Annotated in this window: 29 protein-coding genes and 1 pseudogene; 14 read left to right on the forward strand and 16 right to left on the reverse strand. The window is 65.3% G+C overall.

The features are described from left to right. Positions 1-223, forward strand: a pseudogene (locus tag DB354_RS22155) (IS4 family transposase); the annotation flags it as partial. A gap of 470 nt (positions 224-693) precedes the next feature. On the opposite strand, the gene DB354_RS00400 reads toward DB354_RS22155, so the two are convergent. The 6 genes from DB354_RS00400 to DB354_RS00425 form a co-directional block, all read right to left on the reverse strand. Further along, positions 694-2,388: an RHS repeat-associated core domain-containing protein gene (locus tag DB354_RS00400; RefSeq protein WP_107833453.1), complete on the reverse strand. Its 1,695-nt coding sequence runs from the start codon at positions 2,386-2,388 to the stop codon at positions 694-696. Positions 2,389-2,503: 115 nt separating this feature from the next. Further along, positions 2,504-3,481, reverse strand: a complete 978-nt coding sequence (locus tag DB354_RS00405; RefSeq protein ID WP_107833454.1) for a transposase — start codon at positions 3,479-3,481, stop codon at positions 2,504-2,506. A gap of 902 nt (positions 3,482-4,383) precedes the next feature. Further along, entirely contained in the window at positions 4,384-10,488 is a 6,105-nt protein-coding gene (locus tag DB354_RS00410) for an RHS repeat-associated core domain-containing protein (RefSeq protein WP_146180045.1), read from the reverse strand. Between the two features lie 18 nt (positions 10,489-10,506). Next, positions 10,507-13,074 carry an immunoglobulin domain-containing protein gene (locus DB354_RS00415; RefSeq protein ID WP_158277298.1) on the reverse strand — a complete coding sequence of 856 codons (2,568 nt, stop codon included), beginning with the start codon at positions 13,072-13,074 and terminating at the stop codon, positions 10,507-10,509. Positions 13,075-13,208: 134 nt separating this feature from the next. After that, the gene (locus tag DB354_RS00420) at positions 13,209-14,462 is read right to left on the reverse strand and encodes a hypothetical protein (protein ID WP_146180046.1); all 1,254 of its coding nucleotides are present in this window, start codon (positions 14,460-14,462) and stop codon (positions 13,209-13,211) included. A gap of 525 nt (positions 14,463-14,987) precedes the next feature. Then, the gene (locus tag DB354_RS00425) at positions 14,988-16,400 is read right to left on the reverse strand and encodes a sugar porter family MFS transporter (RefSeq protein WP_107833458.1); all 1,413 of its coding nucleotides are present in this window, start codon (positions 16,398-16,400) and stop codon (positions 14,988-14,990) included. A gap of 198 nt (positions 16,401-16,598) precedes the next feature. On the opposite strand from DB354_RS00425, the gene DB354_RS00430 reads away from it, so the two are divergent. Then, on the forward strand, positions 16,599-17,345 hold the full coding sequence (locus DB354_RS00430) for an energy transducer TonB (RefSeq protein ID WP_107833459.1): 747 nt from the start codon (positions 16,599-16,601) through the stop codon (positions 17,343-17,345). Between the two features lie 97 nt (positions 17,346-17,442). Continuing rightward, on the forward strand, positions 17,443-18,009 hold the full coding sequence (locus DB354_RS00435; RefSeq protein ID WP_107833460.1) for a DUF2062 domain-containing protein: 567 nt from the start codon (positions 17,443-17,445) through the stop codon (positions 18,007-18,009). A gap of 151 nt (positions 18,010-18,160) precedes the next feature. Here the strand turns inward: DB354_RS00435 and DB354_RS00440 are convergent, their stop codons facing one another. From DB354_RS00440 to DB354_RS00450, 3 genes are all read right to left on the reverse strand, one after another. Next, positions 18,161-19,897 carry a response regulator gene (locus DB354_RS00440; protein WP_107833461.1) on the reverse strand — a complete coding sequence of 579 codons (1,737 nt, stop codon included), beginning with the start codon at positions 19,895-19,897 and terminating at the stop codon, positions 18,161-18,163. Between the two features lie 20 nt (positions 19,898-19,917). Beyond that, positions 19,918-25,338, reverse strand: coding sequence for a HAMP domain-containing protein (locus DB354_RS00445; protein ID WP_107833462.1), 5,421 nt, complete (start codon positions 25,336-25,338; stop codon positions 19,918-19,920). Positions 25,339-25,917: 579 nt separating this feature from the next. Then, positions 25,918-26,469, reverse strand: a complete 552-nt coding sequence (locus DB354_RS00450; protein WP_146180047.1) for a S24/S26 family peptidase — start codon at positions 26,467-26,469, stop codon at positions 25,918-25,920. 591 nt (positions 26,470-27,060) lie between these two features. On the opposite strand from DB354_RS00450, the gene DB354_RS00455 reads away from it, so the two are divergent. The 7 genes from DB354_RS00455 (at position 27,061) to DB354_RS00485 (ending at position 35,042) form a co-directional block, all read left to right on the forward strand. Beyond that, a complete protein-coding gene (locus DB354_RS00455; protein WP_233256509.1) occupies positions 27,061-27,789 on the forward strand; it encodes an alpha/beta hydrolase-fold protein in 729 nt (242 codons plus the stop codon). A gap of 90 nt (positions 27,790-27,879) precedes the next feature. Further along, a complete protein-coding gene (locus tag DB354_RS00460) occupies positions 27,880-28,578 on the forward strand; it encodes a hypothetical protein (RefSeq protein WP_107833465.1) in 699 nt (232 codons plus the stop codon). A 26-nt stretch (positions 28,579-28,604) separates the two neighbouring features. Next, entirely contained in the window at positions 28,605-29,987 is a 1,383-nt protein-coding gene (gene mgtE, locus DB354_RS00465) for a magnesium transporter (RefSeq protein WP_107833466.1), read from the forward strand. A gap of 84 nt (positions 29,988-30,071) precedes the next feature. Further along, positions 30,072-30,704: a hypothetical protein gene (locus tag DB354_RS00470; protein ID WP_107833467.1), complete on the forward strand. Its 633-nt coding sequence runs from the start codon at positions 30,072-30,074 to the stop codon at positions 30,702-30,704. 143 nt (positions 30,705-30,847) lie between these two features. Then, positions 30,848-32,698: an ABC transporter ATP-binding protein gene (locus DB354_RS00475; RefSeq protein ID WP_107833468.1), complete on the forward strand. Its 1,851-nt coding sequence runs from the start codon at positions 30,848-30,850 to the stop codon at positions 32,696-32,698. 6 nt (positions 32,699-32,704) lie between these two features. Then, positions 32,705-34,573, forward strand: a complete 1,869-nt coding sequence (locus DB354_RS00480) for an ABC transporter ATP-binding protein (protein ID WP_107833469.1) — start codon at positions 32,705-32,707, stop codon at positions 34,571-34,573. A gap of 199 nt (positions 34,574-34,772) precedes the next feature. Then, positions 34,773-35,042: an SWIB/MDM2 domain-containing protein gene (locus tag DB354_RS00485; protein WP_107833470.1), complete on the forward strand. Its 270-nt coding sequence runs from the start codon at positions 34,773-34,775 to the stop codon at positions 35,040-35,042. Positions 35,043-35,113: 71 nt separating this feature from the next. Here DB354_RS00485 and DB354_RS00490 read toward each other — a convergent pair whose 3' ends face one another. After that, on the reverse strand, positions 35,114-36,307 hold the full coding sequence (locus DB354_RS00490; protein ID WP_107833471.1) for a hypothetical protein: 1,194 nt from the start codon (positions 36,305-36,307) through the stop codon (positions 35,114-35,116). A gap of 6 nt (positions 36,308-36,313) precedes the next feature. After that, complete coding sequence (locus DB354_RS00495; protein WP_107833472.1) at positions 36,314-37,573, reverse strand: hypothetical protein; 1,260 nt, start codon at positions 37,571-37,573, stop codon at positions 36,314-36,316. A 164-nt stretch (positions 37,574-37,737) separates the two neighbouring features. Between DB354_RS00495 and DB354_RS00500 the strand changes: the two genes are divergently transcribed. Beyond that, positions 37,738-38,718, forward strand: coding sequence for a DMT family transporter (locus tag DB354_RS00500; RefSeq protein ID WP_107833473.1), 981 nt, complete (start codon positions 37,738-37,740; stop codon positions 38,716-38,718). Between the two features lie 296 nt (positions 38,719-39,014). Then, positions 39,015-44,807, forward strand: a complete 5,793-nt coding sequence (locus tag DB354_RS00505) for a hypothetical protein (RefSeq protein WP_158277299.1) — start codon at positions 39,015-39,017, stop codon at positions 44,805-44,807. Positions 44,808-45,016: 209 nt separating this feature from the next. On the opposite strand, the gene DB354_RS00510 is transcribed toward DB354_RS00505, so the two are convergent. From DB354_RS00510 to DB354_RS00530, 5 genes are all read right to left on the reverse strand, one after another. After that, positions 45,017-46,102 (reverse strand): hypothetical protein, encoded by a 1,086-nt coding sequence (locus DB354_RS00510; RefSeq protein ID WP_107833475.1) that lies wholly within the window; start codon positions 46,100-46,102, stop codon positions 45,017-45,019. Between the two features lie 232 nt (positions 46,103-46,334). Then, a complete protein-coding gene (locus DB354_RS00515) occupies positions 46,335-47,786 on the reverse strand; it encodes an MFS transporter (protein WP_107833476.1) in 1,452 nt (483 codons plus the stop codon). 24 nt (positions 47,787-47,810) lie between these two features. Next, entirely contained in the window at positions 47,811-49,241 is a 1,431-nt protein-coding gene (gene uxaC / locus DB354_RS00520; protein ID WP_107833477.1) for a glucuronate isomerase, read from the reverse strand. 138 nt (positions 49,242-49,379) lie between these two features. After that, the gene (locus tag DB354_RS00525) at positions 49,380-51,233 is read right to left on the reverse strand and encodes a tagaturonate epimerase family protein (RefSeq protein ID WP_107833478.1); all 1,854 of its coding nucleotides are present in this window, start codon (positions 51,231-51,233) and stop codon (positions 49,380-49,382) included. Between the two features lie 302 nt (positions 51,234-51,535). After that, positions 51,536-52,033 (reverse strand): hypothetical protein, encoded by a 498-nt coding sequence (locus DB354_RS00530; protein WP_107833479.1) that lies wholly within the window; start codon positions 52,031-52,033, stop codon positions 51,536-51,538. A gap of 177 nt (positions 52,034-52,210) precedes the next feature. Here DB354_RS00530 and DB354_RS00535 point away from each other — a divergent pair, with 177 nt between their 5' ends. Further along, the gene (locus DB354_RS00535) at positions 52,211-54,697 is read left to right on the forward strand and encodes a prolyl oligopeptidase family serine peptidase (RefSeq protein WP_107833480.1); all 2,487 of its coding nucleotides are present in this window, start codon (positions 52,211-52,213) and stop codon (positions 54,695-54,697) included. Positions 54,698-55,249: 552 nt separating this feature from the next. After that, entirely contained in the window at positions 55,250-57,598 is a 2,349-nt protein-coding gene (locus DB354_RS00540) for a Tex family protein (protein WP_107833481.1), read from the forward strand. Positions 57,599-57,671 lie beyond the last annotated feature (73 nt).

Genomic DNA, 57,671 nt, shown 5'->3' on the forward strand with positions numbered 1-57,671 from the left:
TCCGAACGGAGTGCGCGTCCAGATCTGGACGGCGTTGTGCGCCTACCTGCTGGTGGCGATCGCTAAGCGCGAAAACGCACTGCCTGGAACTCTCCATCAAGTTCTGCAAGTTATCTCGATCGCCGCCTTGGAGAAAGTGCCTCTCCCTGAGCTGTTTACAAAACTTGATACAACGAACCCATCACTTGATATACCCATCCAACTGGAAATGAACGGGTTCTGATCAGACAGCCGTGGGAACGACCCCTTTTGACTGTCCAGTGATCTGTGCCGCGTTAGTCATCATCTCGGTGGTCAGGTTGGGCCTCAGCGCCCGCCTGACCACCCCCATGTCAACTTTGACTGTCTTCGCAGTTGAAGGGGTGGCTCATGGTGTGGACGGGGCGACATTGGTAGGTTCAGGTGTTCGGAAAACGGTCCGTTGCCGGACAGGGCCTCTAACGCCTTTCCTGCAGTAGCGCCCAAGCCCGTCGCCCAAGGCGCATACTTACGTTCAAGCAGACGGCCAGCACTGCGAGCATCAGCAATCCGCCAACGCAATACATGATCTTGGCGGAACCGCTGATCGGGAACGAGCAGGCAGCAAACGCAGAGTAGCTCCCCCAGCCTCCCGCAACTGCTGCAAACAATGCCAATAGAGCAAGGAAGCAATGGAACCCTATGCTCAAAATCGCAGGACGTTCTCGAGCCATATCATTTACAACCGTTCGCTGCCATTTCCGACTCAAGTTCAGCGACCTTCGCCGTGGCCGCGCGCTGTGTGACCTTTGCCCTCGCTGCGCTCAGGAATGTATTCCCGAGATCCTGCTTAGCCGCGCTAAACTTGTACGCTGCGAGGCTGGCGTTAATTCCAGCCTGCCCGATCGCGACTCCAAGCCCCACGCCAGGCGTGAATGCCGCAAAGCTATAAAAGTCGGCGGCAATATTCCCGGCATCGAGCGGTACATTCGACCACTGCCCTTGAGAAATGTCGTTTCCAAGAGCCCAACCATCGGCGCCAGCTCCAACTACCGTCGCGACTTTGCCAATGGTGGACCACTTAGCGGCCCGGTTTGGATAGTACGTCATTTCGCCTTGGAGCGATCTGCCTGTACGCTCAACCGTCTTTAAGAGGTAATCTGCTCTTGCGCCGGCGCCGAGCGAAGACAAAGCGGATGTAACACTAGTCAAATCTACGGGATCGATCGCGTCGAGCAAACCACCGAAGCCGCTGTACTCACCGCCTTGTCCGAACCGTCTGTCGTACTTTGCCTGTGTATTTTGAGCGGCTGCAAGTTGCGCCTTCAGGGTCGCGCAGTCTGGTTTGTTTGGGGCGTTGCCAGAAATGTCCCCGATCGGACCAACGACGATAATACCCGGGCTCCCAAAGTCATAGTCGTACATATCACCAAGGGAGAAGCCGATAATTCCGCCGGTCTCAGGTGGCCGCTTAGCCTTAACCTCAAACGGCTTCAGTTTAGTTATTTCATCTTCAGAGCCCATCCCGAGAATGTCTGTCTGATTGATCGGGTCGTTTGCCACAAACCCATACAGATTAGGGCCGCCGGCGGCGCCGATGGGGTCGCGGCTGATGAACCGGCCCAGGCTCGGCGAATAATACCGCCGGCCGTAATACACCAAGCCCGACTCCTCATCCGTGAACTTCGTCGCGTGCCGGAACGGGTTCGTCGTCGCGTACGTCCCCTCCGCGCGCATCCGCTCGCCAAACGGGCCGTACTCATAGACCGCCGCCGGGCTGCCGTCGCTGCTCATTAGCGCTGCCACGTTGCCGCCGCCGTCATACGCCGGCAGATACGCCGTCGCCGTCCCGGTGTGATCGACCATCTGCACCAGCGCTCCGATCCCACCCGTCGCATTCAGCGAACTCGCCAGGTCCAGCCCCCAAACATACGTCCGTTGCAGCGCGTCGGAGGCATTCACCTCGGCGATGAGGTTCCAGCCCTGATACACGAACCGAAGGTCCTGAATCGCCGTCCAGGTGGTCCCCGACTTGGTCGACACCACCTTCCCGATACGGCGACCGAGACTGTCGTACCGGAACTCCAGCCGCCGCGCCGGCAACCCTGCCGCCGCTGCCGCGTCCGTCGTCTTCATCTCGACCAACCGATTCTCCGCGTCCCAGGTGTACGCCCAGCGTCCGTCGGACTTCAAATTGCCATCCTCGTCGTAAGTCAGCGTCTCCGTCGCAGGCGGCAAAAAGGCGGCGACGGTTGTCGTCTGCTTCGTATCTGTCGCGCCCGGTTTGACCGCCTTGATCTGCACATTGGCATCGTAAGCTGGGCCATTGGCGTTGTCCAGAAACGCTTCACCGGCCCAATAGGTCTGCTGCCTTCCGGCCAAGATTCCATCGACCAACACCTTGGCCGCTTGGTCGACCGTGCCGTTCACGGGCGCATAGTGATTCTGCCGCGATTCCGTCTGGTTCAGATCGTTGGGTGTATAGGTCGCGGCAAACGTGGACGAGCCACTGCTGTTGGCGGACGTCCGAACGGATCATAAGGGGTCATCCCTTACCTTTTACCTTTCTGAGCCGGAGCAGGAACTCGCCGGCGGGATGATCGGCGTTTCGCGCAAGCCCGACGTGCTTGCTGACGTAGAATGCCGAACCCATCTCAAGCTGCTCGGCCAGCCAACCGTTCGGCACGCCCATAGTCTGCCGCAGATGCGTCGCGATCGCGACCTTCCACGCCGCTGACTTCGAATCGCCGGGCGCACATTGGCATCCGAGCGAGCTGAGACACTGATCCAGCACGACCCGCCAGCGCAGGCTCCGCTCCTCCCGGCAGTCGGCCGCCGTCCACGCATGATGGTCTTTCGGCACCAACTGCTCGCGCAGGACGGTTGTCTTGAACTCCTCGGTCCCCAACGCCCAACCCCGCGTCAGATTCACGTAGGCCTGGTTGCGTCCAGCCGGTCCTTCCGCCGCCTGCCACGCCATGTAGTCGGCGTAGCATCGCCAACCGGCCGGCGTGTCCGCCAAACCTCCAGCCTGCATCAAGAAATCCGCTACATCCAGATAGGCCGGACGAGCCTTCGGTCGGGCCAGAAAGCGATAGCTCCCGTGGCCGTAGTTCCCGAGCGCCTCCACCGTGATCATGCGGGCGCGCACGGGATTCAGGTGAATATAGTCACACACCTGTCCCAGGGCGGTCCCCTTCTCCACCAACAGCGCCTTGTATCGTCCCTGGAACAACTGCCCGTTCTCTCCCCGGTATCGGTTGAACCGATTCGCGTACACGCTTTGCAGCCACTGCATTCCCGCCACCAGGTTCCCCGCCGGCGTTTCGAGCGCCAAATGGAAGTGATTGCTCATGACCACCCACGCATGCAGCACCCACCCGTACCTCTCCGCCGCCTCCGCCAGGCACGCCTCAAATGCGTCCCGCGCCCCCTCCTCCCGGAACACCCACGCCCGATAGTTCCCGCGATTGATCACGTGGTACACCGCCCCGGGGTACTCCACCCGCCATTTGCGCGCCATGCCTGCTCTCCGTGCCACTCTGTCTTCTCCTTATCAAGGTAAAAGGTAAGGGATGACCCCTTTTGACTGTCTCCGCTCGCACGGTACGCGTCGATTAACGCCAGCCGCTGCGCTCGCGGGATCACTCGCCGACCGCGCCCGTCGCGTTTCTCGCCTGTGTCCACCACCTCCGCTGTGATTGCTCCCATCCGCGGGAGCTTACCGAGACTCGCTGCCGCTCGCTAGGAGGCACTCCGGCGGACGCTTACGAAGCGACCGGAGCCGCAGGGCGACCAACGGGAGCGGGATTCGCCGACCCGCCGCGCGGCCCAAAGCGCAGCGACGGCCGCGTCCCTTGCGGCGGTTGAGGCGAGCCCGGCACCCTGCCGGGCGCAGCGGAGGGCCGGGGCTCACCTCGGCGGTCGCGACTGGCGGGAACGAAGCGCAGCGCAGTGGACGCCTGACGCGACGGCGGGCTCGATGCCCGCCGCGTTCCGCGCGGCATTCTTGCCGCGCACGCCGTCCGCCCGGCCCGACCGCTACTTTACCGCACGCAGCGACGAAGCCCGGAGCTTGCGGAGGGTGGGCCGAGCGCAGCGACAGCCCATCGCGCAGGAGGACAGCAGATCGCGTGACAGCTTTGCTGGCGCGCGATGTGCCGCACGGCTCTTAAGGCAGGTTACCTTCCGAAGAACGAACGCGTGACTTTCAATAGAAAGGCAACCGGACCTAAAGCTGCGCCAACAGTCAGCATCAGCATGAGTGCGACCCTGAAGCCCATTCTCACAAGAATGAGCGCGTTAGGACGCACGCGCCAAGTTTGCGCAAAGAGTTCAACTTCACGGTAGGTCAGCCAAGCGAACAGTCCTGTAAGCAATGTGAGCCCGACAAGAATCAGCCGCCGCTTTCGCACAGCCGGTGAGCTATTTGCATCCTCCATCGACAAACTCCTTCTTCCATTGCGCTACGTTCTTTAGGCCGATTATCGCGTTGAGGTTCGCCGCCTGGCCGTTGGCAGCGATGCTGGTGAGATCAGCCATCTCTATGTCGTTTTGCGCGCGTTGGGATTCGCCGTCCCACACGAACTTAAAGCCCGAGATCGCCATCTTGAATGCAGGGACTGCTGTCACGAAGTCTGAGGCCAAGCCGGCCGAACTTTGAATAAAACCCAAGCCATCCCTATTGTATATGGCGCGTCCCACTTGCGCAGCGTCCCAAACGTTATTCACCACGCCAACAGCGTTAATAACTTTGGCTCCGCCGCCGGAATAAACGCTTGTCAGCGCCTTTCTAGCACCTCTGGCACCTACCGCATCGAGGCCAGCCTTCCCGAGCCGGTAGCCGCCTTCAGCAAAATTCTCGGCCATGTCAGAGTAAGGCATGCTCTGATCCAGCCCCTCCATCACCGCTCCCATAATTCGATCCGCGATGCTTTCCCGCGAAACAGTATCAACCATTCCCGCCAAAGTTTTCTGATTGTTGGCAATCTTCGCAGCCAACGTATCGCAATCCTTCTGACTGAGTTTTTTGTTTGGATCACCCTTGTTTGGAGCTACCGGAGCACTCGGCCCCAAAGGCGGAGGCTCACCCGGGCCGTATACCCCGTAGTCTGTGTTCCCTAGCTCATCATACGGCGGCCTTCTATATACATTCGGGCCAGGATCCGACGGCGGATCGTCTTGGGCCATACCCAAATAGTCCGAGCGGTTGACCGGATCGTTGGCCACAAACCCGTACAGATTCGGTCCGCCGGCGGCGCCGATGGGGTCGCGGCTGATGAACCGGCCCAGGCTCGGCGAATAATACCGCCGGCCGTAATAAACCAGGCCCGACTCCTCATCCGTGAACTTCGTCGCGTGCCGGAACGGGTTCGTCGTCGCGTACGTCCCCTCCGCGCGCATCCGCTCGCCAAACGGGCCGTACTCATAGACCGCCGCCGGGCTGCCGTCGCTGCTCATCAGCGCCGCCACGTTGCCGCCGCCGTCATACGCCGGCAGATACGCCGTCGCCGTCCCGGTGTGATCGACCATCTGCACCAGCGCCCCGATCCCACCCGTCGCATTCAGCGAACTCGCCAGGTCCAGCCCCCAAACATACGTCCGTTGCAGCGCGTCGGAGGCATTCACCTCGGCGATGAGGTTCCAGCCCTGATACACGAAGCGAAGGTCCTGAATTGCCGTCCAAGTGGTACCCGACTTGGTCGACACCACCTTCCCAATACGGCGCCCGAGACTGTCGTACCGGAACTCCAGCCGCCGCGCCGGCAGCCCTGCGGCCGCCGCCGCGTCCGTCGTCTTCATCTCGACCAACCGATTCTCCGCATCCCAGGCATACGCCCAGCGTCCGTCGGACTTCAAATTGCCATCCTCGTCGTAAGTCAGCGTCTCCGTCGCAGGCGGCAAGAAGGCGGCGACGGTTGTCGTCTGCTTCGTATCCGTCGCGCCCGGTTTGACCGCCTTGATCTGCACATTGGCATCGTAAGCCGGGCCATTGGCGTTGTCCAGAAACGCTTCACCGGCCCAATAGGTTTGCTGCCTTCCGGCCAAGATTCCATCGACCAATACCTTGGCCGCCTGGTCGACCGTGCCGTTCACGGGCGCGTAGTGATTCTGCCGCGATTCCGTCTGGTTCAGATCGTTGGGTGTATAGGTCGCGGCAAACGTGGACGAGCCACTGCTGTTGGCGGACGTCCGGTTCCCCGCGTGATCATAATCAAAATCGTAATAGCGGCCGGGCATCGGCGCCGTCAACGTCGTGACATCCGATCCGAGGTAGCCCGTGGCAGTCGTGAGCTCACTGCGGTTATTGTAACCGTACACGTAGAAGGTGTCGTTCGCGTAGGAGCTAAAGACTGAGCCAGATTGCTTAGCGGTTTCGCGTCGGAACAGGGCGTCGTAGGTATATTCATACTTGGCTTTCACTACGGTGCCGAACTTCGCGTCGACGGCGGAGATCACGTCCCGATTCGCCTCATAGCTTCTAGACTGGGCATACCCGAGAGTGGTTTGCTTCACGCCACTCACCAACGAACTGTTTGGGACAAACTCGTACTCAAACTCGCGCTGCGTGACCCCCATCTGTGCCGCCGTCAACTTCGACGGATTGCCAGTGACTTCACTATACGTCCACTTACTCAGCATGTCACGCCCCAGATTGCCCTCGATGCCCAGCTTGTAGCCATTTGCGCGTCCCGTCACCGTGCCGGCAGTGCCATCCTCATACGTATACGTCATCCAACGAGTCCCAAAGTACGCCGGCAGCTTCTCGGTCTCAAGCTCGAGGTGCGTGCCATACACCAAGGTTCGTGTCTGAGTGGCAGATCCAGTGTAGATATCCGTCGCCGTTTCGAGCTGACCCAAGCGGTTGTAGGTGTAACTGACGCTCGGCGTTCCATCGTTGTAGGTGATGTTACTCCGCTCCGCCGTGCCCGGATGGTACTCGTACGTCGTCGTAACCCTAGCCGCGGTCGTATTCAGCCGCGCCCATTTTCGCCCTTCCACCAGCCCGCGTTCATTATATGTGTAGTCGATCTTTCGACCATCATCATCCTCTTGTTGCGTCAGAAGCCCCGACGGACCGTCATATCGATATATGGTGGAATTACCCGTCGGGTTCTCCGGCCACTTCACCGCGGTCCAGCCCGTCCCCGCCCTGAACGTTGTGAGAAGGGACAATTCGCCGTAGCTATTATAGATTCGCTCCACCGGCAGCACGGCCGCGCCCCACTGCCGCGTCTGCCGACCGGCACAGTCATAACCATAATACGCAAACATTCCGTTGGCATCCTTGACCGACTCCACCCGTCCGCCCTTGTCGTAGGTATACGTCGCGACAAGTCGCGCCGTGCTTTCTGTTTCCGACTTCTTGTCAGTTTCAGTGACAGTCTGCACCAAATCCGTGGCATTCTCTCCGTTCGCCAGATACGTGAAGCTTTTTGTCGTGGCGGCCGTGCGCGAATCAACCTGCGCCGTCAGCCGGCCGAGTCCGTCGTACGTGAGGGTCTCCACCCGCCCGTCCGCACTGGACCGCTTAACCACAAGCCCGTTGCATTGCACCTCAACGCTAGCACTGCTGGCGCCTGGGACGGAGACGGTCGTCGTTCTCCTGCGCTTTCCCGATTCCACCACGACTGACGTATTCGTCGCGTTCCCATAGGCATCCTTCTCCACCACCTCGGACATCAGCCCCCCGGACCATCCGGTGAGGCGCCGAGACGTTCCTTTCACAAACACCCGGCTAGTTGCCGAGGTTACTGACGGATATGTCCATTGCTCGCTCACCTCCCACCACGAGTTGCCGATCTTCGCGAACCCCCTGCCGTGATCGGTAATCCGATCCTTCACATCGGATGAGAGGAGCGTTCCATTGGCCCCGAGATCAATTCCCTCGGATTTCAATTGGCCAATGGAGTCATATTCGAACATCCGGGGTGAGAACCCGGTGCGCGTAACCTTATCAAGCAAGCCTGTACTCTCGTTGAACACGGACACCTCCACGATGTCTGCTTGCCCGGTGAAGCCCGGCTTTCGCTGTTCAATCGTTCGTCCGAGCCAATCCGTCGTCGTCTTCTCCCACCGTGCGGAGTCTGCCGTTGCTAAGTGTACGACTTCTGAGATGCCAGTCGTCTCCACAGCATATGAATAGTACCGGTCAACCCCGGTGCCGTCATAGACGCACAACGTTTTTCCATCGACCAAGGTATCCGTGATTACGACGCCGCCGCACGGCAATGTCTCCGCCGTCCGGCTGACTCCGGCCTCTGGAAACGAGTACAGGCTTTTGCGCGACCGCCCATCCGGGAGGACAGTTGTGTCTGGCCGCCCAGCGCCGTCGTAAGTGTACGTCGTGGTACGAGAAAGATCGTTTCCGCTCGATTGAGTCTCCGACGCCTTTTGGTTCGACGCTGTATAGTCATACGTCACGACCGACGCCGCAAACGATTGATACCCATCCAATGCGTCGAGAGCACTTGTCGTCACTGTGTCCGGTCGGCCAACTGAATCGTAGGTATACGTACGCTCAATGCCAGTCTCGTCCGTATCCGAGGTAAGGTAGCGCCCATTCCACGTCCAACTAGCGGCGGCACCCGTGACGTAGCTGATTGACGCCAGTCGAGCGCTGTCTTGCCACTCTCGCGTGGTGTCTACAATCGGATGCGTCAGGTCCCAATTGACTCCGTCCCAGACATATGTCTTCTCCCGGACGATATTGTCGTCGCTGTCCCGAATGGTTTCATTGAGTGTGGACTGATTCGCGACCAAGACAATCGATTCGAATGTGATACCATTGGCGGTCGTTACTGCTGTCCCTCCCGTTGACGCACCGATAAGCACCCATGTTCGGTAGGCGTACCCCGAACCAACGGTGAACGTCCCGTTCGCATAGCTCCCGGATTCGTAGGCGAAACACTGCCGCAATCCCGAAGGGGCAGTAATCGATAGAGGACGACTAGCTAGCCAGAAGTTATCGTATGGGTAAAACGCCTTGGTTGTGGTCGTCGTGAATGTGCTCGCACCGCTGTAATCCTTTGTCGATTGGGTATAGGCATAGTCGTCAAACGTGTAGGTACGCTCACGCTTGGACACCGTGGTATCACCAATCTTAACCTCCTCACTCCCTGGGTAATTTTTGAAGGCTCCCGTTTCGCCCACATAGTCATAGGTCGTGATTTTGCTGAGCGTCGCTGTTCCCGTACTCCATGGCTCGGTAACTTTGGAAATCTTCCCAAGTCGGAGGGCATCACTATAGTAGTCAAACTCTCGATAGAAACCATTAGGGGACATGATCTTCTTGATCTGAAATGCCTTACCTTTGCCGGCGTTATCCGCGTAGTACTCCCAGGTCGTTGTCAGATCAGGCGCCGTGGCCTCTACATTAGACCAGACTTCCTGCTTCGTGAGATTCTCCACACTGTTTACGGTACTCCAAGTCAGCCGCTCTTTCGCGATGACAGTGCCGGCATGATTCTTGGTAGCGATCGCGACCTCCCGCGTCGCACCGTTTCGCGTTGCGACGTGCCTCTCAATGCGCTCATCGTCTCCACTCCCCTCAATTAGAGTCCAAACGTCCGCGGAGGTATCGCGGAATACGAACTTCTGAAACGTCAGATTGCCGTGCTGTACGGTTATTTTGAGGCAGTCAGCCCCTACCGGGCTGGATGCCGGTAATCCTGTTGTCGCCTTCTCGAGCGTATATGCCGCGTAAGCAGTCGTGCTATACGTGCCAGCACTATCGGTTGCATAGAACTTGATCGCATACTTCGTTGCGCCGTCTGCGACAACATCCACTCTCGCTTGGCTGGTCTCTATGCGCTTGCCGCCGGTGATGGCACTCCAACTCCCGGAACTTAGGCCACTAGCCTCGGGGCCGACATAATCCAACCCACTTGGGGTGAACACCGCACTCGGCAATCCAAAGCCCGCTCCCACTCGTCCGTCGCTTCGAAGCTGGAGACGCCCAGCCGACTTGCCATTCTTCAATGTACCCAAACCAAGCTCGAAGAGCAGGTCACCCACGGCAAATCGGGTCAACTCACCAGCTGGGGCCGGATTGAGAGTGGAACGCTCAATGATCTGATAAGTGAAGGATCCCCCCATGCCCACCGCTCCACTGGTCGACCCGCTAATATGAGGCGATTCGCCTTCCGGAATACCATCGCCGTCCCTATCTACATATGCCACGTAACCGGCTGGCAATTTGAGGGCCAGGTCGAATGTCCCGTAGTCCATCGGGTCCGCGACATCTCCTAAGCCACGCTCGAAGGTGAACGTATATTTCTTGCCGACCAGAAGCCCTACATACATCGAAATCGGCTCGTCGCTCGCAGACACATCCGAACCGCCAGATTCTGCGGGATGCCGCGCTAAATGCACCTGGCTGGCGCCTATGTGGGTATACAGGTCATAGTTCTTACCTGAGGTGACACCCTCGATCGCAACATTCAACAGAGCGCGCCGCTCCATTGGTTCCGCCGCGACCGCCGTGCAGCCAAGCAGGAAGAGACCAAGCGTGATAATGTGATTTTTCAATGTAAGTTCCTCCCGAGTTTATGGGGTGTGCACCTTCAGCCCGATGTTTCCCGGCGCCGCGGCGTTGGTTGGACTCGTACCCAGCAAGTTCTCTTCACCATTGGTTAGCCCATCGCCATCTTCATCTCCCGCGGGATCGAGTGCGGTGGTCCGGGCCGAGCCACTACCACTCGGGGATACGACCCCTCCAGCGGCCGCACGAACGCGGAAATAGTACGTGGTACTCGCTAGGAGTCCGGTCACATCACATTGAACGGCGGAACCAACACTGCGGTTTGCATATCCGCCCACGAAGGAGCTGAAGCTAGCGCTGAGGGAGACGTCGACGTAGTACCCCGTCGCACCCGGCATCGCGCCCCATACCAACCTGAATCCATTGCTTGTGAGGTTCGTCGACAAAGGCGCAGGCGCCGCGAGGACGATAAGCTCGGCGGCGCTCGATCTGGTACTCCCGCCGCTGTCCGTGACAACAACGTGGTACACTCCCGAATCGCCCGCCACCGCGCTTCCAAATTCGAGCGTATTGGATGTCTTACCAGCCAGAGGAGAATCATCTTTATACCACTGGTACGTGATCGACGCTGAGCTGGTCGCGGAGACGGATAGCACCACTCCGCCCCCCGCAGGCACAATCGCGGATTGTGGCTGCGCCGTGATCGTCGGCCCGCCGACAACATCAAGCGTATATGGGCCAGCGATGCTGCTCGTGGCGTAATTTCCATCGTCGTATTTTCGGACGGAGTAGGTATACTGACCTGGCATCGGAGGAGTCCATGTGCTTTGGGTCGTGCCAGTTGCAGAAACACGCGTCCCCGCCTTGGCAATATCCCCCGACGACACTATTGCGCCAGCGCTATCACGACCTGGCCATGTGGTATAGCCATGGACCATGAATTGCCATGTCCCATTGCCACTTCCACCAGCGTATGGGGAGCCGACTTGGGGCACAAATGCCGCACCGCGCGCGATTGTCATGTTCGCACCACTGACCGTCGCCTGGCGCAGGCGAACATTGAAGCTCGTCATCGTACTGGCATTACTGTCGTAGGCTCCGAAGGTGTCCTGCGCACGAATATGTACGCTGTAGCTCCCGGTCGTCATGTTTGTCGTCCATTCAAACGTGCCGTTCGCAGAACTGCCGCTGATTTGTGCGGAGCCGATGTGCGGCCACGGCGGTATGACGGGGGTCGCGATATAGAAGTGAACCCACGCGAGATTCCCGTCTGCATCGGTCGCCGAGCCCGTAAATGTCACCTTCTCGCCGGCGATAATGGTATTGTCCGGGTTATTGGCAGCAGAGGTCGTGATTCCCGTGGTGATTGGCGGAGTGTTCACCACAATGTCGCGCGATTGTGAGCCGCCAAAGTACTGCACCCCGTTCTCCATCCCCGTAAAATGGTAGGTGTATGTCCCAGCCGTGGACGGAAGCGTCATATAGAATCGCACGGTCTTGCGCTCTCCCGGAGCAACTGCTCCCAGGCCCGGGTAGTACAGATGGTTCCAGTCTTGGTCCGCGAGTTCGAGATAGTAATTGTCGGTCCAAGTCGTGGTGCCGCTATTGAGCACCGTCGCCTCAAATGAGATCGTCTCGCCTGGAGTACCGCTCGTCGGGAGGTCGATCGACTCCCACGTAATTCCATTCGTTCCCGCCTGCACCGTGATCTGTACCTCGCCGGAATAGTACCAACTACTAGGGTCGCGGCTTGCCCCCTTAAGGGTGTACGTGCCCGCGTTCGGAAACCGCACCTCGCAACTCTGCGATTTCTCCCCACAGCTGGCGAACGACATGTAGCCGTTGTTTGGAGTTGAGCCAGTGAAGGTGTACGGCCCCTCATCAATCTTGAAGTAGCCCGATGTTGGGCTGGTCATATCGAGATTCATCGCGTCCAGATTTCCGTCCGGGTCCGTGGCCGTGACGGTAAAGGAAACCGAGTCCCCTCGTGTGATGGTAGTCTTGTTGGGAGAGATTGAGATGGTGGGCGGCGTATTTCCCGCCGCGACGGTGATTGTGAGTCGCTCCGATGGTATGTTCTGCGCCCACGGATCGCGTGTCCGCCCTCCGGCGTCACGCGCGTTAACCCAAAGCTGGTACTCACCCGCGCCTTGATTGAAAGTGATCGAACGCTCTACGCTTGGGTCACTAGAAGCAGGGACATCGAACCACGGTTGAATTGCATACACCGCTCCAGAAGGAGTGCGCCACGCGATCTCTAGCTGCGTGATATCGCCATCGGCGTCGTGAGCCGTAAAAGTATACTTGGGGACCTCGTCCCGACCGACCGCGGTTGGGCCAGAAGTTGAAGTCGAGCTAGGACTGTTGGTCGGACCGCTAACCGTGAAGCTCGCGTAAGCGATGGCTACTTCGTAGTGTGAAGTGGTCGGGGACCAACCGATGAACCCAAAAGTATAATTGTGCGTCCCTACGTAGCTCGAGCCTCGCGGATCTGTCCAGGTGAAGCTGGTGTAGTTTGGATAGAATCCACCGTTCGGAGTCCCGATGCGCTCGACGAGCGTGTTCCCGTCGTGGACTTGAATGAACTCGAAGCCGTACGGTGCCGTCGTCCCGTAATCGTCGACCTCGAGCAAAAACGTGGGAACAGTGCCAGGTCCACCGGACCCACCCGTGGCTCGGGCCCATCCCGTATAAGCCGAGGCCCGTCCCGCAATCAGCAGGCTCGTCATGAAGAGAACTCGAATGAGCGTATTCATCGCGTATAGGACTAGCGGCTAGCGCGTTGGATGAGTGTAGGTATATCCTGAATATCGCCGTAGCCGGCTACCTTCCCTCCAGCGTCAATAATGCAGGCATAAGGGAGTTGCCGCACTTTGAAGGCCTGCGCGACCTCGCTGCCGAAACCAGTTGGGCCCGTGCAGTGGATGCCCTTATACGGCACTTTCTGCTTCACCGAAACCAGTTGTTCCTTGGTCGCACCGAAACCGAAGTATATCCACCGCGCAGTGGTAGGCGTGGCCGCAAATTTCCGCGCGAGCGCTTCGATCTGCGCGACACCTGCACCAGCATCCCAGAAGAAGACCACCGTCACCGTCCCGGTTGGCGCCGCTAGGTTGAGGGCGTAGTTTTCATCCGTGACAAGCGACAGCGGCGCGGCCGTGCCGACGAGGGCATCTCGAGCCATAATGCTTTTCGCGAGTCCCTGCGCTGCGGCGGGCGCCTTGCCGGCCAGCACCTTCCGGGCGACGCGCACGGCGACCTCTGATTCGCCGGCCTGCATAACGCTGGAATAGAGCCCAAAGACAGCGTCATTTCCCCCAAATTCCTTCTCAAGCGCGCGCCCAAGGCGTTCATGGAACTCCCCACGTTTTCCCTGCCCCGCGCGAGCGTGATCCGCGATCGAATCACTTAATAGGGCAATATCGAAGCGGTCCTTGGTTAATACGCCGTTGTCTTTCCGAAAGGCCGCCGCGAGTTCCTTGGCGGTTTGTTCAGCTCCTTCGATGCCATACCGCGACGCGCGATAGAGCGCATCGATTTCGATTTTTCGCACCTCAACGCTCCGCGCATCACCCGCGCGATTCGTCCGAAACGCCTTGGTCTTTGCGATAAGGGCTTTCAGCCGGTCCACTTCCTCATCCGCGACCGTTCGCTTCAGCGCGGGGGTGTAGTTTGCCGCAGTCGACTTCGCAACCGCGGTCGTCTTCGTAAGCGCCAGGATAGATGCAAGGTCGTTACCCGCCGCCGCATTCACATCGGACGCCTCCGGAGCCGCCGCCGCTGATAACGCGCCCACTCCAATCAAGCCTGTGCAAACGGCGGTTCGAACCACAGCAGGCAACCTGAGTAACCCACTCCCGCCCCGGCTGCGATGGCTGCCGCACGCCCTTTTTATTTGTGATTGTTTATTGTTGCATGCCGCCGGCAGGTTCGAATCTAGCTCCAAAACGCAGCACTGAGCAGCTGCAACTTGTGGGGGATTCTGCGATTGGAGTGACTTCGCCAGAAGACGTAAGTTCATGATCGAAAGCGTTGTTATGAGGCGGCTCGGGCCGGCAACGCGTACGTATTGTCACGTACATCACCAGACAATTGAATTCGCCTAGCCTCGGTCCATGTTACTCATTTTTGACATCAGAATACTGTAATAATATGTCTTATTACATTAATTGATTTGCACTAAACATTTCACAGGAGTGCTTCCGCCAGCCCTGTACCCAGGCGTCGTTCGAGCGCAGGATCGTGGATTCCTATTCGAGGATGGCTCCTGATCTCTGCCGAAATCCGCGCGGACTGTCGGCTGCTCAACGCGTTGAATGCCTACGGTATGTTCCAGCTGTGCCGCGGGGATTGGTTTGTGAGAGCAATGTGGCGGCGAGGCGGTGCCCGACGGTAGGAGGTAACGCCGGCCCTCGGCCGAGCGTTCCTGCAATAGGGTCAACGTTCGCGCCAGGCCGGGAGAAGAACACGTCTCTCTGGGGCCGGGAGCGGGGGCGACATTCCAGACTCCGCGCGTGGGTTTCTGGCGCGTCGAGGGAGCGCCGGACTACGGCTGCTCGATTTCCTCCAGGCTCCGGCCCTTGGTCTCGGGGAGGCGGAAGAAGACGAAGGCGAAGCCCAGCGCGCAGACGGCGGCGTAAATCCAGAACGTCCCCGCCGCGCCGACCGCCCGGTTCAGCAAGGGGAAGGTGTAGGTCAGGACGAAACACGCCACCCACAGGCATCCGACGGCTATCGACATCGCCAGCCCGCGCACCCGATTCGGAAACGTCTCCGAAATGACGACCCAGGTCACCGGCGCCAGCGACATCGCGTAGCACCCGATCGCAAGCAGCACCAACCCGAGCATGTGCACTCCCTGGCTGTGCAGGGCGTAACCCGCCCCGAGGACAACATAGACGACCGCGAGCGCGCCGGCTCCGAACAGCATCAGCTTCCGCCGCCCCCAGCGGTCCACCGTCGCCAGCGCCACGAACGTGAACACCAGGTTCACCGAGCCGGTGATCACGATGTTGAGCAGGATGTCCGACACCGAGTAGCCGGCCGCGGAGAACACCTCCTCGGCGTAGTTGAACACCACGTTGATGCCACACCACTGCTGGAACACCGCGAGCACGATGCCCAGCCCGAGCAGCCGGCGCACCTTCGGCGTGAAAAGCTCGCGCCAGTCAACCCGCGCCGAGTTCTGCCGCAGCGTCGCTTCGATCGCGGCGAGCTCGACCGCCGCGCCCTCCGCGCCGGCAATCCGCGTCAGCACCCGCCGCGCGGCGTCCGTCCGGCCGGTCTTCGCCAGCCAGCGGGGGCTCTCCGGGACAAAGCACGCGCCGAGCAGAAACAACAGCGAGGGCACCGCCGTCACCCCGAACATCCAACGCCAGCCGGTCTGCCCGTTCCACGACGCCAGGATCTCCGCCGCCGTGGCGCCGGCCGGCACTGGCTCCGCGATGAAGAGGTTCACCACCTGCGCCGCGAGGATCCCGATCACGATCGTGAGCTGGTTGAGCGACACCAGCCGACCACGCACCGCGGCCGGCGCAATTTCGGCGATGTAGAGGGGCGAAAGGCCCGAGGCCAGGCCGATGGCGGCGCCGCCCGCGATGCGCCAGGCAATGAATTGCGCGAAGGTGCCTGCCAGGCCCGTCGCGACCGAGGACGCCGCAAACAGAACTGCGGCCACGATCAGCATGCGTTTTCGTCCCCATCGCTCCGCCGCCACGCCCGCGCCCAACGCGCCCACCAGCGAGCCGATCAAGGCGCAGCTCATCGCCCAGCCCTGTTGGTCGGGCGACGTGAGATTGAAGAACTTTTCGTAGAAGGGCTTGGCCCCGCCGATCACCACCCAATCGTAGCCAAACAGCAGTCCGCCGAACGCCGCGATCGTCGCGACCAGCCAGACAAACCGGCGGTTGTAGTCAGGGCGCGACGGCGCGGCCGGGTGGTCACGGGTTGAGGTAAGCATGAGGGGTAGCGTCGAAACTATCGCATCAAGGCGGCCGCCATCCCATGCAGGCGGTTCTGAATTTGATGGACGATTTTACGGACGACGGCGCACGCCGGGGCCCGACTTTCTTGCCGAAGCCTGATGCGGGAATCTCATGCCCAATGAGAAGGGCCACGACCCGCGGCGGGGTTATGCTGGGGTCAACCCCGTCACGCCGTGAAAACCACCCACCTGTTTTGGGCTGTGTTCGCGGGGGCCGCCTCAGCGGCACTGGCCGCGCCGTCGGCCCCGTCCGCCTCCCCCGCCGCTGACTTCGCCCCCTGCCGGGTCATCAAGCACGCCGAAGCCGTCTACCCCGCCCGCGCCCTCGCCGCGGGCGTGACGCGCGGCGAGGCGTCCATCGTCCTCGAAATCGATCCGGCAGGCCAGGTGCTCGACCGCCTGGTCACCGCGTACACCCACCCCGAGTTCGCCCGCGAGGCAGAGCGCACTGTCGCCCAATGGACGTACGTGCCCGGCAACTACCAGGGCCAGCCCGTCGTCTGCGTGCTGACCGTCACCTTCGAGTTCTCGGTCAACGGCGTGCTCGCCATCCAGAAATGGTGCGACCCCGCGCAGCCATCCGATGCGTACATCGGGGGCACGTTCGCCTACTTCGCGCACGGCGCGGGGACACTCGACCGCGTGCCCGTGCCGGTCCGCGCGCCTGCGCCGCCGTACCTGCCTGAATGGGCCAGCGAAGGACGCCGCGGCAAGGTGACCGTCCGCTTCTTCATCGACGAAACCGGCCGCGCCCGCTTCCCCACCATCGCCGCCGAGCCCGACAGCCTGCTCGCCCGCGCTGCGGTTACCGCCGTCAAGCAGTGGCAGTTCGAGCCGCCTCGCGCCAAGGGCCAGCCGGTCCTTGCGTACGCCGAGCAGACGTTCGACTTCCGCCCGGCGCCGCCCGCCAACGGCTCCTGAGCCCCCCACCGCCCGCCTGCGGTGCCCCCGCCCGGCCGCCCGCCCGCGGCTGAACCCGGCTTTCCATCGCCGGATTCTGTGATATCGCTGCTGCCTTGTGTCCGACCCTGTCTCTCCTGATTCAGCCTCAGCCTCCCTTCCCGACCGGCCGCGCAACTTCTGGCGCCGCCGGGTTACGGACCCGGTGGTGGCGCAGCTGACGCAGGGTCTGACCCCGCACAAGATTGCGCTCACCATCGCCGTCGGCAGCGCGCTGGCGCTTTTCCCGATTCTCGGCACGACCACGCTGCTCTGCCTCATCGTGGGCGTGGTCCTGAAGCTGAACCAGCCGATCATGCAGGCCATCAACTACGCCTGCACGCCCCTGCACCTGCCGTTCATCTTCTACTCGTTCCGCTGGGGCCACCGGTTGTTCGACGACCCCGACACCCCGCTGCGCTTCAAGCCCATGCTCGCCCTCCTGCGCGCCTCGCCCGTGGACTTCCTGGAGCGCTACGGCCTGGCCGCGCTGCACGCGATCATCGTCTGGGCGGTGCTGGTGCCGGTGTGGATCGTGGTGGTGTATTACGTGATGCGGCCGATCCTGCGCAGCGTCGACCGGCTGCGGCTGGAGAGCGCCGCCAAGGCCGCCGCCGAGAAGGCCGACGACCACCCCGTGCCGTAAGGCCGCCCGCCGGCCAACCAAGGGCCGCGGCCGCCCGGCACCGCCGACTTCCGCCAAAGGAAATGTCACCCCAGGCACGGGGAAGTCACCTGCTCGTTCCAGCTTCGAGACTATGACTGTCTCCACGTGCCCGGGATGACAAAGGGGTTGCTCAGCCCGGCTCCGGCACCATCGGCGCCGGTTCGAGCGTGAAATAGAACGTGGCCCCCTGGTCCACCACCGCCTCGGCCCAGACCGCGCCGCCGTGCCGCTGCACGATTTTCTGCACGATCGCCAGGCCGATGCCGGTGCCGTCGAACTCCTCGCGGCGGTGCAGGCGCTCAAACACGCCGAACAGCCGGTTGTAGTACTTCATGTTAAACCCGACGCCGTTGTCCTTGACGTAGTACACCGTGGGCGTGCGGCCGCTCACGCAGCCGATCTCGATGCGCGCGCGCTCGCGGTTCGCGGTGAACTTCACCGCGTTGGAAATGAGGTTCACGAACACCTGCAGGACCATCGCCGGGTCGCCCTTCGCCGCAGGGAGATCCGCCACCTGCACGTCGATGACGCGCTTGTCGTCGGTGCCCACCGCCGCCACCGCCTCCCGCGCCACCGCGCCCATGGCGATGTTCTCCTGCTTCACGTCTTTCCGCGCCACGCGGAAGAACGCCAGGAAGTCGTCCATCAGCTGCGTCATCCGGCCGCTGTTGCGGTTGATCGTGTTCACCATGCGCACGACCTCGGGCGAGAGTTCGCCCGCCTCGCCCGCCGCCAGCATCTCGGAATACGCACTGATCGAGCGCAGCGGCGTCCGCAGGTCGTGGGCCAGTGAATACGAGAAGGACTCCAGTTCCTGGTTGAGCATCTGCAGGCTGATCGTGCGCTGCTCGAGGTCGGCATTGAGCCGGCGGATTTCATCCTCCCGCTCGCGGCGCTCCGTGATGTCGCGGGCGAAGACAAAGAGCAGCCCCTCGGCCGCAAACGGCGCCACCGTCCAGCCGAGCCAGTGGTGCCGGCCGTCGCTGGCGCGGAAACGGCTCTCAAAATACAGCGGCGTGTCGGCCTGCTGCGCGTTGGTGATCGTGGCCTCGGTCAGCGCCGCGTCGTCGGGATGGATGAAGTCCGCGATCCGGCACCCCTGCAGCGCGTCGGCGCCGTAGCCGAGCGTCTTCTGCCACGTCGGATTCACCTGCGTGAACCGGCCGTCATAGGTCGCGATCGCCAGCAGCTCGATCGAGAGCCGGAAGAAGACGTTGCGGCGCGTTTCCCACTCAATGCGCGCGTTGGCCGCGTCGAGCTCGCGCTGCAGGCGCTCCTCCTCCGCCCGGCGGAGCGCCTCCGCCTGCCGCTGGATCTCGCGGTTCTTCTTCGCGAGCTCGACGAAGACGCTGACCTTGGAGCGCAGCACCTCCGGCGTGACCGGCGTGAACAGGTAGTCCACCGCGCCGAGCGCGTAACCGCGGAACACGTCGACGTCCGCCGTGCTGAACGAGGTCACGAAAATGATGGGGGTGTGCGCGCTCGACTTGCGCTGCCGGATGAGCGCCGCCGTCTCGAACCCATCCATCACCGGCATGTTGATATCGAGCAGGATCACCGCGAACTCCCGCCGCAGCACCAGCCGCAACGCCTCGGGCCCCGAGGCCGCCTTCACCACGGTCTCGCCCAAGTCGGTCAGCGCCGCCTCGAGCGCGAGGAGTTTGTCCGGCTGGTCGTCGACGAGCAGGATCTCGATCGCATCCGGCCGTGCCGCGGGGGCCGGAGTCGGTGGGAGTGCGTCTTCGTTCGCCACAGGTGCGTGCCCATTGACCGCGCCATTGCGCCGGCGTGCCGTGCGCGGCGGCCGGCCGCCGTCGGGCGCGATCGCCACGCGCAATGGATCGGGCGGCACGGGCGTGGAACTCATGACGACGGGAGGCACGGGGATCAGCGGTGCAGCCAGATGCGCAGCAGCGAGAGCAGGTGCTCGGTGTCCACCGGCTTCGCGATGTAGTCCGACGCGCCCGCCTCGATGCACTTCTCCTTGTCGCCCTTCATCGCTTTGGCGGTGAGCGCGAGGATCGGCAGCTCCCGGTAGCGGTCGTTCGCCCGGATCCGGCGCATCGTCTCATAGCCGTCCATGTCCGGCATCATGATGTCCATTAGCACGACGTCGAAGGGCGGCTCCGACTCGAGCAGCGCGAGGGCGTCGCGGCCGTTCTCGGCGGGGGTGATGGCCATCTCGTAGCGCTCGAGGAAGCTCGTCATCGCGAAGATGTTTCGGATGTCGTCGTCGACGATCAGCGCGCGCTTGCCGGCGAGGATGTCGCCGTTGCGGTGGAGGCTCTCGACCAACCGCCGCTTGTCCGGCGGTAGCTTGCCGACGTTGCGGTGGAGGAAGAGGGCGGTCTCGTCGAACAGCCGCTCGGGCGACTGCACGTCCTTGAGGATCACGGTGCGCGCGAGCCGGCGCATCTCCTCGGCCTCCTCCTTCGGGATCTCGCGACCGGTGTGCACCACGATCGGCAGCGACTCGTAGCCCGCCGCGCGGACCTCCTCGATGAAGCGGGTGCCTGGCATGTCGGGCAGCCCGAGGTCGAGCACGATGCAATCGAAGGTCTGCGCGCGCAGCGCCGCGAGGCCTTCCTCGCCTGTCGCCACCGCGTACGTCTTCACGTCGGAGTTGCCGATGAGCTCGATCGTGCTGTTGCGCTGCACCTCGTTGTCCTCGACCAGCAGCAGGTTCTTCACCGGGCGCTCGATGAAGCCGCGCAGGTTGCCAAACAGCGCGCCGAGCTGGTCGGCCGCCATCGGCTTGGACACGTGCGCGAGCGCCCCATGGCGCAGCCCGGTGTCGTCGCGTTCGAGGGCGGAGACGATCATCACCGGGATGTGCCGCGTGCTGGAGTCGTCCTTGAGCCGGTACAGGACCCGCCGGCCGTCGATGTCCGGCAGCATCAGGTCGAGCGTGATCGCGGAGAACGGAGTCTTCTGCGCGAGCTGCAGGGCATCGCTGCCGCGCGTGGCGACCACGCCCTTGAAGCCGTGGGTACGCGCGCAATCGAGCACCTGCGCCGCGAAGGCGGGGTCGTCCTCGACGATCAGCACCGACAGGTCGTCGGGGCCGATCTGCTCGCGGTCGTCCAGGATGGCAGGCGCCTCCGTGGTGACCGGCGGGACCGGCCGCGAGACGCGCTGCACGTGGCCCGGCGCCGGCTGCACGATCGGCGAGGGGGTTTCGACGCGCTCGGAGCTGCCGATGATGGCGGGCAGGAACAACGTGAACGTGCTGCCCTCGCCGGGCGTGCTGACGAGTTGGATTTCGCCACCGAGCAGCCGCGCGATCTCGCGGCTGATCGAGAGGCCCAGGCCGGTGCCGCCGTACTTGCGGTTGGTCGAGCCGTCGGCCTGCTGGAAGGCCTCGAAGATGATCTGCTGCTTGTCGGCCGGGATGCCGATGCCGGTGTCGCTGACCCGGAAGGCGACGACCTCCGGGGCGGAGCCGAGCGTCACGTGGTCGGTGCTCCAGCCCGTGGTCGCCGGCTCGATCGTGAGGGTGACGCGACCACGCTCGGTGAACTTGAACGCGTTCGAGAGGAGATTCTTCAGGATCTGCTGGAGGCGCTTCGCGTCAGTGCGGACCGTGCGGGGCAGCTTCGGGTTGAGGACCACAAAGTACTCCAGCTTCTTGTGGTCGGAAATCGGCTCGAAGGTGCGCTCGACGTAATCCTTGAGATCCTGCAGGCGCAGGTCGCTGACCTCGACGGACACCGTGCCCGACTCGATCTTGGCAAGGTCGAGGATGTCGTTGATGAGGCGCAGGAGGTCCTGGCCGGAGGAGTGGATGGTCTTGGCGAACTCGACCTGCTTCGGCTGCAGGTTGCCGTCCTTGTTGGCGCAGAGCTGATCGGAGAGGATGAGCAGCGAGTTGAGCGGCGTGCGCAGCTCGTGCGACATGTTGGCGAGAAATTCAGACTTGTACTTCGAGGTGAGCGCGAGCTGCGCGGCCTTTTCCTCGAGCGCCTGGCGGGCCTGCTCGACCTCCATGTTCTTCTTTTCCACCTCGACGTTCTGCTCGGCGAGCAGCTTGGCCTTGTCCTCGAGCTCGAGGTTGGTCTTCTGCAGCTCCTCCTGCTGCGCCTGCAGTTCGCGGGCGAGCGACTGCGACTGCTTGAGGAGGTCCTCAGTGCGCATGTTCGCCTCGATCGTGTTGAGCACGATGCCGATCGATTCAGTGAGCTGGTCGAGGAAGATGAGGTGCGTCGGTGAGAAGCTCTCGAACGAGGCCAGCTCGATCACGGCCTTCACCTGGCCCTCGAAGAGCACCGGCAGGACGATCAGGTTGAGCGGGTTGGCTTCGCCCAGGCCGGAGCTGATCTGGACGTAGTCGCTCGGCACCTTGGTCAGCAGGATGCGCTCCTTCTCCAGCGCCGCCTGGCCGACCAAGGTTTCGCCGAGCTTGAGGTCATGGGACGTGTGCTTGCGGGCGCGGAACGCGTAGCTGGCCAGCAGGTGCAGGCGCGGCTCCTCGCCCGTGTTGATCATCGTGTAGAACACGCCGTGCTGCGCGCCGACGACCGGCGCCAGCTCGGAGAGGATCAGCTTGCCGACGGTGAGGAGGTCCTTCTGGCCCTGCAGCATCCGCGAGAACTTCGCCAGGTTGGTCTTCAGCCAGTCCTGCTCGTTGTTCTTGATGGTCGTATCCTTCAGGTTGCGGATCATCTCGTTGATCGTGTCCTTCAGCGCCGCGACTTCGCCGGACGCCTCGACCTTGATCGAACGGGTGAGATCACCCTTGGTCACCGCCGTCGCCACCTCCGCGATCGCGCGCACCTGCGTGGTGAGGTTGGCGGCGAGCTGATTGACGTTGTCGGTGAGATCCTTCCACGTGCCGGACGCGCCGGGCACCTTGGCCTGGCCGCCGAGCTTGCCGTCGACGCCGACCTCGCGGGCGACGGTGGTGACCTGCTCCGCAAAGGTCGCGAGGGTGTCGATCATGTTGTTGATCGTGTCCGCCAGCTCGGCGATCTCGCCCTTGGCCTCGAAGGACAGCTTGCGCTTGAGGTCGCCGTTCGCCACCGCCGTCACCACTTTCGCGATACCGCGCACCTGCGAGGTCAGGTTCGAGGCCATCGAATTCACGTTGTCGGTCAGGTCCTTCCAGGTGCCGGAGACGCCGCGCACGACGGCCTGGCCGCCGAGCTTGCCCTCGGTGCCGACTTCGCGCGCCACGCGCGTCACCTCCGACGCGAACGAGTTCAGCTGGTCCACCATCGTGTTGATGGTGTTCTTCAGCTCCAGTATCTCACCCTTCACATCGACCGTGATCTTCTTGGAGAGATCGCCGTTCGCCACCGCCGTCGTCACCGCCGCGATGTTGCGCACCTGCGAGGTCAGGTTGCCGGCCATGAAATTCACGTTGTCGGTCAGGTCCTTCCACACGCCCGACACGCCGCGCACGTCCGCCTGGCCGCCCAACTTGCCCTCGGTGCCAACCTCGCGCGCCACGCGCGTCACCTCCGACGCGAACGAGTTCAGCTGCACGACCATGGTGTTGATCGTGTCCTTCAGCTCGAGGATCTCGCCGCGGACGTCGACCGTGATCTTCTTCGTCAGGTCGCCCGTCGCGACCGCGGTCGTCACCGCCGCGATGTTGCGCACCTGGGCGGTGAGATTGCCCGCCATCGAGTTCACCGAGTCGGTGAGGTCCTTCCACGTGCCGGAGACGCCGCGCACGTCCGCCTGGCCGCCCAACTTGCCCTCGGTGCCGACCTCGCGCGCCACGCGCGTCACCTCTGATGCGAACGAGTTCAGCTGGTCCACCATCGTGTTGACGGTGTTCTTCAGCTCCAGGATCTCGCCCTTCACGTCGACCGTGATCTTCTTCGAGAGGTCGCCCGCGGCGACGGCCTTGGTGACGTCGGCGATGTTACGCACCTGGTTCGTCAGGTTCGCCGCCATGAAATTCACGTTGTCGGTCAAGTCCTTCCACACGCCCGACACGCCGCGCACGTCCGCCTGGCCGCCGAGCTTGCCTTCGGTGCCGACCTCGCGCGCCACGCGCGTCACCTCGGCCGCGAATGACGAGAGCTGGTCGACCATCGTGTTGATGGTGTTCTTCAGCTCCAGGATCTCGCCGCGCACCTCGACGGTGATCTTCTTCGTGAGGTCGCCGTTCGCCACCGCCGTCGTCACCGCCGCGATGTTGCGCACCTGGCCGGTGAGATTGCCGGCCATGAAATTTACGTTGTCGGTCAGGTCCTTCCACACGCCCGACACGCCGCGCACGTCCGCCTGGCCGCCCAGCTTGCCTTCGGTGCCGACCTCGCGCGCCACGCGCGTCACCTCGGCCGCGAATGACGAGAGCTGGTCGACCATCGTGTTGATGGTGTTCTTCAGCTCCAGGATCTCGCCGCGCACCTCGACGGTGATCTTCTTCGTGAGGTCGCCGTTCGCCACCGCCGTCGTCACCGCCGCGATGTTGCGCACCTGGCCGGTGAGATTGCCGGCCATGAAGTTCACGTTGTCGGTCAGGTCCTTCCACGTGCCCGCGACGCCACGCACGTCGGCCTGGCCGCCCAGCTTGCCTTCGGTGCCGACCTCGCGCGCCACGCGTGTCACCTCCGACGCGAACGAGTTCAGCTGGTCCACCATCGTGTTGACGGTGTTCTTCAGCTCCAGGATCTCGCCCTTCACGTCGACCGTGATCTTCTTGGTGAGGTCGCCGTTGGCGACGGCGGTGGTAACCGCGGCGATGTTACGCACCTGGGCCGTGAGGTTGCCAGCCATGGAGTTCACCGAGTCGGTGAGGTCCTTCCACGTGCCCGCGACACCCGGCACCTGAGCCTGGCCGCCCAGCTTGCCCTCGGTGCCGACCTCGCGCGCCACGCGCGTCACCTCCGACGCGAACGACGAGAGCTGGTCGACCATCGTGTTCACCGTGCGCGCAATGCGCAGGAACTCGCCCTCGAGCGGACGCCCCTGGATCTCCAGCGCCACGCTCTGCGAGAGGTCGCCCTTGGCGACGGCGCCGATCACGCGCGCCATCTCGGAGGTCGGGTGCACGAGGTCGTTGATCAGCGAATTGACCGAAACCACCGCCTCCTGCCACGCCCCCGATACCTTGCCAATGCTGGCGCGCTGCGAGATCTGGCCCTGCTTGCCGACCGCCTGGCTGATCCGTTCGAGCTCGTCCGCGAGCCGGCGGTTGATCTCCACCAACTCATTGAACTCATCCGCGATCTGGCCGTCCGGCCCCGTGAGGCCCGTCGGCATGCGCACCGAAAAGTCACCTTTGCGCAGACTGGACAGCGCGTTCGCCAGCTGACGTTTGTCGAGTCGGCTCGGCAGGGCGATAAGGGAAACCATACAAGGGAAGGGACTGTGGCGGTGCTGGGAAGAGAGAGCGGACCGGCCGACGCACGGGGTGTGGGATCCGTGGGTGGGACTCTCGGCCGGTCCGGCATGGGAACTGACGCCTCCGTTAGCGGCCCAGAACCAAGTCCCGGCTCCGCGCAACGGGAAGGCATTTGTGCTCCGAAAACTCCCGGAGTTAGCGCCGGGAAGTTCGGGTCCACCCACCGGAGAATTTCCGATCGGAACGATTTGATTCCGCCTAACCGCGGATGCGGCCTCGGCCAGTCGTGAGGCCGATGCCGGGCGCGACGGATTCGACCCGGTGTCCGCCGGGAGCGCGAGGGACCGATTGCGGCCGCCTCAGCCTCAGCCCGCCTCGATCTCAAGCGTCGCCCGCGGCGCACCCACCGCTCCCGTCCCCGATCGTAGCCGGCGGCGGCGATGGCCGCCGGCAGGGATATGCGGCGGCCACGAGCGCTGTTCCTTTCGCATGGCGTCTGCGGCGCAATTCGCCCGGGCCGAATCAATCCAAAAACAAACCGCGGGCGACTCGCGCCCGCGGTCCATACCACACAGTTTAGCCCCGAAGAATCAGGATTGGCCGGCCGGCAGCCGGCCCTTGGCGATCAGTTGCTTCGCCAGCATGGTGCGAAATTCGGAAGGCATCTCCGAGTAGGCTCCGACGATCACGCCCACGAGGTTGTTGGCGGTCACGAGATCGTCGTCCTCTTCGTCGTTGTTCACGCCCTGCGCGATCCAACCCTTCGGCAAATCACCCGTAAGCGAGTGGCAAACCATGTTGCCGCGGCGGCTGACGTACACGACCGTCATGCCTTTGCGCAGGTCGCTGAACTTGATCGGCGCCACGACGATGGCGGTGCGCGAGGAGTAAAGTGGCGCCATCGACTCGCCCACGCCCCACATCGCTTCGGCCCCGGGAATAGACGCGGCGGCGTGTTCGGCAGCCCGAATCTGCTCGCCTGTCGCCACGATGGTCGACGCCGGTGTGTGCTTGAGAATCGCGGCCAGCGTACGCTCGGACTTGATACCGGCTTGGGCGCTGAGCCCCGCGAAGATTGCGACCACGAACGCCAACCCGCGGATGAGGCGGTTCAGACTGGCGACTCGTGGCGTTGAAAGCATGGCCAGAGGGTAGCCTCAGGCCGGGGTTTCCAGTATTCGTCCACTCACGCAAGTACGCGTACGGGAACCCGTTGAGGGTTTGCCCCCAAACGCCTAGGGTCTCTCCCGGTCCGCTGTTTCCACCGCCTCGGCCAGCCGGGGTACGTACCTGATGCAGGAAAATGGCTACAGCTGTCGCAAGTGGCCGGCAGCCAAGGAGCGGAGGGTATTTCCGGCGGCGTGCCTCCCCGCTCGGTCCGTGGAACTACCTAGGGCATTCTCCTCCCCGCGGCCGGGGGCCAGACTGGGGCGCCGGCCGGGAATTGCCGGGCAAACTACGGGAACTCCCGCAGGCCCGCCGCTCCCGCGCTCACCCAACGATGCCAGGGTCCCCGCCGCGGCTGCGCTTCCCAGCGGCGGCACCTCCCCGAAGCTCGGTGCGACCGACCACGGGGTAAACTCATCCATCTGATTGCTCCATTTGCCTCTCCACCGACTGTCCCCTCCACCTCTGAATTGTCGTCCCCTAATCATGCCGTCGCCAGACGGGTACTCCCGATGAACCGGCATTCCTGAATTTCGAAACCGAAAAACCATGCCATGGTGAGCCGCATGCCCGCCCCGGCCTTCTCCCTGCCCTCGCCACAAACCGGCACGACCTACCCGATCCACGTGCACGCGCCCGACCCATCGGTCGGTGCCGTTCCCGCGGTCCTGTTCATGGACGGCGACGATCAGTTTCCTGCCGCCGTCGAGGCCTATCGGGCGGGCCGCACCGCGGGTGATTTTCCGCCCCTGCTCCTCGCGGGCGTGGGTTACGGCGCGAGCTACACGCGTCCGGGCAACCGCCGCGTGCGGGACTACACGCCCACCCGTCTGGCGACCGAGCCGGAGAGCGGCGGGGCCGACGCCTTCCTCGCGTTTCTCGCCGATACGCTGTGGCCCGAGCTCACCCGGCGCTACGCCATCGCGCCCGGCCATGCCGGCATCGCGGGGCATTCGCTGGGATCGCTCGTTGCAGTCCACGCGTTGTTCCGGCCGCGACCGTTCTTCGACCGCGTGCTCGCGAGCGCCCCTTCGCTGTGGTGGGACGAACGCGCCGTGTTGGGGAGCGTGGCGGCACGACAGCGCGCCGGCTCGCCCCTGCGGGCCCGGCTGCATCTCTCAGCCGGCGCCGAGGACACCGAGTCGATGGCGACCGATCTCGCGTTGCTGGAGCGCCAGCTTGCCGCCACGCCGCTGCCGGAGCTCGTGGTGATCTCGGCCCGCTTTGCCGGCCGCGACCATTACAACGTGCTGCCCGACGCCTTCCGCGCCGGGTTGCGTGCGCTCTACGCCTGAGCGCCCAACAGCGGTCACCACCGGGGACCGCCCGCCACGGCCGATTTCCGCTGGCGCGGGTGCCCACCTCCGGCGAAGCTCGGCGATTTCATGCCGACGTCCTTCAACCCTGCCGAAGCGCCCTGGCGCGCGGGCCTGCGTGGCGCCCGCGCCAATCTTGCGCCCGGCCTCGTGTTGCAGCTGCTCGCGCTGCTGATCGTGGTGGCGTACTACCAGCACGCCCCCTCGCAACGCGCGATCAACGCCCTCGCGCATCTGCATGAGCGCGCTGGCGTGATGTTCGGCATCGTGTCGACCGGACTCTGCGGCGGCGTGATCCCTTTCCTCTACCTGCGGTGCCGGCGCGCCACGCGCGATCGTTTCACCCTGGCCGGCGGCGCCACCCTCATCGCATTCTGGGCCTACAAGGGCCTCGAGGTCGACCTCTGGTACCGGTTCCTGGCGTTCGTCGTCGGCAGCGGCAACGAGGTCGGCACCGTGGTCACGAAGATGGCGCTCGACCAGTTCGTGTACTGCCCAGTCTTCGCCGTGCCGGTCACCGTCGTGGTGTACGAGTGGATCGAGACCCGCTTCCGGGGCACGGTGCTGCTCGCCGACATGCGGCAGGGCCAGTGGTACCGCCGCCGCGTCCTCCCGGTCCTCCTCTCGAACCTGGGCGTCTGGGTCCCCGCGGTCTGCATCATCTACGCGCTGCCGACGCCGCTGCAGCTCCCGCTGCAGAACCTGGTGCTCTGCTTCTTCACCCTGCTGCTGGCCACGATCTCCGCCCGCCCCACCGCGCGCCGGTGAGTCACCGCTTCCCGCCCCTGTTCCCCATGCCCAACCACGCCCACGTGCGCGCCGAAATCGGCGCGCTGATTGATCGCAACGATCTGGTCGGCCTCAAGAAGTACACGGCGCACTGGCTCGCCAAGGACCTCGCGCCGATCCTCGCCGAGCTCACGCTCAGCCAACTCGCCACGCTGTTCCGGGCCGGCTCCCAGGAACTCGCCGCCACCACCTTCGCCCACCTGGCCGTGGCCGACCAGCGCAAGCTCCTCCGCCTCCTCAGCCAGGAGCAGGCCGCCGCGCTGCTCAACGCGCTGTCACCCGACGACCGCACCGCCTTCCTCGACGAGCTGCCGCTCGAGCTCGCCATGCAGATGCTCGGGATGCTCGATCCCGACGAGCGCAAGGTTGCGAAGGCCCTCCTCGCCTACCCGGAGCACAGCGTGGGCCGGATGATGACGCTGGATTTCGTGACCGCGCGACCGGAATGGACGGTCCGCCAGTCGCTCGATTACGTGCGCGAACACGGCTACGACCGCGAGACGCTCAACATCATCTTCGTCGTGGACGCCGAGGGCCACTTGGTCGACGACCTGCGAGTGCGGCGGCTCCTCCTTGCGCCGCTGGATGCCCAGGTGAGCACGCTCCTCGACGGCAACTACACGACGCTGGAGCCGACGGCCGACCGGGAGACGGCCCTGATGCTGTTCAAGAAGTACGACCGCGTCGCGCTGCCCGTGGTCGACGGCACCCGCAAACCGATTGGCATCATCACGGTCGACGACATGCTCGACGTGGCGGAGGCGGAGGCGACCGAGGACATCCAGAAGCTCGGCGGCACCGAAGCCCTCGAGGAACCCTACACGACGATCGCGCTCTCCCGGATGGTGCGGAAACGCGCAAGCTGGCTGGTGGTGCTGTTTCTCGGCGAGATGCTCACTGCGACCGCGATGAGTTACTTCGAGGACGAGATCGCGCGGGCTGTCGTGCTGGCCCTTTTCGTACCCTTGATCATCAGCTCCGGCGGCAACGCCGGCTCGCAGGCGGCGACCCTGGTCATCCGCGCCCTCGCACTCGGGGAATTCAAGCTGCGCGACTGGTGGCGGGTCATGCGGCGCGAACTCGCCGCCGGCACGATGCTGGGTCTCATCCTCGGGGCGATCGGCTTTCTGCGCATCGCCGTGTGGTCCCAGTTCACGAACATTTACGGCCCGCACTGGCTGCTCGTCGCCTCCACCGTGGGGCTGACGCTCGTGGGCATCGTGCTCTGGGGCTCGCTCATCGGCTCGATGCTGCCGCTGGGCCTGAAGCGACTCGGGCTGGATCCGGCCACTTCGAGCGCGCCGTTTGTCGCCACGCTCGTCGACGTGACCGGCCTCGTGATCTACTTCACCACCGCGTACGCCGTGCTGCACGGAACGTTGCTGTAACGGCCGGGGTCCATCCTGCGTCGTTCCGCCTGCCGCCCGTCACTTGACGCGCCGGGCGCCCAACCTATTAGTCACCGTCTCGCCATGCCGATTTCGACCCCGTTCCTCCGCCGGTTGACCCTGCTCCTCACCTGCACTGGAGCAATCGCGGCTGCGCAGGCGGAGTTGATCAAGGTATCCCCGTTTCTGCCCTCGGCCTCGGCGGCAAACGCCCCCGCCGCCAACACGCCGGTCGAGTTCCGCGGCGTCACGACCATCGGCAACGTGCGCCAGTACCGCATCATCAAGACCATCCAGCCCTCGCGCACCGTGGGCGCCTGGCTGAAGGTCGGCGAACGCGATGCCAGCCTCGATGTCACCGTCAAGGGGGACGACAAGGATCGCGAGACCATCACGGTCGAGCATGCCGGACAGACGTTAACGCTGCCCTTGAAGGTGACCAAGGTTTCCTCTTCCGGCGCGGCGGTGACGGCCATTCCGCCGCCGCCGACCGGCGCGCCTAACGTGCTTCCGCAGGTGATCAGCACCGTGCGGCTGAATCCGACGGCGGAGTCGGAGTCCAAGCGCCTCGAAGCCGTCGCCGCCGAGGTGGCCCGCCGTCGCGCCTTGCGCGAGCAGGCTGCGCAGACGCAGGGGCAGATGCAGCCGGGCGCGATGCCGGCGGCCCCCACCCGGCAGGACCTGCAGGACCTGCGGCAGCGCGGTCGCAACCGCTGACCGCGCTGGCCCGCCCGACACGGGCGGACCCGGGGCGTTCACCTGCCCGCGGGACTGAGGTCGTTGCTCGTCAGCGCCCGAGGCACGCCCCGCCCGAGGTTTTTCGTGCGCCCGCGAAAAACGCGGTTACGTTACGCGTTCCCATGCCCGCCCGTTCCACCACGACCATCGCGCCGCCTTCGAACTGGGCGCTGGTGCGCCGCCTGTTCGGGCTCGCCTGGCGTTATCGCGGACACTGCGTGCAGGTGCTGGTGATTCAGCTTGTGCTGCTCACCCTCGGCATCGTCGGCCTGAGTTTCACCGGCCTCGGCATCGACTACATCCGCCACAAGGTGCAGGACGTGCCGCTCGGGCCGAACCGGCTGCACTTGTCACTGCCCGAGGACTGGCCGGCGTTTCGAGTGCTCCTGCTGCTGGCGGGCCTGATCCTGGCGCTGGCGCTCTGCCGCGCGGTGCTGAACTACGTTTATGCGGTGTCGGTCAACCGGCTGGTGCAGCAGAAGCTCGTCGTCGACCTGCGCGCCGAGGTATACGACAAGCTCCAGCGCCTGAGCTTCCGGTTCTTCGACGCCAACACCACCGGCTCGATCATCACGCGGATCACGAGCGACGTGCAGGCCGTCCGGATGTTCGTCGACCAGGTGCTGATCCAAAGCGTGATCATGGGCGTGTCGCTGACGGTCTACGTCATCTACATGATCGGCCTCAGCCCCGGCCTCACGATCGCCTGCCTCGCCACCACCCCGCTGCTCTGGCTGATGTCGGCCTGGTTCTCGCGCCAGGTGCAGCCCCAGATGGCGCACAACCGCACACTCGTGGAACGCATGGTGCAGGTGCTTTCCGAGAGCATCCAGGGCGTGGGCGTCACGAAGGCGTTCGGCCGCGAGGCCGAGCGGCGCGAGGTGTTCGACCAGGCGAACCGCGCCTGCCTGGAACAGCAGCACGCGATCTTCTGGCGCATGAGCCTGTTCTCCCCGGCCGTCGGCTTTCTCACCCGCATCAACATGATGGTGCTGCTGGGCTACGGCGGCTGGCTCGTCGCCCACGACCAGCTGCCGCTCGGCACCGGTCTCGTCGTGTTCGCCGGCCTCCTGGAGCAGTTCTCCGGGCAGGTGAACAACGTCGCCGCGATTGTGAACAGCGTGCAGCAGTCGCTCATCGGCGCCCGCCGCGTGTTCGAGATCCTCGACGCGCCGATCGAGGTGCGCAACGCCCCGGCCCCCGTCCGCCGGCCCCGGCTGGAGGGCGCGGTCCGCTTCGAGAACGTCTCCTTCGCCTACGACGGCGCCGAGGCCGTCGTGCGCGACATCGACCTCGACGTCCGGCCCGGCCAGTGCGTCGCGATCCTCGGCGCCACCGGCGCCGGCAAGAGCGTCCTGATGAGTCTGATCCCGCGGTTCTACGACCCGACGGCGGGCCGGATCCTCCTCGACGGCGTCGACGCGCGCCAGCTGCACCTCGACGACCTGCGCCGCAACATCGGGCTCGTCTTCCAGGAGAGCTTCCTGTTCTCGAACACGATCGCCGCCAACATCGCCTTCGGCCACCCGGAGGCCACGCGCGAACAGATCGAACGCGCGGCCCGGATTGCCGCCGCCCACGAGTTCATCCAGCGCCTGCCGCAGGGCTACGACACCATCCTCGGCGAGAGCGGCAACAGCCTATCCGGGGGCCAGCGGCAGCGACTCGCCATCGCCCGCGCCGTCCTGCTCGAACCCGCCATCCTGCTGCTCGACGATCCCACCGCGGCGATCGACAGCGCGACCGAGCACGAGATCTTCGAGGCGCTCGACCGCGCCATCGCCGGCCGCACCACGTTCATCGTCGCGCACCGCCTGAGCACGCTGCGGCGGGCCGACTTCATCATCGTCCTCGCGGACGGCCGGATCGTGCAGCGCGGCACGCACGAGCAGCTCATGCGCGAACCGGGCCCGTACCTCCACGTGGCCAACCTGCAGCTCGTCGACAGCCGCGAACTGCAGCGCCCGAACTGATCCGCCATGACCACGCCGCCCGAACGCTCCACCCCGCGCGTGCCCGAAATCCGGGACGTCGGCCTCGTGCGCCGCGTGCGCGACGAGGACGACGACGAGGAGCAGTTTCGCCCGCTCGAGTGGGGGCTCATCCGGCGGCTCTTCGGCTACACCGCGCCGGTGCGGCGCAAGCGCACCGCCCTCTTCGTCCTCACCCTGCTGCGATCCGCGCAACTGCCCGCGCTCGTGTGGGCGTCGGCCACGATCATCTCCGGCCCGATTGCCCATCGCGACCTCGGGAGGCTGCCCTGGGTGGTCCTGGGTTACGGCGTCCTGGCGCTCGTGACCGACGTGATGTTCCACTGGCGGCAACGCTACGCGCTCGAGATCGGCGAGACCGTGGTCAACGGGCTGCGGGCGGATATCTTTCGCCAGACCATCCGGCAGCCGATGAGCTTCTTCCAGCGCGTGAAGCTCGGCCGGATCATCAGCCGCGTCACCAGCGACGTGGAGGCGCTGCGGGTCGGCATCCAGGACGTGCTCTTCGTCAGCGCGATCCAACTCGGCCAGATGCTGTTCACCGCGATCGTCATGCTGCAGTGCGACTGGGTACTGTTCCTCGTCGTGCTCGGACTCGCGCCGGTCCTGTGGAGCGTGAACCGCCGCTTCCGCGTCCGCCTGAGCCACCTCACCCGCGCCTCGCAGGAGAGTTTCAGCCGCGTGACCGCGACGCTGGCCGAATCGGTCAACGGCATCCGCGTCACGCAGGGCTTCGTGCGGCAGGAGACCAACGCGGGCCTGTTCCGCGGACTGCTGGCGGACCACGCGCGCTTCAATGTCGCGCTCGCCCGCACGTCCGCGATCCTCACGCCGCTGCTGGAGCTGAACAGCCAGTTCTTCGTTGCCGTCCTCCTGCTCTTCGGCGGCTGGCGCGTGCTCGACGGTGCCATGCCGCTCGACGCGCTGATCCAGTTTTTTTTCCTCTCCAATTTCTTCTTCTCGCCGATCGCGGTGATCGGGAACCAGTACAACCAGGCGCTCGTGGCGATGGCCGGCGCTGAGCGCGTGTTCCGCCTGATCGATGCGCCGCCGGACTGGCAGGACGATCCCGCCGCCACGGCATTGCCCGACCCGCGGTCGGCCGGCGGCAGCACGGGACTGCGCGTGGAGTTCCGCCAGGTGACATTCGGCTACGATCCCGCGCGGCCCGTCCTGCACGACGTCAGCTTCACCGCGGAGCCCGGCCAGACCATCGCGCTCGTGGGCCACACCGGCAGCGGCAAGAGCTCCATCATCAATCTCGTGGCCAAGTTCTATCTCCCCACCGCGGGCGAGATCCGGCTCGACGGCCGGGAGATCCGCACCCTCACGAGCCACTCGCTGCACCGGCAGATGGGGCTCGTGCCGCAGCAGAACTTTCTCTTCAGCGGCACCGTGGCGGACAACATCCGGCTCGCCCGGCCGGAGGCGACGGACGCCGAGGTGCGGGCGGCCGCGGCCGAACTCGACTGCCTCGACCTCCTCGAGAGCCTGCCCCGCGGGCTCGACACCGAGGTGGGAGAGCGCGGCGCCGGTCTTTCGGTCGGCCAGCGGCAGCTGGTGTGCTTCGCCCGCGCCCTGCTCGCCGACCCGCGGCTGGTGATTCTCGACGAGGCGACCAGCGCGATCGATGCGCTCACCGAGTCCCGGCTGCAGCACGCGCTGACCCGGCTGCTGCGCGGCCGCACCAGCTTGGTCGTGGCGCACCGGCTCAGCACGATCCGGCACGCCGACCTCGTGCTGGTGCTCGACCGCGGGCGTATCATCGAACGCGGTACACACGCGGCGCTCGTCGCCGCGGGCGGCACGTACGCGGCCCTGCACCGGCAGTTCGTGCAGGTCGACGAACGCGCGTGACGGGCCCGCGCGTCACCGCTTTCCGACGGCGCGGGCGCGGCTTCCCGGGCGATCCGCCCTCGGATTCAAGCCCAAAATCACCTCGGAACGTGAGGCATTCCCCCTCGGGATACCTGCAGATTTTCCTATGCAAACCGCACTCCTTCCCTCTAGAAGTGCGATGTTTTAGAGGGAAAACACTCCAAACAAAACAACCATTATGGCTAAGAAATCTGCCCGCAAACCGAACGCCGCGTTCATGAAACCGGTTCAGCCTAACGAGAAGCTCGCCGCTGTCGTTGGTTCGAATCCGCTCCCGCGCACCGAGCTGACCAAGAAGCTCTGGGCGTACATCAAGAAGAACGGTCTGCAGGACAAGAAGGTGAAGACGCAGATCAACGCCGACGACAAGCTGAAGGCCGTCTTCGGTGGCAAGTCGAAGGTCTCGATGTTCGAGATGACCAAGCTGGTCTCGAACAACCTCGAATAAGCGTTTCGCTCCTCTTTCCAGCCGCCGCGGTTTCCGCGGCGGCTTTTTTGTGTCCGGACGCGGCGCGCGACTCAGTGCGTCGCGGCGGGACGGGCCGGCGACATCCGCGGCACGAGGTTCTCGATCCACTGCCCGCCGTAGCGCTTGTACGCGGTGACGCCGCGCTCGCCGCCGAGCAGGGGCGTAACCTTCGTCAGCGCCTCCTGCTGGAGCGCCTGCATCCGCGCCATCATCTCTTCGCGCGAGGTGGCGCCCTTGCCAACTTCCTGGCGCCGCTGCTGGAATTCCTTCTGGATCGCGTACAACTGCCCGGCCGTTTCGGCCGGCAACTCGAGCCGCGCCACCAGCTGGCTGGTCTGCCGGTAGCTGTAGTCCGTCGCCCGCTCGTACTCCGCCGCGCGCTCCGCCCCGAGCGCCAGCTTGATCTGCTCGTTCATCTCGCGCTGGGCGACCTCGCGCTGGCGCGCGGTCTCCGGCGTGAACGCCGCGCGGTCGAGTTCGAGCCGGTCCTCAAAGGCGCGCCGGATTTCGTACACCGCCTTGAACTCCGCCTCCGTCGCATTGAAGACCGACAGCTCAAGGCGCATGCTCTCCGCCGTGCGGCTCGTCGCCAGCTCGTACTGCTGCATCTCGGCCGGGCTGAGAATGGCGGCAATCTTGTCGCGGGCTGCCTTTTCGAGGGCACGCAACTCCTGCTGCCCTCCTGGTCCGACCGTGCCCGCGGCGAACAGATCGCTGCGGCGATCATTGAGTTCGCGCATCACCTCCCGGACCTGCGCCTTCTTTTCCGGCGCCACCCCGCCCAGGCCGCGACTCTCATAGGTCGCCTGCATGCCATCGGCGGCCTCGTCGCCCAACACCGCCCGCAACGCCGCCGCCTCCTCCCGCGCCAGCGCGCGGCGGGCGGCAGTCCGGCGGGGATCGAGTGACGCCACCTTCCAGAACGCCTCGTTTTGGCTTCCCTCGTCCAGGGCTTTCCGGCGCTCGGCAAACTGCGCCTCTATCCTCTGGCGCACGAGCGCGCGGACCACGTGCGGAGGAAAGCCCGCCTCGCGCAGCCGGGTCGCATACTCCGGCAGGTCGTCGCTCTGCAGCGCGGTCCACAGCTCGCCGGGCGAAGGCGCCACCTGGCGCTCCGCCGGCGCGCCGACAGCCGGCGAGGCCGGACCGGCCGCCGGCCCACGCTTGGCTGCCACCAACACGCCCAGGAGGGCGACATTGGCCAGCAACGACACCATCAGGACCAATCGGAAAATGAGTTTCATGGGGATTCAGCGACGGGGGGATTGAATCGAGCGATAGATAACGCCGCCCTCCGGCCGCACCGTCACGGCGGCGCCACCCTTGATGCCATTGAGCCAGCCAAGCGAATTGACGAAACGGGCGCTCACCTTCTCGCCGAGCAATGTCGCATACTGCAGCTGCGCGTTCTGGGCCAGCGCTTGGAGCGCCGCGCGCTTGGCCTCCGCATTGAGCTCCGTATTGGCCCCGATGGCCTGCGACTCCGCCGTGATCTTGTCGCGCAAGGCAAAGGCTTCGTTAGCGGCGCTGAGGGTGCACTCGCCGCTGCTCACCAGCCGGTACAACTGTTGGTATTCGCGATCGTTGGCACGGACGTATTCCGCATAGCGCGCCTCCCCCAACGCCGCCTTCAGCTGTTCGCCCGCCTGGGTCTGCGCCTCCTGCCGCCGCCGGTAGATCTCCGCGTCACCATTCCGGGGATACAGAACGCTCTGCATCGGCGCCAGCACGCCATAGATCGTGCGCAGTTCCGCCTCGGTCGCATCCATGACCGTGAGGGTCGTGCGCAGCTGCGCCACCACTGGGGAGCTCCGCAGCTCAAAGTCCGCGAGCTCCTCGGGCGAAAGCACCGCGGCTAGGTCCGCCTTGCGCTCCCGCTCCAGCAGGGCGAGTCGCGCCTCGTCCTCGGGCAGCGTGATCTGCCCCATCGCCGCCCGCAGCTGTCGCTCCATGTCGCGGTAATCGTCTTCGATCCGCTCGACCATCTCGACCTTGGCCGCCGGCATGTTGCCGAAGCGTCGCCGCTGTGCGGCGTTCACATCGTCGTTGGCCCGCGGCAGCTCCTTCCACAGGCTTCGCTGCAGGGCCGCGCGCTCCCGATAGAGTGACTCCAATTCACCGAGCAACGCTGAACCCGCCATCAGGACGGAGCCTTTCCAGTACTCGGCCGGCCACAGGCGCGCCGATAATGCTTCAAACTGCGGCGCAAACTGCGCGTCCAGCTCGGCGCTTACCACCGCCCGGATCACCTCGTTCGACAGCCCCGCGGCGCGCAGGCGGGTAATCAGCGTGGGCAGGTCCGCCGCGCGCAACTTGTCCCATAACCCGGCCGTCGGCGCCGGGCGCGGCGCTTTCGCCGCCGGGGCCGGTTTGGCGACCGGAGTCGTCGGGGCGAGCCCTATGGCCGCCTGCACCGACTCGGGCGCGAGCGAGGGGCGCAAGGCAATGGCGGTCACGATGCCGGCATTCGCCACGAGCGAGATGCCCAATACCAGGGTCGAGGTTTTCACGGGGTCGGTGATTTCCTAAATTCCAATAAACAAGTCCGTTACACGAAGTCGCTTGCCAGCTGCAATAAAAGACTCGCCCTGCGGCCTACCCATTTCGCGGGCCGGCGCCCGCGCTCAATTCACTTGGCGCAATCCGCCGGCACCGGCAGCGTTCGCGTTTTTGCATGAGTCAGCCCCACGCCAACCAGCGGCAGGTCGCCATCCTGATGCTGCTCCTCGCCAATCTGATGTGGGGGCTGAGCTTCCCTGTGATCAAGACGGTGACGCTGTTGCACGCGAAGCTCCTGCCCGAGGCCAGCACGTGGTTCTCCGCCATCTACACGGTCGCGCCGCGCTTCGCCCTCGCCGTCTTGGTCCTCGCCGTCTGGCATGGGCGCAAACTGCTCCGCACCTCCCGGCTCGAATGGGAACAGGGCGTCACCATGGGCTGCTTCGCCGCCGCCGGCATGCTGCTGCAGAACGACGCCCTCCAGTTTACCGCCGCCAGCACCTCCGCCTTCCTGACCCAGCTCTACGCCGTGCTAATCCCGGTCTGGGTCGCCTTCCATCGCCGCCGCAACCCCGGCCCGCGTGTCTGGATCGCGTGTGTGCTCGTCCTGGCCGGCGTCGCCATTCTCGGGCGCTTCGACTGGCAGGAAATGCGCTTCGGCCGCGGCGAGTGGGAAACCCTGCTCTGCTCGCTGTTCTTCATGGGCCAGATCCTCTGGCTCGAGCGCCCCAAGTACTCCGTCAACGATCCCGCCCGGCTGACCTTCGTCATCTTCGCCACCGAGGCGGTGATCTTCGCGGCGCTGGCTCTCGTCACCATGCCCCACGCCCAAGCTCTCGTGATCCCGTTCTCCTCCCCCACCTGGGTCGGACTCACGCTGGCCCTGACGTTCCTGTGCACGATCGCGGCGTTTTCGCTGATGAACACTTGGCAGCCCAAGATCACCGCCACCGAAGCCGGGCTCATCTACTGCGTCGAACCAATCTTCAGCTCGCTTATGGCCCTGTTCCTGCCGGCCCTGTTCTCCGTCTGGGGCGGGATCGCCTACGCCAACGAAACCGTCACCTGGACGCTCCTCGTCGGCGGCGCGCTGATCACGGTCGCCAACCTCGTCGTGCAGCTTAACCCGCCGCCCAAACCCGTGCCCATTCCCTAGCTGCGGAACCGGTCGCCCCAGGGCTTGACCCGCTTTTTCCGGAACCCGCCTGCCTTGTCGGGCTCTTATCGATTCCCATGCTGATCGCCCTGCCTTCGGCCGGCTTTTTGTCGCCTCATCTGCTCGCGGTTGGAACACCCTGTCTTCCCTCTGGCTGACACCCCGCTTGCCTTCATCCGACCCACGCCCCAACCTCGCGCCTTTCCACTCTGTTTTTCGTTCTCTCCTCCATGCTCCTCGCTCCGTCTCCCCGCGGTCTTCTGCGGCATTTGCACTTGGCTTGCCTTGCCCTGACCGTGGCCACCGCCGCGGCTTTCGGCCAGACCTACACCCCTACCGCCGCCGATGGCTTCGATCCCAATGTCGACGGTAACGTGTACGCGCTCGCCCGGCAGGGCGACGGCAAGATCATCGTCGCCGGTCAATTTGCCAACTTCACGCCCAACGGCGGCGTCACCTGGCCACGCCACAACCTCGCGCGCCTCAACACCGACGGCACCCTCGACGCCAATTTCAATCCCGACGTCAACGGCGCCGTCCGTGCGGTCGCCATCGAGTCCGACGGCCAGATCGTCATCGTCGGCGATTTCACGACCGTCGGCGGCGAGAGCCACAAGCGCGTCGCCCGCATCAATGCCAACGGCACGGTCGACTCCTCCTTCAAAGCCGGCATCGGCGAGAGCCTGACCGACACGATCAAGCCCACCCCACAGGCCTTCGCACTCGCGCTGCAGGCCACCGACGGCGCCATCGTCGTCGGCGGCAGCTTCGGTTCGGCGCAGGGCGCCGACGGCGTCTGGGTCGCCCGCAAGAACATCGTCCGCTTCACCGCCGCCGGCGCGGTCGACGCCACCTACAACCCCGGGATCAACGGCATCGTCCTCGCGCTCGCGCTCCATGTGGACAACAAGATCATCGTCGGCGGCAACTTCACGCAGATCAGCGCTCCCGAAGCCACCACGCGCCTCCGCGTCGCCCGGCTGAATCCCAACGGCACCGTCGATTCCGAGTTCGACCCGAAGGCCAACGACGGCGTCACCACCATCGCCATCCAGCGCGACGGTAAGATTCTGCTCGGCGGTTACTTCACCACGCTGCAGCCGATCACCGACACGTCGGCCATGACCCGCAACCGGATCGGCCGACTGAACGCCGACGGCTCCCTCGACTCCGAGTTTCACCCGACCATCGGCGGCCAGGTCACCACCATCGCCGTCACCCCCGACGGCTCCATCCTCGTCGGCGGCCGATTCTCCCAGGTCATCGGCGCCAGCGACACCGTCTCGACCACGCCGTTCGCGGCCAAGCTGAGCGACGCTGGCGTCGTCGACGAAAGCTTCTATCCGGGCCTCAACTCCGAGGTTTCGGCGTTCGCGGTGCAGGATGACGGCAAGATCATCATCGGCGGCTACTTCACCCGCGCGCAGCCGACCGGCCTGACGGTTCCGCTCACGCGCAATCACCTTGCCCGCGTGCTGCCCAACGGCGCGCTCGACACCGCCTTCCAGCTCGACGAGGGCGGCCGCGTGCTCGCCTCCATCGTGCAGGAAGACGGCAAGATCGTCATCGGCGGCTCCTTCACCAGCGTCGGCGGCGTGCCCCGGGCCTACATCGCCCGCCTCAACACCGACGGTTCGCTCGACACCACCTACAACCCCGAGCTCAACGGCCGCGTCTACACGATGGCCTACCAGAACGGGAGCAAGGAGAACAAGGTGATCATCGGCGGCTCGTTCACCACGGTCGGCGACGATGATCGCATGAATCTCGCCCGGCTGAATGCCAACGGCACGGTCGACTCCGAGTTCAACGTCAAGGTCGACGGCTCCGTCGCCGCCATCACCGTCCAGAGCGACGGCAAGATCCTGATCGGCGGCGCCTTTGCCAAGATCGATGTCTTCGGCACCGACAGCGAGGACCCGGTCGCCCGTGCGAACATCGCCCGGCTTACCAACGACGGGAAACTCGACACCACCTTCAACCCGACCACCAACTCGACGGTCACGGGCATCGCGCTGCAGACGAACCAGCAGATCATCATCGTTGGCGGCTTCACCCAGCTGCAGCCCGGCGCCACCGGCACGGTCTACACGCGCTCCCGCATCGCCCGCCTCAATGCCGACGGCACCCTCGACACGGCGTACAATCCGAACGCGAGCAGCGATATCTTCGCCGTCGTGCTCCAGTCTGATGGCAAGGCCATCGTCGGCGGCCGGTTCCAGGCGTTCCTCCCGAACTCCGAGACTGAGATCACCTATCGCAACTACCTCGCCCGGCTTAACACCGACGGGTCTGTCGACTCCACCTACGATCCGAACCCGAACGGCATGGTCTTCGCCCTCGCGCTCCAGCCCGACGGCAAGCTGCTCATGGGTGGCGCGTTCACCACGCTCGAACCGAAGAAGCCGACCGCGGCCACCGATTGGACCCTCCGCAAGTACTTCGCCCGGCTCAACGCCGACGGCACCATCGACACGACGCTGAACCTCGACCTCACCGAACAGCTCGGGGGCCGCGTCGAAACGATCACCGCCCTCCAGGGCAACAGCTTCGTCCTCGGCGGCACGTTTGTGGACCTCAAGCCCACCGGCAGCACCGCCCGCGTCCTCCGTCATCACTTCGCGAAGATCACCTCGACGGGCACGCTCGACCCGTTCAATCCCGGCGCCGGTGGCTCCGTCTCCGGCACGATCAACTCGATCGTCGTCCAGACCGACGGGAAGATCATGGTCGGCGGCCAGTTCAGCGACCTCGGCGGCGCGACCAGCACCAACATCGCCCGCTTCAATCCCGAAGGTTCGGCCGACAGCACGTTCAACACCGCTCTGAGCACGAACACCGCGGGCACCGTCAACGCCCTGGCCGTCCGCGCCAACGGCCTGATCTCGCCCACCCAGCTCGGCGGCTTCGCCTGGCTCGAAAGCTCGGGCAACCTCCGCACCAGCTTCAATCCCGACCCCGCCGTCGTGAAGCTCGAGGGCCGCATCAACGCCGTCATCGAGACCGGCGGAAAGATCATCGTCGCCGGCACGTTCACCGACCTGCGCAACAACGCGCCGGACAACATCGCCCGCTTCAACCTCGACGGCTCGCTCGACACCACCTTCAAGCCGGCGGTCGACGGCGGCATTTACGACCTGGCGCTCCAGAGCGACGGCAAGATCATCATCGCCGGCGCGTTCACCACCGTCGGCGAAATCACCCGCCGGTACGTCGCCCGCCTCGACCCGACCACGGGCGCCCCCGACAGCTTCGATCCGAGCCCTGACGCCTCCGTCAACGCGGTCATCATCCAAAACGACGGCGCCGTCGTCCTCGGCGGCTCATTCACCTCGCTGACGCCGAACAGCGCCACCGATGCCACCACCCGCGCGTACATCGCGCGCGTCTCCTCTTCCGGCACCGTGCAGGACTACAACCCGACGCTCAACGGCGCGGTCAACTCCCTGGCGCTCCAGACCGACGGCAAGATCATCGCCGGCGGCAGCTTCACCACTGCGCAGCCGAACTCGGCCAGCAGCACCACCGAGCGCAACTACATCGCTCGCTTCAATACCGACGGCACCCTCGATTCGAACTTCGATCCGAGTCCGGATGGCGTCGTCAACGCCATCGTCGTCCAACCGTGGGACCAGTTCATCCTCATCGGCGGCGCGTTCAGCAAAGTGAGCAGCCAGGAGCACCTCGGCCTCGCTCGTCTGGGCAGCGACGGCACCGCGCTCTCCAGCTTTGTCCCCGCCACCAACGGCACCGTCGCCGCGATCGGCCTCCAATCCGACCGGTCGATCCTGATCGCCGGCTACTTCACCACCGTCACGGAGAACGGCAGCGAAACCGAGATCGCCCGCAACCACCTGGCGCGCTTCTCGGAGACCGGCGCGCTCGATTCGACGTACAATCCCGACATCGCCGGCAATGTCCTGAACGTCTTCGTGCGCAGCGACAATTCCGCCTTCATCGGCGGTCCGTTCGACAACCTCCACCCGAAGGGCGTCGTCCTGGTTGGCGGCAGCTTCACCACCATCGGCGGTCTGCCGACGGCAAACCTCGCCCAGCTCAACGGCGACGGCTCGGTCAACTCCACCTTCCAGCCCGCCCCCGACGGCGCCGTCCAGGCCTTGGTCACGCGGCCGGACGGCAGCTTCCTCGTGGGCGGCACGTTCACCCGCATCGCCGGCGCCGCCCGCAACGGCCTCGCCCGCTTCAATGATGCGAGCGAACTGGATACCGCCTTCAATCCCAGCCTCACCAACGGCGTCGTTTCGCTCGCGGTGCAGGCCGACAACAAGATCCTCGTCGGCACCGGCGGTCTCACCGGGCTCATCCGGCTTAACGCCGATGGCTCCCGCGACGCCGGGTTCAGCGCCCCGGCCTTCGTTCCCGCGATGGCAATTGCCGTCCAACCCGACGGCAAGATCGTCGTCGCCGGCGCGGGCAGCGGCATCCCCGCCCGAGTCGTCCGGCTCAACGCCGACGGCTCGCTCGACGCCACGTTCACCGCGGCCAATGTCACCGGCTCGGTGCGGACGCTCGCACTCCAGACCGACGGCAAGATCGTCGTCGCCGGCGATTTCACCGCCATTGGCGGCCAGGCCTACGCGAATCTCGCCCGGCTCCAGGCCAATGGCAGCGTCGACGCGACCTTCAACCCGGGCGTGAACGGCGCCGTCACCGCCCTGGCGCTCCAGAGCGACGGCCGCCTGATGCTCGGCGGCAAGTTCACCGCCATCGGCACGATGCAGCGGTATGCGCTCGCTCGAATCGGCAACACCGAGGCCGCCCGCCAGACGCTCGGCGTGCTGAGCGATCGCACCACGGTTTCGTGGCAGCGCGCCGGCACCTCCGGCCAGCTCACCGGCGTCACCTTCGAGCTCTCGAGCGACAACGAGACCTGGTCCATCCTCGGCGCCGGCACGCGCGTCGCCGGGACGAACACCTGGCAGCTCACAAATGCCAGCCTGCCCGCGTCCACGACCTTCTACCTGCGGGCCCGCGGCATTGCGCCGACCTCCAGCGGCACCTCGGCCGGCGTGTACGAGAGCGCGCGCGTCCTGAACTTCGCCAGCCCCGTTGCCGGCATCTCCCTGCCGATCGATCCCGTCGTCTCGACGTCGACGTGGGACGAAACCCACTTGGTCTGGTCGTTTGACCCGGTCACGGGCCTCCTCCAGGTCGTCGACAGCTACACCGGCGCGGTCGTCGATTCGAGCCGCACCGGCGTGCTCGGTCGCGCGAGCTCCTTCCCGACCACGGGCACCCGCGGCCAGCTCGCCAACCTCTCGACCCGCGGCTTTGTCACCCCCGCCAACCCGGTCATCGGCGGCCTCACGATCAGCGGCTCGGCTCCCCGCACCGTCCTGATCCGCGCCGCCGGCCCGACGCTGACGGTCTTCGGCATCACGAAGTACCTCAAGCAGCCGCACCTGCTCCTCTACAAGGGCAGCACCGTGATCGCGGAGAACAGCGGCTGGGCTCCCGAGCTCAGCGAGGTCTTCACCCGCACCGGCGCGTTTGGCTTCCTGCCGGGTAGCACCGACTCGGCCTTCGTCACCACCCTCGAGCCCGGCAGCTATACCTACATGGTGGTCGACGGTGAAGCGGGTGGTACCGGCGGCGAGACGCTCATCGAGGTCTACGACGTCAACGAGCTCAGCGACACGAGCGCCCGCCTCACCAATCTCTCCAGCCGGGGCATGATCTCCTCGGGCTCCTATCTCATCGGCGGCATGTACGTGGCCGGCAGCACCTCCCGCACTGTCCTGATCCGCGGCGTCGGCCCCGGTCTCAAGAAGTTCGGCCTCACGGACATCATCGAGAATCCGGTCATCACCGTGTACGACGCGGCCGGTAACGTCGTCGTCACCAATGACGACTGGCAGGTCAGCCAGCAGCCCACCATTCCCGAGCTCGACTACGGCGCCGCCATCCGCGCCGCGGGCGACAGCGTCAGTGCCTTCGCCTTCGACGCTGGCAGCAAGGACGCCGGACTCGTGGTCACGCTGCCCGCCGGTGGCTACACGGTCATCCTGAAGGCCGCTGACGGCACCGACACCGGTGAGGCGATGATCGAGCTCTACGAGCTGCCCTGATCCGGCGTCGCGCTTCTCTCTTGGCGGGGTCCTGCGGGACCCCGCTTTTTTTGCCCGCAATCGGCGCGGCCGATCAAACGGCCGGTCGCCCGCGGACCACCTGCCTTGAGCTAGGCTCATTGGCCGCGCCACGACGGCGCCGAAGAAATCATCCGACCTGGCGGCGGTGCAGGATCGTCGCCCACGCCCCGGAATTTCCAAACGTGCCGCTATGGCTGACGGCTGGCCGGCGCGCAGGCATCCAGCTCGATCTCGAAGAGCAGGTCGTCGCGGCAGATGTCGCAGTGCACGTACACCGCCGGCAGCGCGAGATCATGACGTTCCTGCCACTTCTCCAGCGCCGCAGCATCGAGCGGGTACTTGAAGTATGCTGTCGCCCGCGTCACGTCCGCCCACTGCATCCGGCGACTCGTCAGGATCGCCTTCACCACTTCCATCGTGGTGTCGACCTGCCGCTCGATATCACCCAACCACAGCGAGTGGCCCTCCGGGGCGATGCTCGCGGTGCCGGAAACCAGCAACCGGCGCACGCCGCCAGAGGCGATCTCCATCGCGCGGCTGAACGAGCTGCCGTACTGCAGCGCCGTGCATTGCAGCGGCGACGCCACGTCCGTCACGCGCGCCTTGCCATCGAGGGGCTGGACCGCCCAGGCCGCGAGCGCCAGGGCCGCGCCCATCGGATTGCGCGCCTCCACGCCCGTGCTCGCCGGCACGGCGCCACTGCGGAACGGCCGCTCCGAATAGTACGCCGTGCGCACCCGGTTGAAGGTGTCGTACCAGTCCAGCAACTTCTCGTTGTAGAACCAGGTGCGCGCGATGTCCGCGAACTCGAAGTCACAATGCTCGAAGGCCTCGCGCAGGTTCTCGAAGGTTTGCTGCGCCTGGAGATCACGGCCCGCCGCCGCATCATCCGGCCCGAGCCCCGCCATGAGGCAGTGCCGGCAGTCGCGATCGGCGTACATGGTCCCGACCACCCGCCCCTTGACCAGCACGCGCTCGACCTCGGTGTCGTGCACCGCGAACGCCTGCACGCCGGCGAGCAACGCGCCGTTGCAGCTCCGGCCCTCCACCCAGAGCACCGGCCAGTCGATCGAGCCCAGGTACCGGCGCATGATGCGCGTGGTCTGCTCGCGCGCCGCGACATCGCCATAGATGAACAGCGCGACGATGGTGCCGTCCCGCTGCATCAACTGCGTCGCCAACTGGCTGAATACGGAGTCGACCGAGGCCCGCGGTCCGGCCGGCACGGTGACGACAAAGAGGGGATCCGCGGTGAGGGACGCGGGGTTGGTCACGGGAGAAAGCACGTTAGGCATAACCCGAGTGACGCCCGCCGCGCCGCCTGATTACCGCGCAAGGCATGCGGAGTTTCCCCTATCAGTCGCGGCGATCGACCGCATCAGCGCGCCCCGCCCGAGCGCGCCCCCCTTGGCCGCGGGCGATTGAGGAGCGGTGACAGGGCAAAAAAGCGCCCGGTGGCGGTTGCCACCGGGCGCGAAAGGACGACCGCGCTCGCGGTACCCTGGCTTACAGGCCCTCGATCTTCCGGAACTTCGGCACCAGGAGGTGCATGAGGATCCAGGCGGTGATGTAGGCCGAGCCGCACACGATGAAGAGGATGCCGTAGCCGACCTCGACCTTGCCGAGCTGGGTGAAGTGTTTCAGCAGCAGACCCGCGGCCTGGGCGATGAGGATGCCGCCCGCGGCACCCGCCATGCCGCCGATGCCTGTGACGGAAGCCACGGCCTTCTTCGGGAACATGTCGGACACGGTCGTGAAGATGTTCGCCGACCACGCCTGGTGCGCGGAGCACGCGATGGCGATCGTCGCGACGGCATACCACGTATTGATCTGGCCGAGACGCGAGGCCGCGAGCACGGTCAGCGGCAGGAGGGCATAGAGGAACATCGCGAGCTTGCGCGCCTTGTTGGCATCCATGCCGTGGTTGATGAAATACTTCGGCAGCCAGCCGCCGAGGATCGAGCCGAAGGTCGATACGGTGTACACCACGGCGACCGCCAGCGGCCAGCTGATGATGCCGGGGATGTCGGTCGATGCGCCGGTGTAATCCGGATGCGCGGCCATGTACTCCTTGACCTTGCGGGCATTCTCGCCGCCGAGGAAGGCCGGCAGCCAGAAGAGGTAGAACCACCAGACCGGATCGGTCAGGAACTTGCCGAAGAAGAACGCCCAGGTCTGGCGGAAGGTGAGCAGCTTGAACCAGGAGATCTTGGCCTGCGCGCCCGGCGCCGCCTCCACCTTCTGTTCATCGGCATCGCTGTGAATGTAGTCGTACTCCGCCTGCTTGAGGTGGCCGGTCTTCAGCTTGTCCGCCGGGGATGCGTACATCGTGTACCAGAAAGCCAGCCAGAGCAGGCCCACCGCACCGGTCAGAATGAACGCCCACTCCCAGCCCCAGTGAGAGGCAATCCACGGCACGCACAGCGGCGCCACGATCGCGCCCACGTTCGCACCCGAGTTGTACAGACCCGTGGCATAGGCGCGTTCCTTCTTCGGGAACCATTCGGCCATCGTCTTGTTCGCCGCCGGGAAATTGCCCGACTCGGTGATGCCGAGCATCGCGCGCCAGAAGCCGAAGCTCCAGGTGTGGTGGCCGAACGCATGGCCGATCGCCGCGAGGCTCCAGCCGATCAGCGAGGCCGCGTAGCCCTGCTTCGTCCCGACCTTGTCGATGAACCGGCCCGCCGCGAGCATGCCGAGCGCGTACGCGACCTGAAAGCTGGTCACGACATTGGCGTACATCACCTCCTGGTTGGCCTTGTCCTCGCCGAACACGCCGCTGTCGGACAGCGTCTGCTTCAGCAACCCGAGCACATTGCGATCGAGGTAGTTGATGGTGGTCGCAAAGAACACCAGCGCGCAGATCGTCCACCGGTAGTGGCCGATCTTTTCATTGATCTGGTTGAACCGGCTCGCGGCGCCGGTGCCGGGGGAATTCGTACTCGGGTCAGGACTCATGGAGTGGTTTTTTGGAGGGGTGAATCAGGCCGAGTACTTCGCGTCGAGTTCGAGGCGGAAGTACTCGCGGGCATTCGCAAAGCAGATGTTCTTCACCATCCCGCCAACCAGCTTCAGGTCGTTCGGGATCTCACCCCGCGCCATGTCGGCGCCGAGCAGGTTGCAGAGCACCCGGCGGAAATACTCGTGGCGCGGATAGCTCACGAAGCTGCGCGAATCCGTCAGCATGCCGACGAAACGCGAGAGCAGGCCGAGGTTGGAGAGCGTGTTGATTTGCCACTCCATCGCCTCCTTCTGGTCGAGGAACCACCAGCCGCTGCCGTACTGCAGCTTGCCGGGCACCGTGCCGTCCTGAAAGTTGCCGATCATCGTGCCGAACATGTAATTGTCGGCCGGATTCAGGTTGTAGATGATCGTGCGCGGCAGCTCGTTCGTGGAATCGAGCGTATTGAGGTAGCGCGAGAGCGCGACCGCCTGCGGGAAGTCGCCGATCGAGTCGAAGCCGGTGTCGGGCCCGAGCTTGCCCAGCAGCCGGGCGTTGTTGTTGCGCAGCGCGCCGAGGTGCAGCTGCTTCGTCCAGCCCCGCGCCGCATCCCAGCGGCCGAACTCGAACATCAGGAACGAGCCGTAGCGCGCGGCCTCGTCCGGCGCGGCCGCCTTGCCCGCGCGCGCCGCGTCGAACACCGCCCGTGCCTGCGCCAGCGTGCAGGGCTCGGACAACGCGTTCTCCAACCCGTGATCCGAGAGCCGGCAGCCCGCCGCGTGAAAATCGTCGTGCCGTTTCTTGAGCGCGGTCACCAAGTCGTCGAAGGACTTGATCGTCGTGTTCGCGGCGGCGGCGAGCTTCTCCACCCAGGGGTTAAACACCGCGGGATTGCCCACCATCAGCGCCTTGTCCGGGCGATACGCCGGATAAACGCGCGTCTTCATCTTGCCCGGGTTCTTTCGGATCTGCGCGTGCGTCTCGAGCGAGTCCGCCGGGTCGTCCGTCGTGCAGACAACGGCGACGTTGGACTTCGTGAGGAGGTCCTGCGTGCGCAGCTTCGGCAGCTTGGCGTTGGCCTTCTTCCAGATGCGCTCGGCTGACTTGCCGTCGAGGAGCTCGTCGATCCCGAAGTACCGCTTCAGCTCGAGATGCGTCCAGTGGTACAGCGGGTTGCGCAGCGTGTGCGGGACGGTTTCGGCCCAGGCCTGGAACTTCTCGCGCGGCGAGGCGTTGCCCGTGGCGTAGCGCTCATCGACGCCGTTGGTGCGCATCGCCCGCCACTTGTAGTGGTCGCCGCCCAGCCAGAGCTCGGCGAGGTCCGCGAACTCATGGTTCTCGGCGATCAGGTGCTGCGAGAGATGGCAGTGATAGTCGAAGATCGGCTCGTTCTCGGCGTACCGGTGGTACAGCTCACGCGCCTGCTTCGTGCTCAGGAGGAAATCGTCGTGGATGAAGGAGGTCTTGGCCATGGTCGGAAGAGGTTCAGGGTCGGCTCGCGCCCGTCGGGGCCGGGACCGCGAGACCCGGCCAGACGAGCAAAGCACCTTCGGCGTTGCTCGCGCCGCTTAAAACCGTGCCGCGCCTGGAGGTATTAGGCGCGGCGGGGATCACTTGGAGATGTCGTTCAGCATCTCGTTGAGCGACGTGTAGCGCTCAAGCAGCCGCTCGGCGGCGGCACAGGTCTCGTGCGACGCCAGCGCGGTGTTGCGCGCCAGGAAGATGATGTAACGCGCGATGTTCTTTGCGAAGTTCAGGCGGCCCTCCTCGCTGATGCTGTAGAAGCGGGCGCGCTGCTGGTAACCCGCCGGCGTGTGATCGCCGAGCGCGGCCTTCTCCGCCCGGCCGCCGCCGGCCAGCACATAGAGGAAGTTGTATTCGAACCAGAACATGTGCTCCGGGCTCGGCGTCAGCGACTCGAGCGCCGCGCGCGTGACCGTCGGGCTGCCAAAGACATCCGTGCCTTTGCCGGCCTTGCCGAGCGCGTCGGTGATGAACACCCGCGCCATTTTCTGCTCGGTCGGGTCGGTGCTGAACGCGCCGGCCTGGGCCAGCTCCAGCGTGAACTTGTACCAGTCGCGCCACAGCGCCTGGTCCGCCGCGTTCTTCGAGGCGAACAGCGCGCGGCCCATCTCGTACGTGTACCGACCGCTGGTCTTGATCTCGAGCCGGCCGCCCGTCACCTGGCCCATCACCTGGTAGTTCTCCGCCGATTTGCCGGAGCCCGAGTGGAACCCGATGCTGGCGTCGAACTTCCGGCACACCGCCCACTGCTTCTCGATCAGCGCGCGCAGGGCGTTGTTGTCAGGATACGGCATGTTCTTCTGGAAGCCGAATGCCGGCGCCACGAAGTTGATGTGCATCCCCAGCTCTTCGCAGAGCGACAGCATGATCGCCGTTGTCTCGGGCGTGGTCAGGCCGGGCAGTTCGTCGATCGAAAGCTCGCGCAGGTAGGTCCGACCGGCCGGCGTCGTGAACAGCCGCGCCCGCGCCGCGGCGTACTTCGCGTCGCGCCGCTTCATCTTCTCCACCGCGGGCCAGACGTAGGCGAGGAGCTTGGCCGCCTCGGCGTCGTTGACCGTCAGGCCGGCCGCTTTCACGCGCGCCTTCACCTTGGCCACGAGGTCCGCCGGCACGTTGGCCTTCACCCATGCCTCGGCGTCCGCCGGGACCTTTGTCTGCGCCAGCTCCGGCGAGAGATCGAAGGTGATGTAGCTCGCCAGCACGCAGCCGTTCACCAGCGCGTCCTCGCGGACGTCAAACTTGCCGCCGATCGGCTGGTGGTCGGCGTTGAAGCTCCAGGCGACGCCGCGGTGATGAAAGCCGGTCTTCAGCTTCGCCATCACGCAACCGTGGCTCATGCCTTCGACGCTCTGGCCCTGGTGGCCTTCCGGCACATTGGTGCCAATGAACGGGAACGGCACGGTGTCCAGCTTGCCGCCCAGCATCACGTCCACGTCGTACACGAGTTCGCGCGGGATCGAGTTCTGGTTGGCGGTGACGCCCAGGTTCAGCGCGCTCATCGCCCAGTCCACCGCGGGCCAGTGCAGCGTCGTGAAACGCGCGCCGATGCCCAGCGTGCTCTGGCCCAGCTTGGCGCCGGCCGTCGGGAAAATCGTACTCTGCGGATTGTGCTCCTGGATCAGGTTCTTGAGCTGGAGCAGGTTCGCGAACGTCGCCGGGAAGGCGAACGCCCCGCCCGGCAGCGCCACGCCGTCGGCGAGGACCATCGCGCTCGCGCCCGGGCCCTCCAGCCGCCAGGCGCAGTCGCCGTGCGCGTTTTCAAGGAGAGTCCAGGACCCTGCCTTGGTTTCAAAGCGGCTCTTCGCGTACGCCTTGACCGAGGCGCCGGAAGTGAGTTCGCGGCGAAGCTCGGGCCAGTCCAGGCAGAAGTCGGGGCTAACACAGGGATTCGTCGCGATCCGCAGATTGTTTTTGAGAAGAAACGCGTTGATCGAGGACATGGGGTTTCGCGTGAAAGTCTGAGTGCCGCACATTCCCTGTCGGCTGACAAGCCTCCGATTCGGACTCGTGTCCGCACGCGCGGCGCGCGCAAAAAAACGCCCGCCTCTCCCCCCGTCAGGCCGGTACGACCAAGCACCCGCAGCCTGGGCCCTCCCCGATGCGACGTTGATATCGTTGACCATGGCCGAGCGCGGCACCCAGCGCGTGAACGCGACGTTCGAGGACTTCGCGTCGAGTTGACGCAGCCCTGGCCTTCTCCACCGCCGCAGCTGGTGGCGTTCGAGCCGTCAGCGAGCCTCGCTCAGTGCTCCCACTTGTCCTGCGCGTCGCGGACAAGCTGGCTGAGCACCCCAAACCGTACTTCACCGTAATTCAGCGCGTAGCGCAGCGTGCCACCCCGGTAGATCCAGGTTGTCGGCAACCACGTCACGGGCTGGCCGAGGAAGTGGGTCATCCGGTCCGCTTTCTTCCGCGAGGTGTTCGGGTGCATCAACAGCTGGAAGTTTGGCTGCGCGCCGACGCCCTGCTTCTCCAGCAGCGCGCGGCCGTCCTCCTCCTTGCCCGCCCACACCGTTACGAAAATCACCTTCACGTCCGGATTCGCCGTCAGAAACGCCGGCCAGCCTTCCGGCTTCAGCTCGGCCGTGCAGTTCGGACACCACGGCGCCCAGAGATGCACGATCGTCACCGTCGGCGCCTTCACCGCCTCGGCCACCTGCTGCTCGACCGGCGACGGCTCACCCGCCCACGCCGCACTCGTGATGACGCCCAAGCCGACCAGCCACGGAAGGAGTTTCATGCCGCGCACCGTAGGGCTCCCGGCGCGGCATGCAACCGCGCGCCCGCACCCCGCCCTCCCTCCGCCCGCGCCCCATGATCCTGGTTGCATCGCGCCATTGCGCCCGCCGCCACAACCGCCAGCGTCGGGATCTCCCTCGCGGTGCCCGGCGCCCCCGCGCCACCGCCGCCTCAATGTATGCACCCCGTCGCCTCCACTCCTTCCTCCGCACTCCGCGCCACCCTCATCGCCCTCGCGTGCGCCACGCTCTGCCCCGACGCCGCCCTCCGCGCCGCGCCCAAACCCGGCGTCGACCTGCCGGTCCCGGCCATCAAGACCGCCCCCGCGACGATGGAGACGCTCCTCGATTCGCACCGGTTCGAGGACCTCTTCGCGCCTTTCCGCACCGACACCGTGGCGCTCTCTCCAGACGGCAAGCTGCTCGCCTACACCGTACACGAAAAGGACGAGCTCTACGTCTGCATCCTCCCCATCGACGCGCCCAAGGAACTCATGGCGCGCCTCCTCGTCCTCACCGACGAACTCGCCACGCCCATGATGCAGGCCCGCTCGGGCGAAAACACGCCCGCCCGCCTGCGCTGGCTTTGCTGGGTCACACCGACGCGCCTCGTCTTCGAAACCAACCGCGTCTTCCCGTACACCCGGAAGAGCGGCGACTGGGCCAACGCCAGCGGCGAGATCATCGCCGTCGACGCCGACGGCAAGAATCCCCGCTCGCTTGCCAACCCGCGTGCCATCCGCCGGCCGTTCGAGAACCGCGTCAACAGTCCGACCGCGTCCGCGCTCGCCGCCGAAGCCGCCGCCCCCGCCCCATCCATCGACGATCCGCTGGCCAACATCCGCACCCAGAAGAACGAGCTGATGGACATCGACGAGTCCCGCGGCGGTGAACCCGCCACGCTGCGCGTCATCGGCCTCCACCCCACCGCGGCCGACCAGATTCTCCTCCGCACCGAGGGCCGCACGTTCAAGGTGTACGAGGCCAACGTCCTCACCGGTGAAATCCGCCAGCGGAGCGAGGAGACGTCCGTGCCCAACACGCTCACGTTGCTCGATCGCCTCGGCCGCCCGCGCGTCAGCGTCGTCACCTCCTTCCGCGCCGCCTTCCCCCGCACGTTCGTGCTCGAGCCAGCCACCCTCACCGGCCAGCGCCGCGCACTCAGCGAGCAGACCGAGGTCCCCGGCTTCGCCATCGCCCCGGAGTCCTACTTCGGCACGCGCGCCGTCCCGCTCGGCTTCGACGACAATCCCGACATTCTTTACTACGCGTCCAACGTCGGCCGCGACACCTACGGTTTCTACGCGCTCGACCTGACCACCGGCAAACGCACGATCCGCGCGATCGAGACGCCCGCCTTCGATCTCTACCGTCCCCAGCCGGGCACGTTCGGCGACGCCGGCGCGTTCGGGTACCAGGGTGAAGCCACCGGCGGCTCGTCCTCCAGCAACGGCACCGATCCGTTCGCCGCCGCGCTCGCCGCTGCCGCCGGCGACGCCGACGATCCCGATCCCAACCGGCCCGGCTCGCCCGACCTCGTCCATGACCGCTACCGCCACACCCTCGCCGGGATTCGTTTCGAGGGGCTGTCCCGCTCCGCCGTATGGCTCGTGCCCGAGCTCCGCGTCGTCCAGGGCTGGCTCGCCACCAACCTCCCGGGCCAGACCGCCGAGATCATCGACTGGGACCAGGCCATGGAACGCGTGCTCGTCCTCGTGCGCCGCGCCACCGACGCCGGCGCCTACCACCTCCTCGATCTCAAGCAGAAGAAGTTCATGCAGTTCGTCCGCCGCGCGCCCGCGCTCGACGAGAACGCGATGGCCGCAACCACCCCGTTTGTCCTGCCCTTGGCCGACGGCACCCGCATCGAGGGCGTGCTCTCCCTGCCCCGCGAAACCCGGCTCAAACCCGTCCCGCTCGCCGTGCTCTGCCCCACGTGGCCGTGGGAATTGCGCGGCACCGAGTACTCGCGCGACTTCGACGTCCTCGCCCGCATGGGCATCGCCGTCGTGCAGTTCAACGGTCGCGGCATCTGGGGCGGCGGCCTGCGCCAGCGTGCCGCGCTCAAGGCCGGTTACGAGGAGGCGCAGATCGCGGACATCGTCGCCGTCGTGCAATTCCTCGCCGCCCGCCACGGCGTGAGCAACAAGCGCGTCGCCCTCGTCGGCCGCGGCCACGGCGGCTTCGTCGCCCTGCGCGCGCTGCAGCTCCACCCCGGCGTGTTTCGCTGCGCCGTCACGCTCGACGCCCTCGTCGACCTCGGGGCCTGGCTCGAAACCTCCGACCGCGACCAGGCCTCGTTCGGCGCCGCGCTGACGCGCGAGATGCTCGGCGACGCCGCGCGCCTCAAGGCCGCGCCGCTCGTGCGGCACCCCGAAATGATCCGTGGGCCCGTGTTCTCGCTCGCGTATCGCGGCGACACCCCCGCGCAAAAATCACTCTTCCTCGCGAACAAGCACCTCAACTCCTCCGTCGCGAATCACGTCGAGGGCACCGAGTTCTTTGAACTCGAACCCGATCACGCCGCGATGTTGCCCAAGGCCGTCGCGGACCAGTGGCGGCGGATCGAACTCTTTCTCAATAACAGCCTCTACAACTACCGCGTGGATGTCGGCTCCGACCAGATCTTGCCCGACGCACCCGATTCAACCGCGCCGCGCAAATAGCCGCGATCTTCTGCCGCCGCGCGCCTGGATTCGTCTTCGTCTATTCAGTTCCCCGCGCGCCGCTGCTTTTGTTTTCGACGCCGGCGAAACCAAAAGATCCCGACATTATCGCAGGAGTATCCGGACATTATCCCCGAGTATCTGGATATTATTCGTCAACCCATTGCGGTTAGGTGTTTTATAATTGCAGCCCTCGAACCCTCCCGATCGTCCGCTAACGCTCCCGCAAAAACGGGAAGGCGACGAGGCGTCGAGGTTACCGAGCGAATATGGGTGGATCACGCGCAACGTGTAGTAGGCGCGCGAGTGCGCAGCCCTCCGGGGCGTGGCTTTAGGCGGTAAGCGATCGGCTTTAGGCTCGGAACCTTCGGACTTGGAACCTTCCAACGTGTAACAGGGGCGCGAGTGCCCCTGACGCTCACCGCCTACCGCCGATCGCTTACCGCTTACCGCCTAAAGCCCCGCGCCCCAGAGGGGCGCGGCCGGGGCGCGGCCAAAGGCGATTTCGACCTTGCGCGACCGCCCACACGCGGTGTGCTCGACCCCTTTCGTATGTCCGCTGTCGCCACCTCGGCTTCTGCCTCGCAACCGAATCCTGATCACGTTCTCCGGCTCGCCGGCGAACTAAACATCAAGGTGTTCCAGATCGCGGCCACCGCGCAGCTCCTCGCCGAGGGCGCCACGGTCCCGTTCATCGCCCGCTACCGCAAGGAGGCCACCGGCGAACTCGACGAGGTCCAGGTCACCGCCATCCGCGACCGGCTGGAACAGCTCCGCGCGATCGATGATCGCCGCGCCGCCATCCTCGCCTCCCTCAAGGAGCGCAACCTCCTCACGCCCGAGCTCGAGAAGGCCATCAACGCCGCCGATTCCCTCACCGCCCTCGAGGATATCTACCTGCCTTTCCGCCCCAAGAAGCGCACCCGCGCCACCATCGCCAAGGAGAAGGGCCTCGAGCCCCTCGCCGACCTGCTGTTCGCCCAGGATCCCGCGACCGACGTCACCGCCGCTGCCCAGGCGTACGTGGGTCGCGAATACGTCGCCGACGACGGCAAGAAGCAGACGTCCAAGATCGAGAACCTCGAGGAGGCCCTCGCCGGTGCCCGCGACATCATCGCCGAGCGCGTCAGTGACGACAAAGACGCCCGCGCTCGCCTCCGCGCCGTGTACCAGAAGGACGCCGTGGTCTCCTCCAAGGTCATGCTCGGCAAGGAAAACGATGCCGAGGCCGCCAAGTTCAAGGACTACTTCGAATGGAGCGAGCCGCTCGCCAAGGCGCCCTCCCACCGCATCCTTGCGATGCGCCGCGGCGAAAAGGAGATGTTCCTCATGATGCGCGTGCAGCTTCCCGACGAGGCCACCGCGTTCGCCACGGTCCAGAATCTCTTCGTCAAGGCCAAGTGCCCCGCCGCCGACCAGGTCGCCCTCGCCGTCCAGGACGCCTGCAAGCGCCTGCTCGGGCCCGCGATGGAAACCGAGATGCGGCTCGAGTCCAAGAAGCGCGCCGACGAGGCCGCCATCCGCGTCTTCACCGACAATCTCCGCGAGCTCCTCCTCGCCGCCCCGCTCGGCCAGCGCGCCGTCCTCGCCATCGACCCGGGCTTCCGCACCGGCTGCAAGGTCGTCCTCCTCGACCGCCAGGGTAAGCTCCTCCACAACGACGTCGTCTATCCCGACCGCGAGGCCGCCGAGGCCAAGGAGAAGCTCACGGGCTTCGTGAAGTTCTTCAACGTCGAGGCCATCGCCATCGGCAACGGCACCGCCGGTCGCGAGACCGAGGCCTTCGTCCGCGCCCTCGGCCTGCCCGGCTCGATCCCGATCGTCATGGTCAACGAGTCCGGCGCCTCGATCTACTCCGCCAGCGAGGTCGCCCGCGAGGAGTTCCCCGACCACGACATCACCGTCCGCGGCGCGGTCTCCATCGGCCGCCGGCTCATGGATCCGCTCGCCGAGCTCGTGAAGCTCGATCCGAAATCCATCGGCGTCGGCCAATACCAGCACGACGTCGAGCAGACCGCCCTCAAGCGCTCGCTTGACGACACCGTCGTCAGCGCCGTCAACGGCGTCGGCGTCGAGCTCAACACCGCCTCCAAGCAGCTCCTCAGCTACGTATCCGGCCTCAACGCCGCCGTCGCCGCTGCGATCGTCGCCCGCCGCAACGAGAAGGGCCCGTTCAAGTCCCGCGCCGAGCTGAAGGAAGTGCCGCGGCTCGGCCCGAAGGCCTTCGAACAGGCCGCCGGCTTCCTGCGCATCCGCGACAGCTCCCACCCGCTCGACGCCAGCGCCGTGCACCCGGAGCGTTACGCGCTCGTCGAGAAGATGGCCGCCGACATCGGCGCCACCGTCGACGACCTCATCCGCGACGCCAAGCTGCGCGCCAAGATCAAGCTCGAGACCTACGTCACCGCCGAGGTCGGTCTGCCGACGCTGACAGATATCATGGCCGAGCTCGCCAAGCCGGGCCGCGACCCGCGCCAGAAATTCGAGGCGTTCAGCTTCGCCGAGGGCATCAACAAGCCCACCGACCTCAAGCCGGGCATGAAGCTGCCGGGCATCGTCACCAACGTCACCGCCTTCGGCGCGTTCGTGGATATCGGCGTGCACCAGGACGGCCTCGTCCACGTCAGCCAGCTCGCGGACACCTTTGTGAAGGAGCCGGCCGCCGTCGTGAAGCCGGGCCAGAAGGTCATGGTCACCGTCACCGAGGTCGACCTGGCCCGAAACCGCATCGCGCTCTCCATGCGCAGCAAGCCCGAGATCGGCCCGAAGAATCCCTCCGGCGCCCGCTCCCCGGGCGGCCCGCGCCCCGGCGGCTCCGCGCGCCCGAGCGCCCCCGCCCCCCGCGCCCCGCAATCGCTCACCGGCGACTGGTTCAGCCAGGCGATGAACAAAAAGCGATAGGCGATAGGCGGTAAGCGATAGGCTTCCGGTGCCTGGGCTGAAGCCCAGCACCGGCCCCCTTCCACGGGCGCCG

This window comes from Opitutus sp. ER46 (assembly GCF_003054705.1).
Taxonomy (GTDB): Bacteria; Verrucomicrobiota; Verrucomicrobiia; order Opitutales; family Opitutaceae; genus ER46.

Coding starts and splice junctions, on each gene's coding strand:
- DB354_RS00405 (WP_107833454.1), bottom strand. CDS start 3,481: ATGGCGCGCAAATGGCGGGTGGAGTACCCCGGGGCGGTGTACCACGTG.
- DB354_RS00420 (WP_146180046.1), bottom strand. CDS start 14,462: ATGAACTTACGTCTTCTGGCGAAGTCACTCCAATCGCAGAATCCCCCA.
- DB354_RS00425 (WP_107833458.1), bottom strand. CDS start 16,400: ATGCTTACCTCAACCCGTGACCACCCGGCCGCGCCGTCGCGCCCTGAC.
- DB354_RS00440 (WP_107833461.1), bottom strand. CDS start 19,897: ATGAGTTCCACGCCCGTGCCGCCCGATCCATTGCGCGTGGCGATCGCG.
- DB354_RS00445 (WP_107833462.1), bottom strand. CDS start 25,338: ATGGTTTCCCTTATCGCCCTGCCGAGCCGACTCGACAAACGTCAGCTG.
- DB354_RS00450 (WP_146180047.1), bottom strand. CDS start 26,469: ATGCTTTCAACGCCACGAGTCGCCAGTCTGAACCGCCTCATCCGCGGG.
- DB354_RS00455 (WP_233256509.1), top strand. CDS start 27,061: ATGCCCGCCCCGGCCTTCTCCCTGCCCTCGCCACAAACCGGCACGACC.
- DB354_RS00460 (WP_107833465.1), top strand. CDS start 27,880: ATGCCGACGTCCTTCAACCCTGCCGAAGCGCCCTGGCGCGCGGGCCTG.
- mgtE (WP_107833466.1), top strand. CDS start 28,605: ATGCCCAACCACGCCCACGTGCGCGCCGAAATCGGCGCGCTGATTGAT.
- DB354_RS00470 (WP_107833467.1), top strand. CDS start 30,072: ATGCCGATTTCGACCCCGTTCCTCCGCCGGTTGACCCTGCTCCTCACC.
- DB354_RS00475 (WP_107833468.1), top strand. CDS start 30,848: ATGCCCGCCCGTTCCACCACGACCATCGCGCCGCCTTCGAACTGGGCG.
- DB354_RS00480 (WP_107833469.1), top strand. CDS start 32,705: ATGACCACGCCGCCCGAACGCTCCACCCCGCGCGTGCCCGAAATCCGG.
- DB354_RS00485 (WP_107833470.1), top strand. CDS start 34,773: ATGGCTAAGAAATCTGCCCGCAAACCGAACGCCGCGTTCATGAAACCG.
- DB354_RS00490 (WP_107833471.1), bottom strand. CDS start 36,307: ATGAAACTCATTTTCCGATTGGTCCTGATGGTGTCGTTGCTGGCCAAT.
- DB354_RS00500 (WP_107833473.1), top strand. CDS start 37,738: ATGAGTCAGCCCCACGCCAACCAGCGGCAGGTCGCCATCCTGATGCTG.
- DB354_RS00515 (WP_107833476.1), bottom strand. CDS start 47,786: ATGAGTCCTGACCCGAGTACGAATTCCCCCGGCACCGGCGCCGCGAGC.
- uxaC (WP_107833477.1), bottom strand. CDS start 49,241: ATGGCCAAGACCTCCTTCATCCACGACGATTTCCTCCTGAGCACGAAG.
- DB354_RS00525 (WP_107833478.1), bottom strand. CDS start 51,233: ATGTCCTCGATCAACGCGTTTCTTCTCAAAAACAATCTGCGGATCGCG.
- DB354_RS00530 (WP_107833479.1), bottom strand. CDS start 52,033: ATGAAACTCCTTCCGTGGCTGGTCGGCTTGGGCGTCATCACGAGTGCG.
- DB354_RS00535 (WP_107833480.1), top strand. CDS start 52,211: ATGCACCCCGTCGCCTCCACTCCTTCCTCCGCACTCCGCGCCACCCTC.
- DB354_RS00540 (WP_107833481.1), top strand. CDS start 55,250: ATGTCCGCTGTCGCCACCTCGGCTTCTGCCTCGCAACCGAATCCTGAT.